Raw genomic sequence first — 57,671 nt, 5'->3', positions numbered from 1 at the left:
GAGGGAAAAAATGAACAATCATCATATCCGTAATGTTAGCCGGTGGATGCCCGTGATCCTAATGGGTAGCTTGCTGGCTATCGGAATTCTCTTACCCGGTGCAGCCCATGCGGCCACTGCCGGTGGTACGGGCTTACCTTGGGAAACACCCTTGCAACGGATTGTGGACAGTTTCTTGGGACCCATCGCCGTAGGCATGTGCCTGATTGGTTTTGTGGCAGGCGTTTGGCGTTTTATGACCGGCGGTGAAATGGATGGCTTTGTCCGCTCCATGGTCGTCATGGCCTTATCGGGCTCTATCCTGATTGCCGCTCGGCCTTTCATTAATAGCCTCTTTGGTGTGGGAGCCGTGTTGGGACAATGAGCAGACTGCGGCGGCTTCCTTTTTCGCGGACTCTGCATCGGCCCAATTTGCTGTTGGGTGGAGAACGTCCTTGGGTGATTATGTTGGGCGTCATTGCGGCTGGGCTGATACTCTCTGATATTAGCGTATTGAAAATTCTATTGGGTGCTGGTGTTTGGACAGTAGGTCTGGCCTTATTACGGCAAATGGCCAAGGCGGATCCGTATCTCAGTCAAATTTATTTTCGCCGCTTAAAATACCGACGCTTTTACCCGGCCCAGTCTAGGGCCAAGTTGACGCCATAGATAGAAAGATAGGGGAAATAGAGGGGCTTATGTTATCCACCAAAGCATTTCAAACGGATTCCCAAGGGTTAGCGACCTTGCTCAACTATGCCGCCATGGTTCAGAGTGGGGTCATGTTGGGCAAAGACGGTTCCTTAACAGCGGCTTTTGAGTGTGAAGGCTTGGATATCGCCAGTGCCACACCCGCCCAACGGAATTACCAGGCGGACACCTTAAACACCATTTTGACCCAACACTTTGGCGGCGGGTGGGTCAGTCATCATGAACTGATTCGCAAACCCGCAGCGGCTTACCCGGAGTCCGAAGCCTCTGCGTTTCCCGATCCCATTAGCCGAGGAATTGAAGCAGAAAACCGGGCCAATTTCCTGAAAGAGGGCAATCATTTTGAAAGCACCAATATTTGGGTGGTGCGTTATAAATCCCCGTCATTCCAGAGTCCACGCTTGAGAAACCTGTTCTATGAATCTCATAAAGCAGAACCGGTTACGTCTCTGGAATCCGATCTGGCATACTTTGAGCGGCAATTGGAAAGTCTGGAAGATGCGCTTTCCAGCATTTTGAAAGTACGCCGGATGCGGGGTTATTCGGTGACGGATGCATACGGGCAGGTGCATCTGCGCGATGACTTGGTGAATTATCTCAATTTCACCATCACGGGGGAGTATCACCCGGTCAATCTGCCCGCTTGCGGCATGTATTTGGATGGGTATTTAGGAGCCCAAGATCTGATTCCTGGAGACACCCCCAAAATCGGCGATTTTTTCATCGGCTGTATCAGCCTCACCGGGATGCCAAATGAGTCTTATCCCAATATTCTGGAAGCCTTGAACCACTTGCCGCTGGCGTATCGCTGGGTCACCCGCATGATCTATGTGGATGCCCATGAAGCCATTGGCCTGCTCAAAAAAGAACACCGGGAATGGATTCAAAAAGCGCAAAGTCCCTTTCACCAGATTTTCAAGATGAAGGGCGGACTGGTGAATCAAGATGCGCTGAATATGACGCTGGACACCCAAGCGGTGATGACCGAAGTGCATAGCGGGCAAATGGCCTTTGGGTATTGCTCGCAAGTGGTGGTTTTAATGAACCCGGATCGGGATGCACTATTAGAAAATGCGAGGCTGATTATTCGGGAAATCAAGCGATTGGGCTTTAATTGTAGGCTGGAAACCTTGAATGCCATGGAAGCATGGCTGAGCACCTTGCCGGGACACACCTTACCCAATATTCGTCGCCCTTTGGTTCATTCCAATCATTTGGCGCATATGATTCCCATTACCAGCATCTGGTCAGGCCGGGCCTTTTGTCCCAACCCGTTGTTTCCTCACAATCTGCCCCCCTTGATGCATACCGCCACCACCGGATCTACGCCTTTTCGGTTAAATCTGCATGTGGGGGATGTAGGGCATACCCTGATTATGGGACCAACCGGGGCTGGAAAATCAGTATTACTGGCCACCCTGGCGGCACAATTTCGGCGCTATCCCAACGCCACGATTACCGCCTTTGATAAAGGCCGTTCCATGTGGGCCTTGGTAGATGCCTGTGGCGGCCAACATTATGACATTGGTGGTGACAATGCCAGCTTGTCGTTTGCGCCTTTGTCCCTGATTGATACGGATGCCGATATGACTTGGGCCGAAGACTGGATTGCCACGGTCTATGAAACGCGAACGGGAAAAAGTGCGACTCCGCGACAGAATCAGGAAATTCATCGGGCCATGAGCATATTGCGGGAAACCAAACAGCCACATGAACGCTCTTTGTCCGATTTCCTACTGACGCTGCAACAATGCGGGGCAGAAGATAATCTCAAAGCGGCCTTATCTTTCTATACGCTCAGCGGCCCTTATGGAAAGTTGCTGGATGCCAGAGCCGATGGGCTCAAAACCAGTTCATTTACGGTGTTTGAAATTGAAGAGTTGATGGCCATGAAAGAGCGCATCGCCATCCCGGTGTTGCTCTATCTTTTCCGTCGATTTGAGCGCAATTTGCAAGGCCAACCTGCTCTGTTATTGCTGGATGAGGCCTGGGTTATGCTGGGGCATCCGGTCTTTCGCAGCAAAATCCGCCAATGGCTCAAAGAACTGAGAAAGAAAAATTGCGCAGTGGTTTTGGCCACGCAAAGCCTGTCAGATGCTGTGCAATCTCAGATTTATGATGTGTTGCTGGAAAGTTGCCCGACTAAAATCTTGTTACCCAATGAGGAGGCGGATAAGGAAGGCACTAGCGAACATCCAGGACCCCGCGATCTGTATGCCATGATGGGCTTGAATGCCGCTGAAATTCAGATCATTAAAACGGCGACCAAAAAGCGACAATATTATTACATGTCCCCGGAAGGGCGAAGGCTTTTCGATCTCGGTTTGGGGCCAGTGGCTTTGTCCTTTGTAGCTGTTTCAGACAAAGAAAAGTTGGCCCATCTGAACCAGCTCAAGGCAGAACACGGAGCAAAGTGGCCATTTGTTTGGATGAAAGAGAGAGGGGTGGATTATGAAGCACTGGTGGGTTAAAGCAGGGTTTGGCATTGCGTTGAGTCTGGCGCTAATTAATCCTGGAACGCTGCTAGGAAATGCTCAGAATGTCGTCACCTGTACGAACTGTGGCACGGAATGGACTCAACTCCTCAATAAAGCTATGATGGCCAAGCAAGTGGCCACTCAGGCTCAGCAGTTGAGCACACAAATCAATCAATACAAAGATATGCTGATCAATTCCAAGGGACTTTCAACGCAGGTTTGGGGACAGGCTATGCAGGATTTTTCAAAACTCCAGAATTTAATGAGTCAAAGCCGTTCAATGGCCTATTCCGCAAGCAATCTGGATGGACAATTCTCAAGCAAGTATGGGACCTATGACGCTTACCTGAATCGAAAAATGGATGCAAAAGATTGGCAGAATAAATACGCTCAATGGTCACAAGAAGGCTCGGATAACGCTCGCTATGCCTTAAAAGGTTTGGGGCTACAAGCGTCTCAAATGCAAAATGAGCAAGCCCTGATGCAACAATTGCAATCCATGGCAGGGTCGGCAGAGGGTCGCATGCAAGCGTTGCAAGTGGCCAACATGATGGCCGCCCAAAACGTGGAGCAAGTTATGAAACTCCGCCAAATGATGATGCTGCAATTACAGATGCAAGCTAACTACCTGGCCCAACAACAAGATCGAATGGCCACTCAAGAAGCCGCTCACCAGCGCTTCATGAATGCCCCGAGAGTTCGTAATGACAATGGGAAAACTTATTAACAAGAGGAAACAAAAATGTCTATTTTGAATCAAGTTTTTAACCTCAAACTCTGGGTAATAGGGACTCTCATAGTGGGGACCTCTATTATTTCTATTTGGGTAACAACTGTAATTGTCTCAACGTCTACTCCACCCCAATTATTGACATGCCCACCATGCAAACCGGCTGTTGCCTCTCCCACCAAAAGTTATAACCGCAACGTGGATCGTGTACCCAATGATAATGGCAAGACTTATTAGTGGAGTAATAGATTAAATGCGCTATTTTAGGCAGTCCAAGAAAATAATATTGATTGTGATAAGTTTGATAGCCGTACTTTTTTGTACAGCTTATCCAACATTTGCACAATCAATCAGTGATAATTTTCTTGAGCCTATTATCGATCAATATTCAGATCATACATCAGCTTGGGGAGGGCCGCTTCAACGCTTTGCCATGAGCATCTTTTGGCTGCTGGTGCTGATCGATGTGGTCTGGACTGGCATGGAGCTGATTATTCATAAAAGCGATTTAGGGGAGTGGGCCATTACGGTGGCTAAACAACTCCTGACCATTGGCTTTTTCTATGCCCTGCTCACCCATTCCTCAGAATGGGCCAATGCCATGATTCAAAGCTTTCGCTTGGCGGGGGACGCGGCCAGTTCAGCTGCCAGCGGCAGAACTGGTCTGCAACCCTCTGATATTTTTGACTCGGGTGTCAATATTGCGGTGACGTGCATCAAATCCTTCAAAATTGAAAAGCCGGTTGACAGTCTGGCAATGGCCTTTGGGGCTATCATCATGCTGATCAGCTTTGCCTTGATTGCTGCCTTGCAAGTAGTGGCTTTGGTGGAAAGTTATATTTTCACTTATGCGGGTATTTTGTTCCTGGGCTTCGGTGGCAGCCGTTTTACACGCGATTTCGCACAACGCTACTTGGTCGGCATTGTGGCCGTCGGGGCCAAACTGTTTGTCATTCAATTGATTATTGGGCTGGCTGTGGTGCTGGTTAAACAATGGGATGCCGATATTGATGCCAATCAAGCCATTTTGGATATTGGCTTGGTGCTCCGCATTGCAGGCGGTTCCATCGTATTCCTGGCGTTGGCTAAAATGATTCCCTCCATGGTGCAAGGAATGATCAATGGCGCATCTTACAGTTCGGCCACCACGATGGTCAACACCACGATGGCAGGGGCCAATGTCGGGGCATCAGCAGTCAATGGCGTGGGCGCTCTTGCCACTGCCGGACTGGGTGGATTGTCCAGCCTGGTGGGACAGCAAGGCTGGGCTGAAGGACTTTATAACGCATCTGGCGGCATGGCCAACCGGGCAAGCAGTCATGCAGGAGATGCGTTCAGCCATTCTTTTGACGCCAATGCGGGAAGCTTGGGTCAATACATGCCAGGCTCATTTACTCCGGGCAAGTTGGATGCAATGACCCCTGCATTTCGAGGCGATGAGCCAGGGGAGGATGTGCCGAGTGGTAAACAGGAAGAACGCAACACGATTGGGGTTTAGAAAGCATTTATTAGAAACGATTTAAAAGAAAAATAAATAAAGGAAGAAGAAAATGAGTCATTGGATGGGCCACGCCCCGCCTACTTTGTCACGCCCACTGAGTTCAAAAGATGAGCGACGTCACACCGATTCGGAAGCTGTCATGGCCATGCACCACTTGGCCCAAAAGCGATGGAATGAAGAGTTTGGTGGCTTTATTCATGAGAAAAAAGTGTGGCAACGGGTCGCGCTGATCAGCTTGACGGTCAATATCCTTGCCATTGTTGGTACTGCCTATATTGGCGCTCAAAACAAAATGGTGCCCTATGTGGTGGAAGTGGACAAGCTGGGAGCGGCTATCGCTGTGCAACGGGCCGATGTACCAATGATGCCAAACACCTCGGCTATAAAAGCCCATTTGGCCCGGTGGATTCAAAACACCCGGAGCATTTACCTGGATGTGGCCGCTGAAAAGCAGGCTCTCAAAGAAGCCTACGCTTCCATCAATAACCATGGCCCAGCTATGGCCATCTTGAACGATTATTTTCAAGCACATGAACCGTTTAAACAAGCGGAAAATGAATCGGTCAGTGTGCAAGTGGAATCCGTTCAGCCCATCAGTGAAAAAACCTGGCGGATTGAATGGCAAGAGGATCATCGGGCCAGAGACGGTCGCGTGATTAGCAGCCTAGAGCAACAAGCCACGGTCTCTATTGTAATTAGCCCGCCATCGGATGAAGCCACTATTTTAATGAACCCGCTGGGAATTTACATTGATTCCTTCAGTTGGTCACAACGCTTATAGGGAGAGAAATTCATGAATATCCATACATCAGTGATTGCATTGAGCTTGGCCTTACTGAGTACCAGCTTGAGCATGGCTTTGGCGCAAGACCTTTCCGCCATTGAGAATATCCAAACAAATTATATGCCGGGCAGTTATGCCCCGATTCCTATAAGTAAAACGTACTTCAATTATCAACCCAAGTCGAAAATTCAGTCGGTTGAGATTGCGCCAGCAGAAAACAAAGCTCAACCCGCCAATGACACGCAATCAGCCATGATCATACCGCAACGAACGGAGACACCAATTCTCAGTCCAGATGGAAGCCTAGTTTTTCCCTTTGGTGCCAATTTGCCCAATGTCATTTGTGCACCGCTGCATGTGTGTGAAGTGAGCCTGCAACCGGGGGAAACCATTCAGCAAATTGATGTGGGCGATACATTACGCTGGCAAGTGAAGCTGGCCCGAAGTGTTCGCGATGGGGTGGAAACTTCGCACTTGATCATCAAGCCGACTGAAGTGGGGATAGTGAGTAATTTGGTGGCCATTACGGATAGGCGTATCTATACCATTCAGTTGGTGAGTCGAAAGGAGCGAACTTGGATGCCTAAAGTGGCGTTTGCCTACTCCGATGATATGCAAGCCAATTGGAACGCCTATTTTGCTCAATCTCAGAGCAATGCAACTGTCAATGTAGCCAGCACAATGCAAACCAACGCAGCACTTGATTTCAAATACCGGTTAAAAGGCGATAAACCAATTTGGCGGCCTATGCGCGTTTATACCGATCAAGTCAAAACCTACATTGAACTCCCCCCGTCGGCAAAAAACGAGGAGATTCCAGCCTTGGTGTTGTTGGGGCCAGGCTCTACCGAACAGCTGGTCAATTACCGGCTGGACGGGGATCGGTTCATCGTGGATAAAGTCATTCACCGGGCCTCATTAATCAGTGGCGTGGGTCGCAATCAGGAACGGGTAGACATTGTGAAAGAAGGAAGTTAAATGATCATACGACTTGGAATAACCCTGCTTTTATTGTCCAGTATTCTCGCTAGTATTTCGGGTACAGCGAGCGCAGCAAGTGCCTACCATGGGAAGACCCATTCCGCTTATCGATCAAATAAACGGAAAGTGCTTCCCCGAAAAGCATCTCCTAAAGTGCAACAGCACTTCTCTTTTATTCCGCCTAAACAACCGTCTGCCGTCATTCAAAAACTTCAAGCGCCCTTACAAGGAAGGGTCGTGCAACAGCAAGCAAGTTCCCCATTCATCCCAAGTGAAACCCCTGCTTCTCGACACATTGAGCCTTTACCGGTTCAATTGCAACCTGAACTTTCGCCCATCAATGTGCATGGGGCTGGGATTAAAGTGAAAACAAAGCATTCTGTAGCAGAGCAAATCACTTCTCAGCATTCTTGGATTGAGCACGTATCGACCTCGGACACGGCTTTCCTGAGTGAACTGATTTCACATTGGATTCAAACTCAAATTTCCAACCCTAACGCCACCCTCGTATTGGCCGATCCGCCTCACAGTCAGGCAAAAAGCACCTTGATTCCTAGCTTGGCCTATGCCCTTGAAAAACGAGGGTATACCATTGCCAGAAAAGATACCAATGGGTCTGAGGCTTATAGGGTGCGGTACCGTATTCGGGCTTTTAAGCAAGGACTCTTGGTTCAAATCAAAATCAACGGACAGGAAGCAACGCAACTATATACCCGCTCTCAAACTGGAGCGCTGGTTGCGGCCTCACCCATGACCCAATTTAAAGCGGGAGGACACCCCTAATGGACCAAGAAATTCAGAATCCCAATCTAACTGAGCTGGGGGAGGCCACGAACGAAGACTCTGTCTCAACGGAGCCCACCAAGGAAACGCCAGCCGAGAAGGCGGCGAGAAACATTCCCAATGAAACGTATCGGCTTTCAGCATCTAAACCGATTCAACCAGTGGAAACGGGATCTCAATCCCAAAATCTAAACAGTGGAAATACTGCTTATCAAGCCAAACTCAAAGGGCAGGAACCCAATGGACTTTTAACTGGCGCAACCCAAAGCCATCATTTCAGCGATCAGCTTAGTAAATGGCCAGTGGTAGTCGGAGGGTCGCTAGTTGCCGTAGCGCTTTGCACTATTTTATATAGCTGGATCATGCCAAAGCCTGCACTGAGTGCACAAAATGGAGAAACTGCTCAACAAAAGCCTGGCCCTGGCCAACCCACAGAGTTGCTGGACAAAGCGCCAACTACGGTGTTGGTGGATCAATCCGCTGAACCCTCACTGAAGGAGGATCCATTGATCCCAAAGGCTTCCCCGATGAATAGCAACTCAGCATCCATGAATGGGAACACTTATTCATCCGCTGAGCCCATAGATTACCAAGCTCAGGCTCAATTGCAGCGACAACTTCAGCAAGAGCAGGAAGCCGCTCAAAGAGAAGCGGTTCGGCAGGCCCGGTTACAAAGTGCCCAAGAATCGAATTCAACGGTTTATACTGCGGTCTCATCCAATGACTTTCGTGCATCCCAAGCCCAAAGAAATGGAGCGGGATTTAACACAATTGATGACGCCGATATTTTAAAAGCCAGTAATGAACAAGCTTCAGGCCCGGTTTTAAAAGGGCACTTGAACACATTAGAAGGCTCAAATTATCTGCCCCATACCCGTGTCCCAGTCATTTCGCCATATGAAATCAAAGCGGGTACGGTGATTCCCTCGGTCATGATTAGCGGCATTAACAGTGAGTTGCCAGGGCAATTGGTCGCCCAAGTGGTACAAAATGTCTATGATTCGGCCAAAGGACACTACTTGTTAATTCCTCAAGGGGCCAAATTAGTCGGAACTTATGATCATCAAATTTCAAGTGGTCAGAAGCGGGTTTTGATTGCCTGGAACCGGGTGATTTACCCGGATGCTTCCTCGTTGGATTTGGGGGCAATGGCAGGATTGGATCAAAGTGGCTATGCCGGATTTAAAGACAAAACCAATAACCATGTCTGGCCCACATTCAGAAACGCGTTGCTGCTATCCGCCATTACCGCAGGCGTACAACTGTCTCAACCGCAAGCAAGACAAGGGGATTCCGTCTATTCCAGTCAGCAAATGATTGCTGGCTCATTGGGCATGCAACTCAATCAATTGGGCTTGTCCAGTTATCAGGGCCGAGCCAATATGGCCCCCACGCTGACCATTCGTCCCGGATATCGCTTCAATGTCATGGTGTCCAAAGATATAGTGCTACCCCCTTGGTCGGCCAGTAGGAGCCCCATTTCGGCAAGCGGGATCCAAACGGCACAGCGCTGGTAAAGCGTTTGCCATTGGGTACTAAAGGCAAAGAAAACTCAGTAATATTTTTGGCCGATTTCCATTTTTAACCATCCAATTTATTGAACAGAGAAGGAGACATAAACCATGAATCTCAATCAACCCAATAAACCATTGATTAGTCGAGATATGGCCGATTTTACAGTGCCCGGCGTGGTCATCGAAGTGGATCCCATGGAAGCCGAAGCTTGGGGAGCCTTTGAAGAAATCGCCATTACCGAACAAGATGCCATTGACTCCGAAATCGATATGGAGGTTGCCCAATGAGCGATTACGCCAAAACGGTTTCTGAATCCATCATCCGACAACTCGAACAAGGAACGGCCCCTTGGCTGAAACCCTGGCAATCGGGAGAGCGTTTTTTGCCTTTTAATCCCACCACCGGTAATGCGTACAAGGGCATCAACGCGGTTTGGTTGCTTTCCACCACGGAAAACAAAGGCTACAGTGATACCCGCTGGTTGACCTATAAGCAAGCGGGCAGTCTGGATGCTCAGGTTAATAAAGGCGAAAAAGGGACCATGATTCAGTTCTGGAAATGGCACGATGAAATCCCCAAGCGGGATGAAGAAGGCCGTCCCGTTCTGGATGAAAACGGGAATCCCCTTAAAATTCGGGTACGCCTACAATGCCCCACGGTGCGTTCGGCCATTGTTTTTAACGCCCAACAAATCAGCGGCTTACCGGCAATGGAACTCAAAGCGGGCCTCACGGAATGGGAGCGCCATACAGAGGCTGAAGCGATATTGAAAGATTCTCAAGCTCTGATTGATCACGCGCCAGGGAATCGAGCGTTTTATCGTCCCTCCAGCGATAAGATTACTCTGCCACTCAGAGAGCAATTTCCCAGTGCTGATAATTATTATGCCACTGCACTGCATGAACTGGGGCACTGGACCGGACATGAGTCTCGACTTAACCGGGATTTACAACACCCATTTGGTTCTGAAGCTTATGCCAAAGAAGAATTACGGGCTGAAATCGCCTCGCTCATGCTGGGGGAAAAACTGAGTATTGGTCACGATCCAGGGCAACATGCCGCCTACATTGGTTCCTGGATCAAAGTATTGCAGGAAGATCCCCGAGAAATCTTCAGGGCGTCCGCCGATGCGGAAAAAATCACCCAGTATCTCTTGGGTCGGGAAATGCTTAAGGTGCAAACCCAAGCGACTCAGGAAGAGCCAAAAATTTTAATACCGGTTGTCAAGATTCAGGAGGAGAGCGCATTGAGAGTCACGCCTGAACGGGTCTATTTGGAAGTTCCTTATGCCGAAAAAGAAGCCGTCAAAAAATTAGGAGCCAAATGGGATCGACAAGAGAAATCCTGGTATGCGCCCGAAGGAGTTGCTTTAGAACCATTGAAGCAATGGGTACAGAGTCCGCAAGTGATTTCCAAAGTCATTGCAACAGATCCACAAGCTGAATTTGCCCTAGCGCTTCAAGACGCGGGTTTGCAGTTGAAAGGCTTGCCCATCATGGACGGGAAGCTGCATCGGGTGCCTGTAGAAGGTGATAAGCAAGGCCAAAAGAACGGCGGTTATGTTGGATTTATGGACGGGCATCCCGCAGGTTATATCAACAACTACAAAACAGGACTGGAAACCACCTGGAAGTCCGAGCAGCCGGTGAATCGTTTAAGCGAAAGCGATCGCATTCGATTGGAACAAGAAACGATGCAGCGTCAGTTGAAACGGGCGCAAGAGCGAGAAGAAATCCAAGTACAAACGGCCAATTTAGTGGCTGAATGCTGGTTGAATTCATCTCCCGTGCAGAATCATCCTTACTTAGAGCGAAAAGGGGTTCAAGCCCATGGGGTTAGGATTAATACCCATGGCTCCGTGGAAATTGGACAAACTCAACCCGATGAACCCGCCCAGCACTGGAGTGGGCACGGGGAGCTGTTAATCCCCATTGTCGATATTGAGGGCCGTTTCTGGGGGGCCCAATCCATTGACGCTCAAGGTCGTAAGAGTTTTCCGCGTGGTGGTCGGATTCAGGGTGGACACCATGTCTTGGGCGATATTCAAGAGGGTCAGCCTATCTTGATTTCGGAAGGCTACGCCACTGCTGCCACAGTGCATGAGGCTTTGGGATTGCCGGTTGTGGTGGCGTTTAATTCTGGGAATTTGCCGACTGTTGCGCAAGCGTTCCGAGAGAAGTATCCAGCCAACACCTTGGTAATCACCGGAGATAACGATCATACCAAGCCTATTGAGAAGAACGTGGGCCTCCTGAAAGCCCAAGAGGCTGCACAAAAGGTGGGTGGGCATCTGCTGAACCCTGAATTTGAAAAAGGTTCGACAGGCACAGACTGGAATGATTTTGCTCAGGAAAAAGGAAAAGAGGCTGTGCGGCAGCAGTTGCAAGTGGGGTTAGCGCTCATCAAGGCGCAATCCAAAACTTTCACTCAACACCAAGCCTTATCTCAGCAGGAGGCTCAACCGCATCTCCTGACTAAGAAAACACAGGTGCTGACACGATAAGCCCGAGACTGTCTATCCCGTATTTTGATTGAAAACAGGAGATTCTAATGTCGAGACCTAAGTTAAAACTAATTCGAGGCGATCTTTCCAACCCGGATGTCGATCAGGCTTTGGATGCTTTTTACGCGTATGTCCTCCCCTTGATGCCAGAGGAGGAAAAGCTATTTCAGAAAGCCCATCAACTGCTTATTGCCAACCTCATTGCAGATTATGCCATCCGGAATCCCTATTTAGGGAACTTCAAGGATGAAGTCGAAGAGGCCTTGCTTCCTTTAATTAAAAAGGCAATGGCTCTGGTTTCGAACAGTATCATTCCCGAATAGAAGGAGTTTTACCATGCCACGTCCACCCAAAGACCCTCATAGCAGACTTGATAAACTGATCAAGCAAGAGAATCAACTGAAAAATAAAATTCAATTGGCCAAAAACCGATTACAAACTGAAATGAGTAAAGAGCGCAGTGCCCGCCTCTTTGCTTGGGGTATGGTTATTGAAGAGCAATTGGAGTCTGGCGTATTAGCCCCTGAAACTTGGAGAGCTGCCTGCTTCAGCATTTTGAAAGATTACCGACTGCAAAAAGCCCTGACAGGACCATTGGCAGTTATTGAGTCAGCATCTTTGGATTCTTCCGCCATAACAGGTTCCTTCCCGGAACAGCCATTAGGCAGTAACGTAAAAAAAGAAGTCAAAAAGTACAAACCTTCCAGTAAGCCTGGTGCTAAAACTACCAAGCAGCCAAAAGGAAAAAAAGCTAGTACAGCTAAGCTTTCAATACACAGTCCAAGTAATACTTAAAGTATATTCCAATCAACTTTCTATACAACCACACCCATTAAAGATAAAATAGTCCTACATTCGGATGAGGCCGAGATGAATTCGGTTAATTAAATATAACCCTGAAGGGAAAGGATGAGAAAAGTCTCGGCCTCACTATCCAAATGGTTTTCAGAACGCTCTCAATAGCTCCAAATCGTTGCAATGCGACTACTTAAACAAACGGAGCTTACTAGATACTTTGGGAGATTTATCAGCGATGGATCAGAACAATTTGTACGCAAACGTGTTAGAGGCTGAAAAACGAATACGCCCTTACATCCGAACCACGTTTTTAGACAATTCTGTTTATTTGAGTCAACAAACGGGAGCAAACGTATTTTTAAAGCACGAAGAACAACAGCATACAGGCTCATTTAAAGTGAGAGGAGCCTTTAATCGAATTTTGTCGCTTACTCGAGAAGAGAGGCAGAAAGGAGTTACCTGCGGTTCTACTGGGAATCATGGACTTGCGGTTGCTTACGCCTCAAAGTTAATTGGGCTTCAAGCTACAGTTTATCTGCCTGAAACAACTTCCTCTCTTAAGGTAGATAAAATTAAGGCTTTAGGAGCAAACGTTCAGCCTGTTCCAGGTGATTGTCTTGAAGCAGAAATTCAGGCAGGCAAAAATGCTCAGGAAAGCGGAAAAGTGTTTATATCGCCCTATAACGACTCTTTGGTGATGGCAGGGCAGGGGACTTTAGGGCTTGAGTTGGAAAAGCAGCTGCCCAATCTGGATGCTCTGTTTATCTCTGTCGGTGGTGGTGGCCTCATTGGTGGGATTGCCTCTTACCTTAAAATGCAGAAACCTTCGGTAGAGATTATCGGTGTTTGGCCAGAAAATGCCCCAGCGATGAGTAAATGTATTGAAGCTGGCAGGATCATTGACGTTCCTGAGCTTCCAACGCTTTCTGAATCAACGGCAGGAGGCGTTGAGCTAGGCTCAGTTACCTTTGAACCTTGTAAGCACTTTATTGATAAGCACATTCTGGTTTCTGAAGAGGATATAAAAGCAGCGATGAAACTTGTGGTGGAGAAGGAAAGTATTCTGATAGAAGGCGCTGCTGGGGTAGCAGTTGCTGGCTTCTTGAAGCAGGCGGATTCATATAAAGGGCGAAACGTGGCAATCCTTCTCTGCGGAAAAAACATTCCTTACGCTGTGTTTCGGGAGATCATTCAATGAAAGTCATTTCCAAAAACGAAATTCTTGCCGTGCTGAAGAAGTCCGATTACGATGAGCTGATTGAAAATCAGGAAGCTGGATTTGTTGCTTACAGCGAAGGAAAAACCTGTATTCCAGAAGTGGGACATTTATATTTTGATCAGCCTCCTGGAGATTGCCACATCAAGTATGGCTATATTAAAGGCGAAACAACCTTCTCAATTAAAGTTTCTACGGGCTTTTATGAAAACTACCTGACAGGCTTGCCTAACGGGAATGGTCTAACGCTTGTGTTCAGTCAGAATACAGGAGCGTTAGAGGCCATATTGTTGGATGAAGGTCATCTGACCGATTTAAGAACAGCTATTGCAGGGGCCATCTCTGCAAAGTATTTGGCTCCCAAGAAACTAACCTGTATTGGCGTTGTAGGGACTGGAGCTCAGGCGAGATTACAGCTCGAATGGCTTTCTTATGTCACTGGCTGTCAAAAGGCAATGATTTCGGGACGAAACCCAGAGAGAGTTTCTCGTTTTTGCCAAGAAGTAGCCATTCCATTAGAGGCCGTCTCAGCTCAAAGTACTTCTGAACTAGCACAAAGCTGCGAGTTGATCGTTTGCTGCACAGCCTCCAAGAATCCAGTGCTGTTTGCAAAAGATATTCGACCTGGAACACATATTATAGCAGTTGGAGCAGATGGAAATGGCAAACAGGAGTTGGAGCCAGAAATTATTAATAGGGCTGATATTTGCACTGTAGATAGTCTGAGTCAGTGTCTGCTTTACGGGGATAGTTCTTATTCCAACCGAAACAAAGCCGACTTTATAGAATTGGGTGAAATTATCAAATCACCTTCATTAGGAAGAACTTCGGATAGCCAAATTACTCTGTCCGATTTAACGGGAGTTGCTGTTCAGGATATTCAAGTTGCTCAATATGTCATAGGCAAAATAAGTGCCCACTCTTTACTTTAAACTTTTCCGTAAAATTGAAAATTTCCCTTTTACTTAAAGGTTTTCGTTTCATGTTTGATCGACTTTAGGGATTCACGTAGGTGACGAGCCCCAGTAGCTTCCCTTCACGTCCACCAAGCTTGCTAAAAACGGCGATGGTTTTAGCTAGCGGCTTGGCCGATTTAGTATTATGAGTGGTTCCACTGGATCAGTTTTCACCTGTCTCAATATTTTGAAAGATTACCGACTAAAAAAAGCCCTAACAGGACCATTGGCAGTTATTCAGTCAGAATCTTTGGATCCCATAGCCACAAAAGAAATTCACGCTAAACAATCCGTGGAGAGCAAAGTAAAAACAAAAGCCTAAGAGGCCAAACCTTCCAGAAAGCCCTCCCTTAAAACGACCAATCAGCCAAAAGCAAAAATATCCAGCACGGCTCAACGTTCAAAATCCAACTCAGAAAAGGCTTAATGGATGGCAAAAGGCCTTGGCATTACCTACCACTTTAGAGTTTAGTCCAATCATAGACCCAGTCGGTAAAGACTGCCTGATAAGCAGATTTAGCCAAGTGTCTATGCTTTAACTCCCGTCGGAACTGATCCCATTTGGCAGGTTCTTTGAGATGGTTGAGGTAGATCTCTCGAATCCGCACTGTGAGTTTGGCTTGTTTGGTATAGGCAGGCCGTCCGGTATTAAAGCGGTCATTTTGCACAATGCCCTGATAGAGACTCCGTATTTCCTTGGGAAAGTCTGCCTCCAACGATTGTGCATACTCCAATAATTTGCCCTCTGGAAAGACTGTCCCACCTGAGTGATCCAGCAATAGTGCTAACGCTATCTCTTTCTCTTGGCGATGTAGATAAATGGGAAGACGGGTATAAACCGATTGCGATTCTAGTCTTTTTAAAATGCCGGGCTCATATTCGAGCCACTCCGAGGGGCTGCAATAGGCTTCAAAGGTAATATAGGATTGCAGTGAAAACCGTTCCTGCATATTTTCATATAGTAGCTGCAAGTAGCGCTGCCGATCGGCTTCATGATTTAGTGCATACTCCGCCAGAAAAATCCGGAGTTCTTGTTTTGAGCCATAGCGAATGGCTAGTCCCTGTTCCGCAATTTCAACGGCCTTTTTCAGGTTGTCTTTGTCCCTGTAAAACAGGGCTAAATCGTAATAATCTTCGGCAGCGTTCATATTTGGCAGGCGGGATGCCAAGTAAGCTTCATCGTCGCCGACTTCCCGGTATATCTCACGCGCAAATTGCTTTAAATAGCCATTATAGGGAGATTGTTCAAAACAGGTTGCCAGTGTCATGCGTTCATCGTCAGAATGAGCCGCCGCCATCATGACCTGGGTAATCTCTTTGATGAGGGCCAAGCAATCCAAAAACTGAAACATCTCACCAATGAGGCGCATTCGGATTTTGAGTGAAATTACTTCTTGCTGAGCTTTCTGAGAGAGTGTCTCCAGTTTTTTAACGAGCTTCGCTTCCTGGGATTGGCTCTCAAAGCCTGATTTTATCAGCTTGTTTAAGTCCTTTTTGACATCTTTCCAATAATGCAAAAGGGCTTGATCAGCTGCATCTCCCCGTTCTTCTGGCGTTAGAATCACCCTTGGATATAAATATTCAAAAGCTTGGGCCTGAAGATCGGTTCGCTTGTGGCATAAGGTCATCACCAACTCACACAGAACTTGGGGAGATGCCTGAGATAGCAGAGTTTCCAAGCCTGGCTTGGTTTGCTTTCGAGGTTTGGGCTTGAGAGGCTTCATCGCTTGATTACAGATGCTCCATTGTCTTATCCGATATGGTAGCGCAACTACTTGGCGGCAGGCTAGGCATTATCGGGGCCAAGCATCCATTCAGCAAGCCCGTTTTTGCCCATAAGAATTGTCTCTCAGGGTGTCCTTGACCAGTTCGGTGAAGAACCTGCACGATGTATTGCGGTAATTCAATCCCGACCAATGGAGTGAAAAGTTCCGGCCAAACAACCAAAAACGGCTGTGCTTAAACCATTGGGTGCAACCTGGATGAATTATAGGCCCATCCACTATGCGTTTTAGCCGCCAACATACCACGTGAGAGATGTATAAGGGCACAGTTTAAAACGGTTTGTCATCAGTTGTATAGAAAGCTCTACTTGTCACAAAGTCGATTAGCGGCTAATATTTAAGTGTATTTCAGGATTAGCCGATATGACTTTAGAGATTGAGCGTACCTTAACCGACATCATTCAAGAAACCAGTGAGGATTTTAAAGTACTTCTACTGACCGGTCCAAGACAGGTAGGGAAAACAACGCTGCTAAAAGAAGTCCAAAAAGCTTCGCGCTCCTATGTGTCTCTGGATGATCTGGGAGCACGGGTTTCTGCGCAGAATGACCCGGCAGGCTTTCTTGATCGACTGACGTTGCCGGTCCTGATTGATGAAGTCCAGTATGCGCCAGACTTGTTTTCGTATATCAAAATGGTAGTCGATAATACCAAACAGCCTGGATTATTCTGGCTGACTGGTTCCCAGCAGTTTGAAATGATGAAGAATGTTACCGAATCCCTCGCAGGGCGGGTTGCCATTCTGAACCTACAAGGGATTTCTTTGGCAGAGGAACAAGGCCGTCCAAACGATCCCCCTTTTCTGCCAACGCCTGAGCTGTTGAAATCCAGAAAGAATGCCAAGCCTTTATCCTTGACGGAAGCCTATCACATTATTTGGCGTGGCTCTTACCCCGATGTGGTGATCAATAATGGCAAACACTGGGAGCGCTTTTACAGCTCATACATATCTACCTATATCCAGCGGGATGTGCGGGAATATCTTGATATCAGGGACACGGCCAGTTTTCACAAATTTATGCAGATTGCAGCGGCACGAAGTGGACAACTCATTAACTATGCGGATATGGCGAGGGATACCGGCATCAGTGAGCCAACAGTCAAAACGTGGCTGAACGTATTGCAGGCCTCAGGGATTTTGACATTACTTCAGCCGTATTTTAATAACCACACAAAACGACTGGTCAAAACGCCCAAGCTATATTTCATGGATACGGGGCTAGCCTCATATCTGACAGGCTGGCTCAGTGCTGATGTACTGGAGCGTGGTGCTATGTCCGGTGCAATGCTGGAAACCTGGGTTGTTTCGGAAATCATCAAATCCTACCTACATCATGGCCGAACGCCTCGTATCTATTTTTACCGGGATAAGGATAAGCGCGAAGTGGATGTACTGATCGAGGAAAACGGAACGCTGTATCCCATAGAAATCAAGAAAACGTCGTCTATCCAGAATATAAAATTCAAAGGGTTTGACATACTCGATAAGCTCGGTATGCCAGTCGGTCACGGCGGTGTGCTCTGTTTCACAAAAGCCTTGCTACCCCTCTCACCAGGAGTGGATGCAATTCCGGTTGGATATTTGTGAGGATGCACAATAATGAGCATTTCTGTAGTCAAAGTCTGGATTTTGGAGTTCTCATTGAGGAGAGATTCTCAAAGCCTTGTATAGCTCCGAATATCACCCCAAGCACTTCTTTCATAGGTATAAAACATACTTTATATTTCTCGTTCCGCTTGGCTATTTATAAAATATGTTTTATATTTTTAAAACCGTGGAATATGATATAAAATATAGTTTATAAAAGACTAAAATGACCTTTGCGATATAAAGTGTATTTTATAATGGCGATCAGACAGTACGGAAAAGTTCACCTATATGACCGGTATGCGGGCATCTTGGCTGAAGAACCGGGTAATCGCTTTGCCTTTACTTATGATGAGAGCTATTTGGAAGGCAAGCATCCCCCTGTATCGGCAACACTGCCCTTAAGCCAGTTCACTTATTATTGTGAGCGAGGGCTTCACCCCTATTTTGACAATTTGGTGGCTGAAGGCTGGCTGCGGGACGCCCAGACCAGAGCCTTGGGGGTGCATCAGAATAATCGCTTTGGACTGTTATTGGCTTTTGGCCGAGACTGCATTGGGGCGGTGAGCATTGTTGATCCAGAACCTCGGGAAATACGCGCCTTGGATCTGGATGATCCAGAGCAGATTGCAGCCCTGGCCGGTCGGGCTTCTTTGTCTGGTGTTCAGCCAAAAATGACCGCTAAAAAGACAGGTAAGGGTTATGAGTCCGCCACGCAAGACTCGGGCTCAACGCATATTGCCAAACTACCCTCTCGGGCACTGCCTGACATCTTGGAGTTGGAGCTTTTGACCCTCCGGGCAACGACTGCCTTATTGCCGGATGACCACATTGCCGAGGCTGAAATTTCGCCAGTTGGGGAGCAAATCCCTAAAGCGCTTCTGATTAAGCGTTTTGATCGAGACTCAAAGGGAAACAAACTCCATTTTGAAGAGTTTAATCAGCTTTTGGGAAAGTTTTCCGAAGATAAGTACGAAGGCGCTTATGAGGACATGGGCCAGTTTATCCGTAAAACTCCTCGGTGTGTGCCAGCCGAAGCCGATACGTTGTTCCGACGAGTATTGGTGGCAGTGCTCACGGGAAACACCGATGCCCATTTAAAGAATTTTGCCATGTTTCATACCCCGGAAGGCCTTCGATTAACGCCCTGCTATGATTTAGTAGCAGCTGCAATCTATAAGGAATATCAAACCTTGGCCTTAAAGATTGCGGGAGCCAGGGATCTCAGAATTGGTGATATCAAGCCCAAACATTTGATTCTGTTAGGAGAGTCTTATGGACTTCCGCATGCAGCAATCAAATTGGCCGTGGATGATTTGGGTAAACGACTCGAAAAGGCAAAAGAAATCATATTTCAAACAGAGCAGGTTCCAACCAGCTTGAAAGATAACCTGATACAGTTGATGGAGAAACGATGGAACGGCAATTTCAGCTCAATTGGACAGCACTTGTTGAAGAAGCCCTCCGGCGGCGCAAAGCTCTCGGACTTACTCAGCAACGACTAGCGGCGTTAGCCAGTATCAGCACGCCCACGGTGTCCCGTTTTGAGAACCACAAAGAGGACATTCAGCTTTCATCAATTCTGGCCATTCTCAAAGTGTTGGGCATGCTGGAAATAGTTTCTACTGAATAGAGCTGATATTTGATTTTCTAAGCTGGTTTTACTTAATTTTTAGGGGAAATCGAGGAAGTAGGCTCTATGCATTTACCTCTTTGGATGCTGACAACGTTAACTTGAGATTACCCTTTTCTAAACTCTGCCAGAATTGTCAAATGGAGTGAGGCAAAATGAAGCAGATTATGTTATAGAATCTAATATGCGCCAGACATTTCGTTTTCTAATCACAACAATGGTTGTCCTGATCCTGATTGTGGGCCAGGGATTGACGGCTTTTTCTGCCAAGAATTTGGATTGCTGTCTAAAGAAGACCGTGCAAGAGAAGCACGCTTGCTGCCATCACCATGTTTTTAAAGTAATCAAGCCGGTCAAGTCTTTTTCCTCCAAAGCACAATCTTGCTTTTGCGAGCCCCATGATAATCAAGCCTCGGTCAATGAGGCGTATCCATCTCAAACCCTTAAATTATTGGTCGTATCTACCCTGAATCCACAACCATTTCGCTGCTTACAATCCAGCGATTCGGACAAGCCAATCTGGTTGTACTGGCAGTTTTATCCTGACCAGTCCCGGTTATATCAGCAAAAAAATAGTTGGCTCCTTTAAAACGGCTTCACGTGTCAATGCCTGATTAGGCTTTGCTTGTATGTTGTTTTTAAATGGAGCTTTTTTTCATGCTATTTTCTGTTTTGAACTTGTTTTTTTTCCTAAATATCTCTCAAGGGAGGCCCAATGATGCCTTCTAGAAACAATGATTCTCGTTTTCGCTTTGGCAAGCCTTTGATAACTATTTTTGCTCTGGTTTTACTTTACCTGCTGGTGCAATGGACTGTTAAAACCTATCAGAAACCAAATCACATGGGTGTGATTGAATCCCAGGCAATGGATATGACGGTACAACCGCCGGTTGGGGCCATGCCGGTGCAAACGGTACTGGTTAACTCAGAATTGTTTTCCGGCAGCGTGACATATACTGGCAGTGCTGTCGCATATAATGACATTGCCATATATCCTCGTGTGGAAGGCCACATTGTGGCCATGCCGGTCTATCCGGGCGACAGGGTCAAAGCGGGTCAGCTCTTGGCTCAACTGGATACTCGGGAATTGACTTCCAAGGTTCGGGAATCCCAATGGGGTCAAGCAGCAGCGACCCAACAGTATTATGCTTCACTCAGCCAACAGGGACAGGCCTCAGCTCAGATGCAACGTGTCCAAAAGTCTATTCAGGCGGCCAAGGCCAATTTGCAATATCGACAAGAACAAAACAAGCGTTCTCAGGCACTGGTTAAAGAAGCGGTCATTACCCAGGAAGAAGCCCAAAAGGACGAGTCTGATTTTATAACCGCCCAATCGGAATACCAGCAAGCGCTCGCAGAATTAAAAGATGCCGAACGGGGAGTGAGCGTCAGTCAATATCAAAGCAACGCCCAACGCGCCCAAAGCGCCCAAGCCAAGGCCGCCCTGCAGACCCAGTCCATTATCCGGGGCTATAGTCGAATTGTTTCCCCAATTTCTGGTGTGGTTACCCAGCGGATGATTAGCCCTGGTACGCTGGTGAGTCCTGGCATGAGTATCTTGCAAGTGGCTCAAATCAACCCGATTCGTATTCAGGCCAACGTGGCCGAAAGTGATCTGGGTCAGGTTCGTATTGGGGCACTGATCACCATTCAGAATCAAAAATCGACAGCCAAAAAACCCATTACTGGGAAGGTTAGTGCTATTTTTCCTCGAACAGATTTGCAAACCCGGACAACGGTAGTAGAAGCGATCATTCCCAACCAGCAGGCGCAATTTTTACCGGGGGATTTCGTGAGCGTTAGCATCCATACTGGGCAGGCTTCATCCCAACTAACCGTTCCTATGGCTGCTCTGGTGGATCGTAATCAACAACAGGCGGTCTGGGTGGTTCGCAACGGCAAAGCACATCTGCAATACGTAACTACTGGGGATAGGAATGGGTCAAGCATTGCGGTTGTGGACGGCCTTAAGAAAGGGGAAGCGGTTATTGTCCAAGGTCATCGGGATTTAATTGAAGGCGCTTTGGTTGCCCAGGGTGACTATGGGCCAAACGGCCTGAAAGCTCTACCTAAAGTGAGTAGTGGCAATCGGCTTTCCCCACATAATCAGTACCAAATTAAAAAATCCGTAGGGATGTACCTGGCGACCATTGCTACGCAAAGCAAACCGCCCAAATCCGGAACCAACACGCTAATGGTTGATCTGGCTTCCGGGCCGGGTATGAGTATGCCGCTCAATAATCTGGGTCTTGAGGTAACAACCTTGATGCCCTCTATGGCCAAAATGCCAGTCCCCAAACCTATTGTGCAGAAAGTAGGCAATGGCCGCTTTAAAGTACAGGTGGATTGGATGATGGGCGGTCTCTGGCAAGTCATCCTAACCGTGAAAGACGGTTCCCAAGTGCTTGAAAAGTTCTCCGTTGAAATTGAGGTGGCTGACTGATGCAAGCCCATTCACCCTTCAATATTTCCCAGTGGTCAATTCGTCATCCCTATGTCATCCTGGCGTTTTTTGCGGCCATGCTGATTTTAAGCGTAATGGCAATCAAGGATTACCTCCCCCGCCGAATGATGCCTTATGTGGAAAGCCCTATGATTGGTATTGTTTCCATGATGCCGGGTTTATCGGCAGAGGAAATGGAAACCTATATCGCCAAACCTGTTGAAGAGCGGATGACGGCTATTCGCAATGTGCGTTTTATTCGTTCCACTTCTCAAGAAGGCTTTTCCATTGTTTCTCTGGAATTTCCTTACGGCACAAACATGCAAAAAGCCCTGGTCGATGTACAGACTTTGACCAATGTGGTGCAGGCCGATTTGCCAGTCACTGGGGCAAACCTGAAACCCTCTTGGGTGTTGCCCATAGATCCCCTGAACATACCGGTACTCACAGTTAGCCTAACTGGCGATCAGCGCTGGGACAAGGCTCGCTTGCGACAATTGGCCGATAATGAGGTCATTAACCGACTTAAGGCCGTGCCCAATGTGTACACGGTTAGTACCTACGGTGGTGCAAAGCGCCAAATGCAGGTCATTGTGGATCGCAACAAGCTGGCAGCCTATGGCTTATCCATACTAGATGTTCGTACGGCGCTGGATGAATATAACGTAGCGCGCCCAGCGGGCACCTTGACCAGCGGCAATCAGGAAACGACTGTGCGTGTTAATACTTTGGCGCACGAAGCAAGCGATTTACGGCAAATCCCGATTAAAGCCATGCCGGAAGGTCAGGTGGTAACAGTGGCGGACATCGGGCAGGTGCTGGATACGGTAGCTGAGCCCCGTAGTGCTTATCATTATGTGAGCCAAGGAAAAATTCAGGAAGCCATCTCGGTCAACATCCTGCAAAACCCGGAAGCCAGTTCTCCCCAAGTGATTCAGGATACGCAAAAGTTACTCAAGGAGATAGAAGAACAACATCCGGGTATTCATTTTGAAGTGGCCTATGACAACGCGCATTTCGTGAATGTGTTGATGGAAAACATGGTGGAAGAGCTTGGGATTGCCATCCTGCTAACCGGTATTGCCGTCTTTTTCTTTCTGGGCGATTGGCGGGCAACATTGATTTCCTTAATCACCATTCCAGTTTCACTGGCAATGGCGATATTGGGCATGCTAGCCCTGGGCTTGACCTTAAACAGCTCCACCTTAATCGGTCTGCTACTTTCCATTGGGCGGCTGGTGGACGATTCCATTATTGATATTCACGCGGTGGAAAAACATTTACGACTGGGCAAAGATCCTGTTGCTGCAACAGTCGACGGCATTACGGAAGTTCGCTTGGCGGTGGCCGCCTCCACCTTGATGCTGGTGTTGGCCCTAATGCCGTTACTGTTTACCGGTGGCATTGTCCAGCAAATGTTTGTGGGCTTGGTCTGGCCCATTATCTTGGGCCTGCTTGCCTCCTTTATTGTATCGTTAACTTTGACCGCTCTGCTGGCTGCCAAGTTCCTGAAACCCCACGAAGCGCAATCCGCCAGCCAAAGGCCTTGGTTCTACCGAAAAGTATTGGATCCCTTCCAGCGCTTTTTAGACAGGACGGAAACCCATTACGGCAGCCTGGTGCGATGGTCGTTGGCCAATCGTTTTCTGGTGGTGGCTTTTGCCGTGGCGACCATCATTGTGGGTTTTGGATTCTACAATTTCATTGGCAGTGAAATGATGCCACTGGCCGATGTGGGACAAGCCTATGGTGTGCTTGAAACCAAACCCGGCACCACGTTTTCCAGAACTGAGCAGATAGTGACCGACGTGGAAAAAATGCTGGCCCGACAGCCGGAAGTGCAAAAAGTCTCTACGGAACTAGGGGCGGAATCGGGGCCAGTCTTTTCAGGCACTGGGGCCGTTTATTTTACCGGATACTCCATGGGGCAAACCAACGGGGCGTCTATGATGATTACGTTGAGCGACAAAGGAGAACGCCATCGTTCCATCTGGCAGGTAATTGATCAGGTGCAACGGGAAGCGATGAAGAAATATCCCTCTGAAATCCGCCGGTTTCAAATCAAGGAAATGGGATCCGATGTCATGGCTTCCTCTCAAGCCCCCATTTCCATCTTGATTACCGGGCCAGATCTGGCAATGTTAGACCAACTGGGTCAGCAAGTGGCCGACATTGCCAGTAAAACGCCGGGGCTGGTTCAAGTATCGACTGACTGGACACTGGGCTTGCCCACCAAACAGTTGGATATTGATCAGAAAAAGGCTCAATCCTTTGGTCTTAGCCCGCAGATGATTTCAGATCAACTTTATTATGCATTGCGCGGCGGATTCACAACGGAATACTTCCGTTTGCCGAATCTCAGGCAAAATACCATTCTCTTGCGCTATGCGGGTGAGCAACGACGAAACAACGGGCAAGATTTAGAGCAGGCCTATCTCACCAACGCCCAAGGACAATCGGTGCCGGTCAAATCATTGGCCAGCATTGTGGAACATCCAACACCCACCGTAATTACACATGACGGGATGCGCCGAGTTATCAGCGTGCTGGGATTTTATCGGCCTGATGGTCCTCCCAGCATGGACTTGACCATGGATGTACTGCAAAAATCGGTGTCCGAGTTGAACTGGCCACCCGGCTATAGCATTGAGGTTCGCGGTGATATGACCCAGATGACGGATAGTTTCAAGCGGCTTTTAAGCGGTCTGGGCTTGGCGATTCTAATGATCCTACTGGTGCTTGTTGCCCAGTTCCGGGGACTTTTACAACCATTCCAGATGATTTTATCCCTGCCTTTGGAACTCACCGGCGTATTAATTGGCTTGGCCATTATGGGCCAAGCTTTTTCTACGGTATCGATTATGGCGGTCATCATTCTCACTGGTATGGATATTACTACAGCCATTTTGATGATTGACCTGATGAATCAGCACCGGAAGGCCGGGATGTCCGAGGCGGAATCGATTGAGAAAGGGGCAGTAGAACGGTTACGGCCCATTTTAATGACATCGATTATTACTATTGTGGTCATGTTGCCCGTTTCTATTGCGCCCAAAACGGGTATCGATGCTTATTCTCCTCTGGGCACGGTTATCGTGTGGGGCTTGATTGCAGGCACCTTACTCAGCTTGCTGGTCATTCCCGTGATGCATAGCTTGAGCGATGAAACATTAGAGCGCATCCGCAAATGGCAATCGAAGAAAGGGCAATCTAAGCGTTCAACGGAAGGACCCGCCTCATGAAAACAGTTTCATTGGTAGCTTTTGCCATGGTAATAGCCATGACATTTCCCGCTCCGCTCGCTTTGGCCCAGGTACATGATCATAGTGCTCCGTCACTTCAAACCGCACCGTTGGAGCATGTTCATCTGGTATTACCCAAAGGCTTGTTGTCTGGTTTTCCAGTGGTGGATCAGCAAGTGTCCATGCAGGAAGCCATTGATTTGGGATTGAAAAACAATGTTCAAATAGGAGTGGCCCAAGCTGAAACCACGATCCAACGCTCGATCCTGCAACGAGCGCAAGCCAAACGCTGGCCGATTTTAAGCGTGGGGGCGCTAACCTTCATTCGGGCAGGTAACAGCCAAACCCTGATGACCCCTGACATGATGATGAACACAGTTGACGCTACGGTCTTTCAGGATTTAAACGCCACGGCTAAATTACCTCTATTCACGGGTGGAGCCATTACAGCCGGAATTCGAGCCACCCGTTCCCTATTAAACGGGGCGGAAGCGGAAGCCCGATTGGCGGCAGTCGAGATGGCGTTTCAGGTTCGTGAAGCCTATTTAAAAGCACAACTTTCTATGGCCGAGCATCTGATTCATCAGGAGCATATTGTGGTGCAGCAGGCCCTACTTCAAAATGCGGAAAGTCGTTTTAAAGTGGGGCGTGGTTTGAAAGCGGATGTTTTGCGAATACAGACCGAATTGGCCGCTGCTCAACGTTTGCTGAATGAAGAGCATGCGGGGTTAAATAATCAATTACTGGATTTGAAAGCCGCCATGGGTGTAGATTTAGGATCGAATGTATCCTTATCCGCGCCATTAAAAGTGCAGGCTTGGTCAGGGGATCAATTGCCTGAACTGATTCAATTAGCAACTGCCAGGCATCCAGCGGTCTTGAAAAGCGAAGCCGCGGTTCGGGAGGCTGAGGCACAGGTACGTGTAGCCAAAGCAGCACTATTACCTCAAGTGTACGGCCAAGTCACGGGTAACCTTCGTTTCCCGACAGAAGCCCCTATGATGGCCAATGGGGTCATTGGTATGCTGAATGCCTCCATGCCCGTATTTGATAAGAATCGGCTCAGTGAAATCTCCGAAGCGAACGCCCGGCTCCAAAAAGCCAAACAGGAATTGAGAGCACAGCAGTTAGAGATTGGAAAGCAGGTGGCACAGGCTTGGAATGACCTAAACTTTGCCGAACAGAATATTAAACTATCGGAGGCGGCCATTGTTCAGTCTCAGGAAGATTTTCGACTCATCCAGAAACGGGCGGAAGTTGGGCGTTCCATTCAGGTGGAAGTGCAAGACGCCGCTTTAAAATGGCGCGAAGCAGGTTTAAACCAAGCCACTGCATACTACTCCTATGAGTGGGCCAAAGCCAAGTTGTTAAAAGCCACTGGTGAAGTGTAATCGTAGGCCATTACACTTACTGGTTATACCAGGCTTTACGCCATGCCTTTAATTGACTGATTTCCTTCTCTTGGCTATCAATAATACTTTGAGCCATGGTTTTTATTTCAGCATGCTGGGCTTTTTGCTGGGCATCTTTAGCCATTGTGACTGCCCCTTCATGATGTGAAATCATGGCGTTTATAAAGCGAGATCATAGTTTTTATCGGCTGCTCCCAAGCTTTGCATCATATGGTGTTGGCATTGCATATTATTCATATGTTGTGAATCATTTGCATGCATTTGCGCTTCTATCTTGTTAGCACTCAAAAGTAGCAATGCAGTCAATAGGCTTATGCTTAAAATGGAAGTCAACATTTTTTTTCAAAACAGACTCCTCCCCTCTATTCTGCTTGGCATTTTATTCACTAAAGCCAGAAAAACTATTACCCTAACGTGCGGCTACTGCACCGGAAGGCTATTTAAGCGCATAGGGTTGACCCTGTACTATAATACAGGGTTTAGGATAACAGGGTAGGAAAAAGGTCAATTCAAGATGAAGCCATTGTCCAGGAAACAGGTTGCCGATGCGGCCAAGATAACAATTGAAGCGGTTCGATTCTATGAAAAAGAAGCGCTGATTGCTGAACCACCCAGAAGCCAGGCTGGTTATCGCCAATACCCGGCAGATACAGTAAAACGCCTACGGTTTATCAAGCGCGCGCAAAGCCTGGGCTTTTCTCTGCCGGAAATCAGAGAATTATTGGTCCTACGGGTAGATCCAGAAACCACAGCAGCGAACATTCGCTATCGTGCACAGCAGAAGATTCAAGAGATTGAACAAAAAATTCAGGCGTTGCACGCCATGAAATTAGCGCTTGAGCGCATCACAGAATCCTGTAATGGAAGTGGCCCGGCTACAGAATGCCCAATTTTAGAGGCTCTAGACCAGGAATTAAACGAAAGGGGGACAAAGTATGACTAAACAGCAAGAACATCACTGCTGCAGCGCTTCTCACGACAAGGAAGTCAAAGAGGTCGCATTAAGTAAAGTAGATCCCATCTGTGGAATGACGGTCAATCCCGAAACAACAGAGCTGAAATCCACTTACCAGGGTGAAACATTTTATTTTTGTAGTCAACATTGCCATAGCAAATTTGAGGCCAATCCCAAGCAAGCGTTGTCTAAAAGCGAACCGACATCCCATCCGGTTTTATCTGCCGACGATAAAACTAACCTGTTCACCTGCCCCATGCACCCTGAAATTCAGCAGCAAGGACCTGGTACCTGTGCCCTTTGCGGTATGGCCTTAGAGCCGATGATCATCAGCCTGGAAAATCCGGAAGATCCCGAATTGGCACAGATGGGGTATCGCTTCAAGTACAGCAGCATTCTGGCCGCCATTGTGGTTCTTTTCGCAATGATAAAACATCTGCCGAATCTGCAATTTCCTGAGTGGCTTTCAATGCAAACAAGCCAATGGATTGAACTGGCCCTAACTACTCCAGTGGTACTTTGGGGAGGCTGGCCTTTTTTTCAGCGGGGTGGGATGTCAATTCGGAATCGACACTTGAACATGTTTACCCTGATTGCGATTGGCACAGGCGTGGCTTACCTGTTCAGTGTTGTGGCGACGGTTGTCCCTGAAATTTTTCCTGCTTCGTTTAAGGACGTTCACGGCATGGTCGGGGTGTATTTTGAAGCGGCTGCTGCCATCACCGCATTGGTATTATTGGGGCAAGTACTGGAACTCAAGGCCCGAGAGCAAACCAGCGGGGCCATTAAGCAATTATTGGGGCTGGCCCCAAAAACGGCCCGTTTGATTGATGAGCAAGGTCACGAATTTGATATTGCATTGGAATCGGTTCAACTTGGCAATCATCTTCGGATCCGTCCGGGAGAAAAAGTACCAGTGGATGGGCGAGTGATTGACGGTCAAAGCAATATCGATGAATCTATGATTACTGGAGAACCGCTTCCCGTGGAAAAAATGCCCGGAGATCAGGTTACGGGCGGAACAGTCAACGGTACGGGCAGTTTGGTGATGCAAGCCGAGCGGGTGGGAAAAGACACGCTTTTGTCTCAAATTGTGCAAATGGTTTCAGAAGCCCAGCGGAGCCGTGCGCCAATTCAACGGCTGGCAGATACGGTGGCGGGCTGGTTTGTGCCCTTGGTATTACTGGTGGCAATTGCAACTTTTTTCATTTGGGCCACGGTAGGTCCAGAACCTCGTTTTGCCTATGCATTGGTGAATGCGGTCGCCGTTTTGATTATTGCCTGTCCCTGTGCCTTGGGTTTGGCCACGCCGATGTCCATTATGGTGGGAACCGGCCGGGGCGCGTCAGAAGGGGTGTTGATTAAAAATGCCGAAGCGCTGGAAACCCTGGAGAAGGTCAACACCTTGGTAGTAGACAAAACCGGCACTCTGACTGAGGGTAAGCCTAAGCTGGCTCAAGTAATCAGTATATCACCCAATTTAAGTGAGCTGGATCTCCTACGCCTGACGGCTTCTTTAGAGCAGGGCAGTGAACATCCGCTGGCAGAAGCGATTGTACAAGGGGCAAAGACCAGTAACTTGTCCTTGTTGCCTATTGAAAACTTTCAATCAATTACTGGACAAGGGGTCATGGGCCAGATTCAGGGAAAAGCCGTAAAGGTGGGCAATCAGCGGATGATGTTATCCCTTTCCTTGGAAACGCTTGAAAAACAGGCCAATGAAATGCGCCAACAAGGACACACTGTGATGTATGTAACCATAAATGATCATTTGGCAGGTCTGGTTTCGGTGGCCGATCCCATTAAGGCTTCGACACCGGAGGCCATTCAGCAACTTCAGAGGGAAGGCATCCAGATCATTATGGTGACTGGCGACAACCAGAAAACGGCTGAAGCAGTGGCTAAAGCACTGGGCTTGAACCAGGTGGAGGCAGAGGTGCTGCCCGAGCAGAAGCATGAGATTATCAAGCGCCTGCAATCGGAAGGACGAGTTGTTGCAATGGCAGGAGATGGAATTAATGACGCCCCCGCATTGGCTCAAGCACACGTAGGAATTGCGATGGGCACTGGCACGGATGTGGCCATGGAAAGCGCTAGCGTCACTCTGGTCAAGGGCGATTTAAGAGGGGTGATTAAGGCAATCCGGCTGAGCCGCGCGACCATGCACAATATTCGCCTAAACCTGTTCTTTGCTTTTGTTTATAATCTGTTAGGTGTTCCCATTGCAGCAGGATTGCTATACCCATTTACGGGCATGTTACTAAGCCCTATGGTGGCTGCAGCGGCCATGAGCCTGAGTTCCGTTTCCGTGATTGGTAATGCTTTGCGTTTAAGGACTATTAAAATCTAGCCTCTGCAGACTCTGTTTTCTGGCATAATTAAATGCGAAATACAGACATACTGGCCACTTTGTCTTTTAACTCTATTTTTTTACTAGGATAGGGTTAAAAGTGATTCCTGGCTGAGTTGAAAGTCGAAATTTATTATGGACAAAAACTTAATGCAGTATCTGATCAAAACATCACTGTCAGCATTAATTATTGTGGCCGTTTCTGAAGTTTCTAAGCGCAATAGCTGGTTGGGTGCATTACTAGCCTCTTTGCCTCTGGTCTCTGTACTTGCCCTAATCTGGTTATATAGTGATACCAAGAGCATTGAAAAGGTAGCGTCACTCTCTACAAGCATTTTTTGGATGGTTATTCCTTCATTATCTTTGTTTTTGCTGCTGCCCATTTTACTCAAAAAACACATACCTTTTTATTTAGCACTCACTGTATCCTGCCTGATAACTAGTCTAATTTATTATCTGGCCTCTTTGATTTACGGAAAATTGGGGATTAAGCTTTAACCATTTTGCAAATACCTTCAGGCAAGCAGTATAGTTTTGCTAAACAGAATTGAGAATAAGTCTTATAAAAGCGATGACTGAGTCACGGATTGCCTCGTTTGGGCAAACCAGTTCTCCCAGTCGGAAAATTCTTCTCCCAGGCTGGCCAATAGTTTCTGTTTTTCTTGTTCCGGGATGCGGATAAACAGACCTGATGCCTCCACCAACACTTCGTTCGTGCGTTTCAGCTTAATAAGGCCTTTCATCTCCATAGCCCGCCCGGCATCTCGAATCAATTCTGCTTCTACCCATAACGCTTCTCCAAGAGGCGCAGGTTTCCGAAATTTCAATTCCAGTTTGCCGGTCTGAACCCATTTGTCATAAAGAAAGGCCACCCGCCCAATGGTTTCATCCAGCACCGTGGATAAAATTCCCCCATGCACGATGCCCGGCCAGCTTTGGTGGTGATCCTGCGGCGTAAATTCAGCCCAAACCTTGTGCTGGTCACTGAAGAAATTCATTTGTAAACCATTCGCATTTTCTCGACCACAGACAAAGCAAAAGCGCGACGCTGGTTGGCGATTCTGGCTAGTCATTGGGTAGGCTTCGGGTTCTGTGATAGTCACAATGCTTCTCTCCATTTGATTATAGACATTAATGTAGTACAAAAACAGGTTTGGCAATCGCTTCAATTTGGCCAGCATGAATGGGTCCAAAATAACGACTATCAAAGCTTTCAGGATGGTAAGTTGATACTAACCAAACACTACCAGTTTGCACGATGTATGTTTTGTGAACTAACTGAGGTAATGGAAAGTTTCTTCTATCCTGGGGCAAGGACTGGCTATTCAATAGCCAGTTTCCATTCACAGCAACCCCTTGTGATGTCACCGAAACGACATCGCCTGCAACAGCAGCCACTGGCTTCATAAGGTGCATAGAGCCGCCAGGGCAATCTCCATCAGGAATGTAACCTCGCTGTTTGGCCATTCGAAAGAAGGGCGTATCCCGCGGACAAAGCCAGACAAACTGTCCACGCCGAATAGGACCATGGATGGGTTCTATCTTCCAAATGCCTGGGGGGACGGATGGTGTAGTAATAATCCGATAGCCTTGGGCATAAAACACCCATAACAGGCTCCCAATCAGGGCAACCCCACTAAAATACCGAATCAATAGCGATTTCATCGGGCTTGGGTTGGAGGTTGCTGGATCCTCTCCAATCTCACAGGCTGCACCCGCTGCTTGATACCAGAGCTTGTAGAGCTGCCACTTGAAGACGTCAAGTTGCCCGTATGTTTAAGCCTGATTTGCTTTGCCTCCAAGATTGTATCTGACTGTTTGGGTGGCGCAATTTTGGCAGCCTCTTTAAACCAGGGATCGCGGAAATACAGAATTTGAGTCCCCTGAATTGGCGCGTGGCCTGCCGCAAAAATCAGCATTTCTCCAGGATTTTCAATATTGCCCAGCCGGTCTTTTCTAGGCGCTTTTAAACGCATAACTTCATCTGGTGTCATCAATGGGCGGCCCAGAGAGTGAAACGAACGGCTGACTTGACCCAGCATTCCACCTGAGCGTTTTCCCGAACTGGTATAGTCCTCTTTGACCACGGTTGCTTGCCCCAACAGCTTGGATAACCATTCTGCCGTCAGCACGTTATTGGGTGCATAGGCCACCCGAATATGACAGTTGGCAAGAATGCTTTCATTTTGCCCGTATGCGGCTTGCAGTTGGGCGATATCCTGCATGATGAGATAGGCTTTCATGCCATACCCTGCAATGAATGCCAAGGCTTCCTGAAACACTTCCAGACGGCCAAAGGTGGGGAACTCATCCAGCATTAACAGCAGACGCTGTTCATAGGATTTGGCGGGCTGGCCGCCTTCAAATTTTTGCTCATCTCGGGTCAAAACGCGCACAATCTGGTTCAGGATCAGGCGCATTAGGGGCTTCAATCGATCTTTGTCTGCCGGGCGAACCACCAGGTAAAGTGAAACCGGATGCTTTTGATGCATCAGGTCATGGATAGAAAAATCACTGCGGCTGATATTCTTGGCGACCAATGGATCCCGGTAAATGGTCAAAAAAGCCTGAGCGGAAGAAAGCACCGAACCCCGTTCTTGCTCTGGCCGATTCAGCATATCTTGTCCCGCTGAAGCCACCACTTGCCGGGCGGTTTGGCTACTGTGTCGGTTACTCACCATCTCCTCATACAGGGCATCAATTGGGCGGGTGGGATCTGAGATGGCATAGGCCACATCGGATAAGCTGGCTTTTTTGCCGGTCTGGTAAATCAAATGCAAGATTAGGCCGGTTAAAAACGCATGCGCAGTCTTGGCCCAGTGATCCACTAGGCCTTTTCCATCGGGATCGACAATGATGTTGGCTAGGTTCTGCACATCGCCCACTTCGGTCACGCCGAGGCGCACTTCATCCAACGGGTTAAAGGCACAACTGCCGATTTCGGAAGCGGGGTCAAACTTCAACACCGTGCCGTTCAACTGATGTTTTCGGTAGCCCGCCGTTAGATTCCATAGTTCCGCCTTCATGTCATTGACCACTACCGAATGCGGCCAAGTCAGTAAGGTGGGAACAACCAGGCCTACGCCCTTCCCAGAGCGCGTGGGAGCAATGGCTGCAATATGTTCCGGGCCATTGTGGCGCAGATAATGCAGTCGTTTTTTCTGATCCGTCCAACCGCCCACATAAACCCCGGCATTAGGCTCCTGTGGGTTTGGCAGTAGACCCGTGTCTTCAATTTCTGCTTGGATGGCAAAATGGGCAGTGCCATGTACGTCTTGGTGGCCTTGAGGATTCCGTGCCCGAAGAGTCAACAGCGTAAAGTACGAAAAGACAGTGATTCCCAGCGTTAACAGCAGGAATACATTAACCACTGAAAACGTTTGAGGCCCACTGGTGGCAAACTGGTTCTGCCAAACCAGCCAATTCCACGGGGCATAAAAACGCTCAAACCAGGGATTCCCCAAAGCTGGATTATAGTGGAATCGCTCGGCCACAAATTGCGTGGCTCCCGTGCTGGCCAAAATCATGACCAAGGCCATAATCGTCAAATCCAGCGAAGTTTGAGTCTGTGGTTTAGCTTTGCTCATCGCCCTCGTCCTTTCAGCTGGCCTGAATACTGCCATTGGCCTTTCTCATCCAATTGAACCGTCTGCCCCACAGCAATTTTCTTAAAGTCCTCTGATCGCTGAACGGGTTTAACCAACAGGGCTTCTTGGGTTTCAAGTAGCACAACTTCAGAGCCATCCGTTAAAGTACGCCGCCCCTGATAGCTTACAGTACCTGCATCTTGAGCCATCCAAGCCCGATGGGGTTTCAGATCGTTCACCCGTTCCCGCATCCGGTTTCGCTCGGTGATATAGGCCTGCAAAGCGTGTGAATTAGAGCTTTCTGGTCGCAGAGATGCTTGTTGCGCCTGAATGAGTTGTAGACGCTCTTGCTCCAGCCCTTCATCTTTGAAGCTCACCGCCATTTTGTGTTGAGCGGCCAGCTGCACAATTTGCCGTTTGAATTCAGGGCTGCCTTGCACATCCAGGGGCTGATTTTGAAAGCGCTCAGCGGCCATTGTGAGGGCCAAAATGGTGGAACCCATGGTTACAGTGCTGACCGATACCCATTGCTTCTCATCGGTCACAGAACCCCCGTCTTGGACTTGGTATATCAAGTCGCCGTTTTTACGAATGAAGGGCTTCAAATCCTGATAGATAAGTTGCTTGGCTTGCGTCAGGTCATCCGCAGTTAATAAGGCCTTTTCAAAGTTATCTTGCTTGGCTTTCCGATGGCGTAGTAGCTCAAGCGCCTTGCTACTTCCTTGTTCCGCTTCCTGAATCAGGAATTCTTGCCATGTCGGTGCGGGTTGCAAGGCTTTCAAATTCTGTTTTTGGCGTTTTACTGTTTCGCGCTGCGCTTGCAATGCCGATTGGCGATTTTGCGCCAATTGCTGGTAGGCCAGCCGTTTGGCTTGTGAAGTCAGGCTGGATTGCTTAATTTTCAATCGTTCCTGAGCATGCCAGACTTTTAAATGCTGGGCAAATCGTTCTTTCTCAGTTGCCAGGCGTTCTTTGAGTTGGCTTTTGGCCAGCCAAGCCGATTGTTTTTGAGATTGAAAATTCGTATAAAGTTCTTGCGCTGCTTCATCCGTCTGCTTTGGCCCTTTCTGGTAAGTCATTTTAGGGTTTTCCTGTTTGGTCACAGGCGATTGAACGTTTTCAGGGGGAACATACACCCCAAAGCGCTCAGTCAAACTTTTAAAGGACAGACTTTGATCAACAGAACTGGCTTTAACCCCCATGGACCCATCGGCCAGGGTTACGACCAAACCAGCGCCACGCGGTTTAATCATCAAGCCATGCTCGGCCATCACTTGGTGCAGTGCCTCCCAGCCTTTCCCCTCTTGTACTGCTTGAACCAAGGCTGGTTTGGCTTCCGTCTGAATCCAGCCCAGTAAGGTTTGCTCCCCAGTATGGGCCTCCAAGACTTGGGCTTTGCCGTAGCGTTGTCCCTGGCCCATGCCGTTATCCACGGTCAATCCGTGTTTAAGTTCCAGCGCTCGGCAAGTCTTATCCCGGATATAGTAATCCCGATAAGGCTCATGGAGCTTAAATGTAGCCGGATGCACCTTGTTGATGGCCAAATGAAGATGAATATTATCCGTATCCTTATGCACCGCGCTAATCCGCTGGTGTTCCTCAAAACCCAAAGCTTCGCACACCTGGTCTTCGATATCTTCGAGTTGCGTTCGGGTGGGCTGTTCACCCTCAGGAAATGAAATCACACAATGATAGGTTTTATCCGCTTGAGAACGTGTATTTTGAGACTGAGTGATCAGCACTTCGGCAATGGCCATTGCCGGAATTTCAGCCTCACAATTGGAAAGTCGATACCAAAGCACCTTCTCGCCTTCGGTTTCTGCTTTTAAGTCCACCACGTATTCAGCGGTACGTGTCCACAAAATGGTGGCCGCATCGTTCTTGGCTTCCAGCACATAGCGGCCCAAGCGGTCAAAATCGGAGGTTTTCAGTTTCCGGTCAATTCGCTTGGAAATCATAAGCGCTTTTTCTCTGTCATCACAATATGAGCCAATTCTAGTTGCAGCGACTCGATTTGCTGGAGCACAGAGCGCACGTTACTGGCATCAGTTCCGTCCCCCTTCTTTTCCGTCAGCCAAAGCTTAAGCAAGCCACCCAATCGACCCTGATCCGCATGAAGTTTGATGAGTGTTGTAATGGCGACTTTATCAAAGGCACTTTTAGGTTCAAAGCCCAAGGCCAGAGAACGCATGAACGTACTAGGGGCCAACTTGACAGCGCTTGCCCGGTGTTCTATTTTCACCCGCTCACTGGCGGAAACATAGACTTTAATGGGATGCAGACGATCCCGGATCTCCCGATCTGCCATTGGATTTCCCCTTGAATTTTAACCACTTGAATGACTTGGCGGTAGCCAAACAGGACGTGCGTTGAGGGGTTCCCCCGAATAAGCTTTCTCTGTATTGGAGGGATGCAAGCTGTGCTTGTAGGCCTACAATACCTGTCCTGCCATTTTTTATTACGAAAATCTGTGCAAAAGTATGCAATATTCATGTCACACTGGCCTTTTTCATGCAACGTTTGCATTGTATTGCACTGTTTTGCATAGTTTTTCGGAGTTTTGCGTTCTTTTGCATTCTCAAGAAGGCCAAACTATGCAAAACTTGTCAAAAGAATGAGTCCCGTGCTATCGTTCGCATGCTTTCGCGAGCAGTGACTCGATTTTTCATGTCAAGAGGGTTTCATGAACCAAACAACCAAGGGCCAATATGGCCTGGGACGCATCACGTTCAAGGCGCATTTTGCAGAGATTCAGCAGGAAATTGAAGCGGGTTATCCGCTAACCCAAATCTATGAAAAACGAAAAGACAAACTCGGAATCGCATACACCCAGTTTACCCGCTACGTGGGCAAATATATTTCCAGGGAAGATGTTAATAAGCCCAATGCCGAAACACCTCTCTCGAATGAGCAGAGTACCAAAACTGAGGCAAGGCCCTCAAAATATATTTCAGCAACTGTGACACCCAAGAAGGGCTTAAATGACCCAACGCCATTGGCTGACAGTGAATTATTTTAAACAAAACACCAGTGAGAGGAGTTTATACGATGAAACGAGTGCATTTTGTATTACAGGGTAAAGGCGGGGTCGGGAAGACTTTCGTGGCCTCTTTGCTAGCCCAGTACCACCAAGAGCAGGATCGGGAGGTAATTTGCATTGATACCGATCCCGTAAACGCTACGTTTTCAGGCTATAAAGCCTTCAATGTCCAACGCTTAGAGTTGATGGACGGCAATGAGCTGAACCCTCGAAAGTTTGATCAGATGATGACCCTACTGATTGAACAGGATAGCCATTTTATCATTGATAACGGGGCGGCATCCTTTTTGCCGCTTTCCAACTATTTGCTGGAAAACGATGTCATTAATTTGCTTTCAGACAATAGTAAAGAAGTCTATATTCACACCTTGATCAGCGGCTCTCAAGGTTTACGGGATACATTGACAGGGTTTAGTAAATTGGCGGAACATTTACCTGAAAAAGCCAATTTAATAGTTTGGCTGAATGACTACTTTGGCCCAATCGTCAGCGAAGATGGCAAAACGTTTGAAGAGATGAAAGTTTACACTAAGCACAAAGGCCGGATAAGTGGATTAATTCGTATTCCTCGCCAAACATCATCCACTTTTGGCCAAGACGTGGAAATGATGCTGGCACATCGGGCCACCTTTGCAGAAGTCAAAGAAAACCCCATCTTTGAACTGATGGCCAAGCAACGCCTGACGATGGTTAAGCGTAACCTATTTGAACAAATGGATGCGGTGGCAGTATAAGCTCATGATGGAAACGCAAGTTCTAATACAGGAAATTCAGAAAAAACACCAGATTACCCTAAAGCCCGATGACCCGGTCTTTGTTGTGGTCACACTGAATGAGCTACTACTTTCTCATTATCTTGAAAAGTTCCAAGCCTTGCTGGAAAAGCAAAACAAGCTGGTGGCATCTCAGGGGATAGAGAGGCTGAATCAAGCTTCTGCCATGGGCAGTGAAATGATCAATCGGTCCCTAGAAGCTTTAAGTCAGACTCTAGCTGAAAAGACCGTTAAGTTAACAAATGAGCACCCATCTGAAATTGATGCCAAAAGACCACAATATTATGATTGGCAAAAGATGATAGCTAATAATATTGATTGGTGTATGTATAGCTTTACGGCTTGTGCTTTTTTCGTGATTGGTATAATTTTCAAAACATTCTTTCACAACTGACCGGGTCCCTTTTTCAGATCCACTTGGGGCAGAGATTGGGAAATTTGGTCCTGCCCCTGAAAAAATGACCATTTGCTCGCAAGGAAATGCGATGGAGCCTCTCCCAGGCAATCAGTAGTGAAGATTGAATGCTTAAGGAAAGGGCGCTGCCCTCACCGCTTCAAGGGTAAAGGCTGCGCCCGGCTCCTGGCGTCACCGCCCTTGCATCGTCTCACCCGATTCAACACCAGAGAGGGAGGTCGGCACCAGTGACCGGCCAGAACTTTAAAGGAGTTGACCATCATGGCTGAAATCAGAGGACGCGTGAAACCCGATTATTACGAACTCATCAAAGCAGTGGCTGATTTTACAGGCGATACACCCTTTGAATTCTGCTTGACCGCAGGCCTTGAAAAAGCGCGTGAGCTGATTGTGGAGAAGTTTGAATTCGAGAAAAACTATCAGGCCTACAAGACGGGCCAGGGAAGATCCAATCCAGTTTCATGAAAATTGAAACTGGATATCCAATCAGAGCCCTCTGTAGGTTTTCAATAGCCTGACTGAGACCCACGCTCGGTACCATCCAAAACTAGAGTTTCAGGATATTAGCACAATTGAATGGCCTCAGCCAAAAAACACACTCAAAATATCATCGTCGAGATCAAAAAAGCGGTGTATAAAAGCTGTTTGAAACCCATTTAGGGTTTTGAATAGCTTTTATACACCATACCTTTGCGTGCAAAATTCTGCGTGTTTACTTTCAGCCACGCAATTCAGCATTTTCAGAGTTAAGCACTTTGGCGAAGTAAGGCCTGTTCTTGTTGCCAGCGCTGGATAAATTGCCGGGGTGCCAGATAATTTAAAGCACTGTGGGGGCGTTCCTGGTTGTAATGCTCTCGCCATGCCTCAATGACCACTTGGGCTTCCTTGAGGGAGTCAAACCATTCCAGATTCAGACATTCGTCCCGAAAGCGGCCGTTAAACGATTCACATTTTCCATTCTGCCAAGGGCTTCCAGGCTCAATGAATAAGGGCTTGGTGCCTTGGGTTTCCAGCCAGCCTTGCAAACAGTGGGCAATGAATTCAGAGCCGTTATCTGAGCGCAAATAAACTGGAATCCCATAATCCTTGAATAATGTCTCCAAGGTTAAACGGACATCTTCTGACCGTAAACGCCGCTCCACTCGAATGCACAGGCTTTCGCGAGTGAATTCATCCAACACGGTCAGCAGCCGAATCCCGGTGCCCTTGCTGAGTCGATCCTGCACGAAATCCAGCGTCCAGACATGATTGGGTGCTTTGGCTTGCTCAGGCACTAGCACGGTCACGCCAGAACCCTTGCGTCGTCTTCTATGTTTCTTTTTGACTTGTAGGCCTTCCTCGCGCCAGATCCGTCGGACCCGTTTCACATTCACTTTCCAACCCAAGGGTTCTAACAGGGCGTGAATGCGACGATAACCAAAGCGGGGGTGTTGGTATGCCAGCCGTCGGATTTCTGCTCTTAATGCATCCTCGTCAATGAGTCTGGGTTGATTTAAATGACTCCGACTGATTCCAGCAAGGCGGCAACTGGACCGAATCGACAAGCCCCAGTCTCGGACCAGGGCCTGTTGAATCATTCGGCGGCGAGTAGGCCCTAATACTTTTTTAACACGTCCTGGAGCGCATCCAGCTCCAAGGTGCGTTCAGACAACAGCTTCTTGAGCCGGGCATTCTCGGATTCCAAAGCCCGCAACCGCTTGGCTTCAGAAATGGTCATCCCACCATACTTCTGCTTCCATTTAAAAAATGTGGCCGCTGAGATACTCAACTCCCGGCACACCTTCTCCACCGTCTTTTCGCCCGATACCTGGCTACGTATAGCCGCGATAATCTGCTCTTCCGTAAATCTGGAGATCTTCATTGCTTAAGGTTCCTTTCTTCCCATGAATAAAAACCTCAAGTTTTAAATGGTTCCCTATATGGGGCGCAGATCAAGCCTTCAGAGGGTTTTTAATGCTTCGACTTATATTATTTATGGAGCGTCTCTGGTCAATCTTGCTAAAGAAAATGAGATGCTCAGGCTCAAGCCTTACTCAAGCTGCTTTCGATTTAAATATGTCCGAATCTGGGTACTAATAGTACCCAGAGATCCCTAAAATTGAACTAGCCCCTGGTGAGCATCTGTTGAAAATGGTGAGCCTGGCCTGCAGGAGCAAGAGAACAAAAACTTCAGTGTAATGAATACTCATCAGCTTACCAAACAGTAGTAAATTAGGTTGTAAAAATATACATATTATAAATCTTTGCAAGGTAAGTTATAATAAACCAGGTTAAAAATATTTCAATATCATAAATTAACATAAGTCAAGGTATCATAAGTAGCATTCAGTTTCCGATTTTTTACCGAGGAATTAAAAACTGAAGCCTTGGAACATTGGCAAGCGACCCTGGGTACTTTTGTGGAAGATCTACCTCCCTGCCAGGATGGACTGGATACATTGCAGGGTATCGTACCGTGCTATTTTCGAGTATCGGCATTGTTGCTTTCCACTCGACTGGTACCGGATTTGCTTGGAACGAGCCGATCTTTCAGGATGACCTGTCGGTAAGCCTCCCAATGATCCGCGCAATACAAATGTGGATGAAATCGTTGCTCTATCCGTTTATAAAAGCGTCGAAAAGTGAGTGTATCCCGGCCACCCAGTTCCCAGTCTAATAATTACCCCGTTTCATAAGCGACTGCTGTCCAAATCCAGAGCTTTTGACTTTTTTTTCACAAAATGCCACTGTTCATCCAGTTCCACCACTGAAGCCGATTGGATGTTCGACGCAGCGTCGGGCAGTCCTTGCGCATATTGCCTGACCCATCGCCGAACGGAGGTGGGTGAAATATTTTCCAATCGCCCAATTTGCCGAAAGCTCACCCCGCTACAATACAGGCGGATCACCCGGACTTTCTTTTTCGCAAAATCTCGTTTGTGCTTAGTAATGAAGTGATAATGACAGGCTTTGCACTCATATCGTTGCTGCCCTGAGTAAAACCACTTTTGATAACCCGCTCACTACAACAGCTAAGACATCTCATCTTCACGGTCCCCCCCTGGCTTGCCAGGCAATAAAGACGCTTAGCTATATAAATAGGTTCACTCCCAAAGTTTTTATGTTATTAAAACAGTATTTATGAAAGTTATCTTGACAGACAAATGTTTTCAGGTAATCAATAAAATTCACTCGAAAAGTTTTATCACCCTTGTTACTGACTTGAACCCAACAGACTCATAAAGGAACATACGGACGTGTCCATATCTACCGAACTTTTAACGCGTAGTCAGTCATCTGTCATACCGATTGATCAACCCACTCATTCCTACAAATTGGAATCACACGCTGCGCAATCCATCCAGTTGCAATTACAAATCAAAAGAGTGGCGGACTTTTTGCTTTCCTTGATTGGCCTGGTGTTGATCAGTCCTATGTTGTTGGTGCTGGCCATTCTGGTTCGTCTGTCGTCTCCAGGGCCTGTTATTTATAAGAGTGTGCGGATAGGCAAAGATTATCAACCCATTTATATGTATAAATTTCGCACCATGGTTCAAAATGCGGATCGCTTATGGGATGACTTGAAAAAAGATCAGACGGCGCAGACTGAGCTGTTGAAGTTAAAAAATGACAATCGCATTACCCCACTCGGTAAATTCTTGCGTAAGTATAGTTTGGATGAGTTTCCCCAGCTGTTTAACGTACTCAAAGGAGAAATGAGCCTGGTGGGCCCTCGGCCTTTTGTCCCTGCGGAAAGCAATATTTTTAAATACCCTTACACTTCCAGATTTTCGGTGATGCCTGGAATGACTGGGCCTTGGCAAGTGAGTGGCCGTTCAGACCTTTCGTTTGATCAGCTTTGCAATATTGAATTAAAGTATGTGATGCAGTGGAGCCTGTTGACCGATGTTCTGATTCTGCTCAAAACACTCCCCTGCGTACTCTTGAAAAAAGGCGCTTATTAATAGCTGAAGGCAATGATTCGAGTTAGCCCACCAAACAGGGCAAGACCAAAAACAAAAACCCTCTACTTTTAAACGGTCCCCGTTATTGGGCTCAGATTACAGCATTTAGGCATTTGTTATTTAACTATCGAAAGAGTGTACTCCTAAAAATTTAGGAAGTATTTAAAAAACCTTGCTTTGTCAACATGTTTGAATCCAAATAAGTTAACAATTATAAGCTTTACTTTATGATAACTATTCAGATATGATTAAACTCTTGTAAGGCCCGAACGGCACTTGCAATCGTGTCCGCCCTCATCTTTTACTTTGGCTTCAGTTTTCTAATTTTCGCGGAGGTTTTCCCTAGACTTTATGCGCAGACTGGACGCGTTAACTGGTATCAGAGCTTTGGCAGCCCTTTGGGTGGTGCTTTTTCATTTAAGCACGGGCCTGATAAATTTCGGTTCCCTTACACCCCTCTTCAGTAGAGGGTATCTAGGCGTCGATTTGTTCTTCCTCTTGAGCGGATTCATTATCTCGTACGCCCACCAGAAAGATTTCCTGAACATTCGTAAAAAGCTACTCGTTCAGTTCCTGTGGATGCGATTGGCCCGAATTATGCCGGTTCACTGGTTCATCTTATCCCTCTTTTTGATTAATTTCCTGGTTCGAGTACAGTTGGTTGGCACGCACCCCGGAGACGAAATCCATTTTTCGTTTTGGAGTTTTATCTGTCATACTCTGAATATACAGGCCTGGGGGCTAACCCACCCTCTGACCTGGAACTACCCAGCCTGGTCGGTAAGCGCGGAATGGTTCGCTTATCTTCTTTTCCCTTGGCTAAAGGTGCTCACGGTACGTATCAACTCCCCAAAATTAAATCTGCTGGCTGGAGCCGTACTTTGGCTTTCTTTTTATCTGACTGCACTGGCTCTGGGGAAAAACGGTAGCATCAACTGGTGCGACGCATATTCATTAATCCGGGTCACCGCTGAATTCACAACCGGGATGCTGCTTTACAACATTTATAAAATTCAATTGCAAAAGCCCGCTTCGGGTACTCTGGACGGTTGGTTCGGGTTGGTCTTGCTGGTCTGCGTCTTGGGTATATACACCAACTGGAGCGATTTTATAGTGGTTCCGTTCCTCGCCGTTTTAATTTATGCTCTGTCGTTTGCAGGATCTGCCTGTCGGGCCATTTTTGCGAACCGACCCATGATTTATCTTGGAGAGATTTCGTATTCCTTATATATGGTGGACGCTTTCCTTACCATGCTTTATCTTCAGCTTACTAAGCTATTGCCCGCACTTTCTTCCCTTCAGAATATTCCCGCCCTATTCATAATGGTAAAAATACTGGTTTCGGTAGCCTGCGCCCACTGTTTATTTACGTATGTCGAGAAACCTTCTCGCAATTACTTACGAGATTGCATTCACAAAGGATTTCGCATGCCCACGTTTTTCAAACGGAAAGCCGATTTCAAATCCGAGCTGGAAATAAAAGCACAAGTTGAATCAAAATTGTCAGGATTGATCCCGTGAAAAAAAGCGATTTTTGGAAACCATTTTACAGTTTCTGGCCCAAAGCCATTCAACCACGACACGAAGGTTATTCCTTACTGTTGGCGATTCCGGGCGATTTGCCGGTATTTCTGAAAATCGCAATGGAAGTCTGTTCGTCGCAGAACTTGCAACATTGCGTAGAGCTTTTGGTAACGCCTGATCAGCGTTCAGAGGCTTTTCGCAAGGTCTTTGAATCCTGCCGAAAAAGCTGGCAAGGACCTCCGTTGCGCCTTACCGAACTCAACCGATTTGAAAACTGGCTGACCACACGGGCTAAAAATCCCGGCACAAACCACTGGTTGCAGATCATACGAGGAATTGGCGCGAGCCGAAGCCGTCTGGCGCTATTGCACGACGCGGATTTGTTTATCACGGATCAGCAGTTCCTCAAAAAGCATTACGAGCTTTGCACAAATCGGCAACTGGTTTGCCTGGGTGTCAGCCCCGCCTGGGATGGCTGGTTTGCCGATCAGGGCTATGACTACCTCACCGCCACTTGGGAAATGCTGGTGGATGTCAGCTGGGTTCGGCAATGGGCACCCTGGGTGCACCGTGGCCAGATTCGTCGGTTCAAAGGTCAGGATCACTTGTTCGATACGTTATACTGGGCCGAATGCCATACTGAAAGCCAGAAAATCGCCCGGCATTATGGCGAACATGGCTTCGTGCACTTCAATTACGTCATCAGCACCTACCGGCAATTCCAAAAAAGCGTTGATTCATTTGAAGACAGCCGGTTTTGTCTTTTACTGATTCGCCTGCTGATTAATGCTTTCGATACGAGCGATTGGCCTTATGAGATTCCGACCATTCCCGCATTAATCGCCGGAATTCAAGATTCCGCCAACCGGGTGACTTACATGGCGCCCGAAACCACCGAAAACTATGAAATTTTTCGGCAAAAACTGGAGCAATTGTTGAATACTTTCTATATTCAACCGTCTACAGCCCGCCAAATCCGAAGTGATTTGCTGCCGTTCGATCATCACTTTAATTTTACTCAAACGCCTCCCGTTGACTGTCCCCTCTAAATTCTAATTACCATAGCCGCACTCAACCCAGAATGAGACCCTTATGAAACTACATTTTCACAAGCACCCCCACAATAATTTTGGTGACGATTTGAATGCCTGGCTATGGGAGCATTTCCTGCCGGATCTGTCCGCACCACACATTGCCCCCAATAGCCTATTTATAGGCATCGGCACCCTCCTAAACAGTAGTATTCCAAAGTCGGAGCAATACGAGGTTTTTGGCACTGGGGTCGGTTACGGCAAAGGATTACCGGACATCGACAGCTCTTGGAAATTCCACTGTGTACGAGGGCCCTTGTCAGCCCAGACACTGGGCTTGCCCGAAAGTACCGCTGTCGCGGATCCCGGTATTCTGGTTCGCCGGGTGACACAGCTTACCGAGGGTAAAAAAATCTACCGATTTTCCTACATGCCTCACGTCGACTTCGGTATTCTGGGCAACCGTAGCCTGAAAACCATATGCGCTGATCTTGGCTTTGGATTTATCGATCCCCGGATGTCGTTCGAGCAGATCCGCAACGCGCTGGATCAGACGGAGATTTTGATCACAGAGGCAATGCATGGTGCTATCGTGGCAGATGCGTTGGGGTTACCATGGATTCCCGTCCGTTCGCACCATACCATCCTGTCCTACAAATGGCAGGACTGGTGTCAGTCGGTTAAAGTTCCCTACAATCCCACCACTTTAACCACCGTTTTCGATTTCCCCGGTCCGTTCAGCTGGAGCTGGCCCAAACGGCATCTTCTGTACCCAAACCCATTGCGGATGCTAAGCATGAAGCGGCAACTCCGCCAGATTGCTGCCACCGTTGCCCCAACGCTAAGCCAGCGGACAGTGATTGAAGATCGCACGCAGGAATTGGAGCATCGATTGGAAGCATTCCGTCGCGAGTATGGTATGAATGCACTTTCCACCTCCGATAGAACACTCATTTCAGCTTCTACTTAACGCCTACCCGACCCTGGAGATGATTCACCCATGCTTGGCGACACCCCTTCCACCGGCTACCTGATCAGCCAGTATCCCTCACGTTCGCACACATTTATACTTCGGGAAATTCAGGAAATTGAGCGGCTGGGACTGCCCGTCAAAGTGGCCTCCATCAATCAGCCGGACCGCGCCATGGATGCCATGATGCCAGATGAGCAACAAGAAGCCGCACGGACTCATTACATCAAATCACAAGGCGCTGCTGGAGCGCTAAGAGCCTTAGTCCAGGAATTCAAGGCCAACCCAGTGGGGGTGCTGAAGGGTCTGGCGGGTGCAATCCGGCTGGGCAGATCGCATCCCAAAACCTTGCTGATCCATCTCGCCTACTACGCAGAAGCGGTGATGGTGGCCTGCTGGATGCGCCGGAACCAGCTGCGTCACCTACATGTACATTTCGCGCAAGCCGTTTGCACCGTGGGCATGTTGACAAAACTCATCAATGGTTGCCAGTATTCCTTTACAGTACATGGCCCGGATGAGTTTTCCAATGTTGAGCATCACCGTTTGCGGGAAAAATTCGCCATGGCGGATCGCATCATCGCCATAACGTATTATGCTCAGAGCCAGATCATGCTGCATGCAAACTCCGAAGATTGGGGTAAAATCCTTATCGTACGAGTGGGATTGGACTGCGAACCCTTCTTAATGTTGGCGGCGGAGAGAATCAAACATCACGCAGCCAGAGGAGTTCCCGAGATTCTGTCCATCGGGCGCTTGTCCCCCGCCAAAGGGCAGTTGGTGCTTTTGAAGGCGCTGGCCAGTCTGAAATTGAAAAACGTGTCGTTCCACCTGACCCTGGTCGGTACTGGACCGCTACACGCCTTGCTGGAAAATGAAGCCAAAAGGCTAGGCTTGGACGATCGCCATTTGACCTTCGCAGGTGGCAAAAACCAGGATGAAATTCATGCTTTGATCCGGGAATCGGATCTGTTTGCATTGAGCAGCTTCGCCGAGGGCCTGCCGGTAGTGCTGATGGAAGCCCTGCTGGCCGAACTTCCGGTTGTTACAACAACCATTACCGGCATCCCGGAACTCATCCAGCATGAACGGGAAGGTCTGCTGGTTGCTGCAGGGGACAGCGAGGGATTCGCCGAGGCACTGCAACACTGTCTAACCCATACGGCGGAAGCACAGGCCATGGCACAGTCTGGCCAGAAACGGGTGCTCGAACTGCATGACATACACGTCACCGGACGCCAACTCTACCGTTGCTTTACGGAACTGGCGAACCGCGATAGTGAAATTTTTGGACCTTCCCAGGCAGGCGTGGAGGCGCTTCATGCGCCCATCGTATCACTGGCGAAACCCTGATGAAAATCGCAGTTGTGCTTCCACAAGATGAAAAAATGCATGCTTACTATGGGGGCGCTATTGCCCGATGGGTGGCGCAAGTTTACCTGCATCGCAGCGGCGACATCAACTTCACTGTTTTTTCCACCCACTTTCAAAAAAAAGGTGCTTACCCGGTGCCCGTGCAGGGCCACGGGTTCCTGAGCCGTTTCATCCAACCCCTCTTACGATTTCCAAAAAACGACACGATCACGCTTCGTGGGCTGTTCTGGATGGCTTACCTATGCCTGACCACTAACCATTTCAAGGGCTATGACGCCGTGCATATCCATAACCAAGTCCATTACGCAGTTTGGCTGCGCAAGCTGGGATACCAGGGCAAAATCATTTTGCATATGCACAACACCGTCCAGACTTTTTTACCGGATCGCAGCCAATGGCCGCGCCTGTACCAGTCAATCGATATGGCCCTGTTCTGCAGCCATTTCGTTTTACGCTCCGCTCGAAACGGTTTTGAGCCGATACTACCCAAAACAGCGGTGGTGTACAACGGGGTTCAGCTTTCCGCCCACAATCTGCCACCGGAACGGCAAGCACTTACGCTTTTGTTTGCGGGAAGATTAGTCAAGGAAAAAGGCTTATTGGAAGCCATGGAAATACTGGCAGAACTGCGCAAACGCGGTATTCAGGCGATCTTGAATGTTGCAGGCGCTGCCGGTTTCGCCACTTCCAAAATCACGCCCTACATGGCCCTTGCCCAGGAACGTGCCGATGCAATTAACGCACACTATGGCGCTGCGACGATCCGGTTTCTGGGTTACCGCTCCCACGAGGCGCTTCTGGAGGAAATGGCTCGCTCGCGGGTTTTCCTGTTTCCTGTCCTATGGGATGAACCTTTCGGGATGGTCATGGTCGAAGCGATGAGCACCGGAACTCCAGTGGTCGCTTCTCGTAGAGGTGGCATTCCCGAAGTGCTGCAAGACGTCGGTACGCTAGTAGACGAGATGAAGCCTTCGGTCTGGGCAGACGCCCTTCAACCCTATCTACAGGATAACGCATTCTGGGAAGCGCAATCGAAGGCCGCCTTGCAACATGTCCAGGAAAACTTCGGCTGGCCCAAAATCAGCGCCGATTATGAGGGAACCCTCCGACTTGGGCTGGGCTGACTCAATAGTGCAGACCTAAAGGCACGGTGACCTTAGGATTGGCAACGCCCTCTACTTTCACCATGGGGGTGAAATCAGCTTTATAATCCCAGTAAGCCCAGGGAATGCGGTATTTTTCGGAGATCTGCCGGACGTCCTTGACCCACTGCTCAGTGTTTCCAGCCGGCGCAAACTGATTATACGCTCCGAATTCCCCAAGGTAAACGGGTACCTGATGTTTCTGCGCCCAGGCATGAAGGGCTTTGAACCGACTGTCCACGTTGGCCACGCTGTAACGTGAATAGCAGTAATAGGCAAGGCTCTTGGCAACGCTTTCGGGAAGTTTTTTAAGCGTTTCGTTGCATTGAAACGGCTCGACCGGATAAGGCAGCAGCCGCGCCTGCTGAATGTTTGGATCTCCGAAGCTTTGCAGACCCTGATAGACGAAAGCAACGGGTTCGTAAAAATGCACGGTATACAAAATGTTCGGTCCGGTGACGGGATTAGATATTTGGGTTACTGCCCCGATGGTGTCCCAGTCATAGCTGGTCAAAATGACGTAATGCTTTTGAGTCACTGCCCGAATGGATTGCAACAGACGCCTTTGCACTCGATCCCACATGGCCGGGCCGTTCGGATCTTTCGGGAAAACAACGTTGTACGCTGGCTCGTTCATCACCTCGAAATAAATCCTGTTAGGCGGAATATTTTTATATCGGCTGGCCAGACTACCCCACAGGCTCTCGTAAGTATTCAGCACGCTGACAGAGGTAGCCATATCGTGGGGAGCGTTTTTATTACCAACCAAGGAAAGCACCACTGCGATACTCTGTTTGTTCATACGGGCGATGGCATTATCAAGCAATTGGATTCGCGCATCAATGAACGTAGGGGTCGGCGTCTTAAAGTTAGCCAGAAAACCGGCATAAATAGGGATACGCACATGCGTAATACCCGCATTTTTCATTTGAAGGATTTGCGAGTCCGTCACAAAGGCTTTCTGGTGGCCCTGGTTGAAAATAGTCGGTCCCATAAACCAGTTATACATGTTCACGCCTTTGGCTAGAGCCGGGTGGCGGCAAATACTGCACATGCTATTGGTAGTTTGTGCCAAAACGGGCAAATGATTGATGCTTAGGAAAACCAGCAAGCCGAGCGCCAGACTATGCAAGAAAAATAACCTGTTTCTTCTTGTCTTCATTAGATTTCCCCTACATTGATTCATTTAAAATTGACCGACATGCTAAATAACTTTTTCTTTGCGCAGGTTCAGAAAAATAAATGGGCTGCGGCTGAGGAGATCGTTCCATTTGGACAAGATAAGAGTGCGTTCCAGCGGGTTCGCTGAAAATCCGAACCACAGCCCGCAAGCCGCTACAGAACTAAAAATCAATATAATGCCAAACAGAATGATATTCAATTGCCAATTCTGGTAAGCCAACCGACCCAGCCCGACCAATAAGCCAGCCAAGAGCAAGGGCGGTAGGTTGGAGAGATAAACCTCCCGAATGAATCGGACATTGGAAATTTTCAGTTGCTGACAAGCCAGAGGATTGGTGATGAACTGATTGTACAGCACGTTGATAGAGGTGGTGGCCAATGCCGGACCATATAGGCCGATTTGTCCAACCAGCCACCAGCTTAACAGGAAGTTTACAATGGCGACCGAAAAATTGAGCACAGTGATCCGGCGGTGGTTACCGGTAGACATCAAATAATTCAGGCCCGGCGCAGAGATAGCATCGGACCATATGGCGGGCAGTATCACCAAAGCAAGAATCCAGGCGATCTGGAAATCGATGCGGTTCGCGCCCAGAATGGCGACGATTTCAGGAAAAATGCCCGCGATCAGAATGATGAACAGCGAAATAAGGAAGCAGCACAAAGCGCTGATCCGTAGATATAACATTCGAGATTTTTCAAGGTCCTTACTTGCCTTTAGCCGAGTGAACACCGGGGAGATCCCATCAATGAACTGGAGGAAGAACCATGCCAAGTAGCTGAAAATTCTATTCACAAAGCCGTAGATTCCCACATCCGCAAGAGTCATAAACCGGGCAAGCAGGACGGCATCCATTTGCCTGGCAAACAACTTGCTAAGCCGTTGCAAAAACACAAAGAAGCTGATTCCTGTCAGCTCGCGAAATCCCGCCTTCGTGCAACGAGTGCGCCAGTGGAAGCAGTTTTTCTCAACCCGTGCGGCCATTACCAGGTAAGCTGTGTTGTTCAGCACCGAAATAGCGAGCCGCGCCATGAAAATGGCCACGATACCGTGTCCCTGTATAAGTAGTAGCAGGTAAAGCGTGGTGCTTATGATTGCCTGCAGGGTATCGCTCACGCTAATCCACCGATGCAGGCAATGAGATTTCAGCACGGCTTGGTAATAGAAGCCGTACAGGTTAATGGCTGAATCAATAAACACGATGTTGAATAGCAGGGGCGCCACCTGAAGCTGTTTTGGCGTTAAATTGAAGAACTCGGCTAGGGTTCCGCTTAACGGCAGGCCAGCAAGCACTGTCAAAACAGACAGGCCCAGAAATAAATATTGACCCAACAGCAGCTGCTCCTGCTGCTTTATAGTATTACCTAGTGTGGAATAATGGCTTAATCGCTGAATTAACGCATTGGCAAAACCCATTTCCAGAGCGGTTAGAATATCGATTGTGCCAAACAGGAATATATAGAACCCGTAATCGTCCGCTCCCAAAAAGCGGATAATCAGCGGCACCATGAGCAGGTTAGCAACAATTTTAATACAATAACCACCCGTGCCGGTAATCATATTGCCTATTAGGTTTTTTTTGTAATCCATAAAAGGTACCCATCTAATTTCTTTAGTGTACCGATGCCGCGTTCAAACGGCGGGCAGCCTCAATGGTTGTCAGCAGCAGAATCCAGAACGGGGTTTCCAGCATGACAATACAATTACTGGTGCCGCAGGAAATAAAGAATATCAGCAGCAGGCCAAGGGCTGTAAGATTAAGGAAGCGGCTAAGAGGATGCGGCTGCGTCTTAAACAAGCTGGCGATCAATCGAAACGTTGTTATGATTAGACCCAGGAAAAGAATCCAGCCAATAATGCCAAAATCATACAGTCCTTGCAGATAATCGTTGTGCACTTCGGCCACCTGATCGGTATGACCCTGCATGGCTGAGTGCTGGATCATCCGCTCATATGCCGCCGACATGCCATGGCCAGTGACCACTTCCATACCATGGATGTTTTCCAGCAAGTAATCCCAGGATTTTTGACGCCACTCTACACTCCGATTGTCATTAAGGCGATCATTTATTTTTTCTACCGAATCGACGCCCATCGACAATTGTAAGAGGACTCCCGCCAAGCCAAAAATAAAAGTAAGACTGATTGCGGTGAATAACATTTTTTTGAATTGATTAATTGTGCGGCAATTCAGCAAAAACATTAGCGCTCCGCCTAGTAGAACGGCAAAAATCGCAGTTTTACACAACGTGGTCAGCAAAGCCAAGAAACCGAGCACCAGGGTCACTATCAACACCCAACGAAAACTGAATTGTGCAGCTTCATGGCTCAGATAGACGCCCAGCAAATAAAGCAGCAAGTAGGATTGATAAATCGCGAAATTGTTGGGATGAAAGAAAATAAGCTGCATACGCATCATTCCCTCAATGAACATCGTCATAATATTCAGGGGATAGCATATGAGGGCGAACACGGACAACAGCAAAGTCATCGTCACCACTACAATGTTAAGTTTCTGAATCAGCTTTTCCGGATGGTTCGTGAAATAAACAACGTATGCGGTCAAATACAATGAAAAGAAGTTTAGGACGAGAGGGGTCAGGTAATGGACGCTCATGCTGGCTTTACCGATAGCCACCCCTTTATCATAGACCACATGATCGAAAAACAAGTAGTTCACCAGCACAATCAGCAAGAAAAGGGAAAAATAACGAATCAGTGCAACCTGCTTGAACAGAGCAAACCAACGCCTTCGGGTTAGCGCGATCACCGGGATTACTAACAGAAAAACCATGTTAACAGTTTGCGGAAAATTAATCCCTAGGGCGGAAGCTAGCTTAGTCACCCAGGTAAACCAGGGCAAAAGCGCCAGATAACAGAGCAAAAACAAAACCGGCTTTCGGAGGCAGCCCCGAACATAGCCCGTGTAAAACACAACGCCGCAAATCAGGAGAGAAAGCCCCAATATGAGCGGAACTGAGAGGCGACCGGCAAGTGATTCCGGCAGCCAGATATATAAAGTGCAGCCAAGCAGTCCGCAAACTAGGGCCAGCACAAGATAATAAATGGGAGGCCAGGCTGTTTTTCTATTTGTTTGAACCTGTGGAAAATTCATATTGAAAAACTCAATTGGGCAAGGGATGAAAGAACCAGAAAGGATCTATTCGTGCATCCCATTCGCGACGACGGATCTTCTTTGAGGCTCGGCCTGTTGTTGATTGGCCAGAACCAGCTCTTTGAGAGCAAGATTCGGATTCAATTCGTCCGAATTATCTTCGCCATCGAATTTTTGAATTCGGCCTAGATAATCCGCCCCAAAAGCGGTGGCTACGCCGGTAGCAATTCCAATCAGCAGACCCAGAATCATCAACTGGTTACGGTTGGGGAACTGAGAGCTACCCGGATCGGAAGGCTCCGTAAGGGGAAACACGTTACTAAGGGTCTGCATTTCTCGCATTTTGGCTTCTAGTGATTTTTGCTCCAGCACGTCTAACGCGGTGCTGATTGAATTTTCATCTTGCTTTAAATTCATCAACTTGGCTTCCGCAGCTGGCAGATCCCGTATTTTGGACTCCAATGTGCTGAGAGAACTCCGAAGCTGAGCAGACTGGGCTTTGGCTCCTTTAAAGCGTGCTTGGACTTCCAGCATGTTTGTCACCGCCACGCCTCGAGTTTCATCCGCAATCACGGCCGTACCGTCGACAGTCTTGGTATCACCGGCTGCAGCCGGTGAACTAATCACACCGTTCCGGACTGTTTCAGACTGAATATCCTGTCGGACTTGTGAAATCTGGGAGTCTAGCTGCTTAATTTTGAGATGCTCGGGTGTGTAGCGCGCCCGCAAGGAATTTCTTTCAGCCGTCATTTCGTACAACTTGTTATACATTGGGGACAGAGTAGAGCTACGTCCGATTGCGGCGGCGGCCACTGCTTTCTTAGTGTTCATACCCAGAGTAGACTCATACGCGGAAAGCTGGCTACCGTAATTCTGCGCATCCGCGCTCGCAGCTCGGGTAGACTGTTCCAGCGCACTTCGGTTCTGTTCCAGCGTAGTCAGCGTCGATTCGAGATTGTAAATGTCATGGGTTCTCTTAAATAGAGCAACTTCTTCCCGAATGGTAAACAGGCGCCTTTTTAAATCATTTGCTTGCCGGGTCATGTATTCGGCGCGCTGGCGATGCTCCGACTGGTTCTGCTCCTGGCTGGCCTGCATAAACGCCTTCAGCACAATACCCATGCCTTCCTGGGCAATTTGGGGACTGGACCATCTAAAATTGAGGTAAATGACGTCGGTACCCGGAATATTCCTAGCCTTGATGAAGCTCTTACCGTCCCCGAAAAGCCCCAGCCACTCGGACATCGTTTCCAGTTTCATTTTTTTTAACTCTTCGGGATGCTTAACAAGCATCTGCTCCCAAAGGGCCTTGCCGATGGTCTTGCCTTTCAGTAATTCCATGGTGTTTAGAACAGGATTGGCCAAGGAGGAAGTCGAGGTGGCGTAATTATCGGTGGTGAGGTAATTAGTGGTGAGGGGAGAATTTTTAATGACAACGGACGCAGCGGAACTGTAGGTCGGAACATAAGCAGTGACACTGTAAATGGCGGAGAGAATAAACAGGATCATAGCCACCGACAACGCTAGTCTGAAATGCTGTCGGAGTGGCGCGGGAACCAAGCGGGCAGGCCCGGAAGGCGACTGACGATAAATCGGTTTCAAATAAAGGTCAGATGAGGAATCCATAGATTTCAAATGTTCTACCTCAATTGTAAGTGAATTATAAATATCATCCAGTAAAAAAAATAAAATAAAAGCACTGATTAGTAAATTAAGAATTATTAAATTCTATCTCGTAAGGATGACTCTTCGAAGGAAAGCGCGGTTTTGTAGCGTGGGGAAAGTCTCCGTTTCAACCGGCCCAGCAAAACGCCGTCGCGGAGATCGACCGCCAGCGATTTGAGGTGGGTATCTATACCGGCGGGGAGCAAAGTACGAATGAACGTACTCAAACAAACCTGAAGCCAAGATTTCAAATTGGTTTCAGGAGCCTGCAATGCACGCATTAAGATGCGGCGGGCGTTCGGGGCATCCTTCTGCGCAAGACGGACACCGGCAACATAATTGTAGGACTTGCAAGTCGAAAAAGGCTTGTAATGACTATATTCGACGGGAAAGCGGGGATCGCTGAACAGCCAATCCACCACCTGCAAATGCGCCTGCAAAACGCTTTCTATTTTCTCTGTGTTTTTGGTCAGACTGTTTTGATGCTGCCGATACTGAATCAAGTAAGCCGGAATGATACCGACTGAGTGGATTGATTCCAGGAACAGATTGTAGTGAATCTGCATGTCCTCAGCGGCTGCAAAGTTTTCGTTCAAACCGCCAATGCGCTGAAAAACCGTTTTTTTAATTAAAATGTTTGGCGATCCCACGAATTTGGAAGCCGCGATGCGATCCCAGGTATGACTATAATTGGCGGGTACACAGTAAGTGCCGTCCGGCTTGGGAATTAATTTAAATCCGGCACTAGGTAATGGTTTGCCAGACTCGTCGATGTGCGTTGAAAACCCATAAGCTGCCGAAGCGTGGGGATTTGCCGCAATGAAACAAGCCAGATGCCTCAGGGCGTCAGGCTGCATGATGTCGTCGGAATCGAAAAAGAACAGGTACTCCCCTCTGGCGAAACGGCTGCCGTAATTTCTGACGGCGGAAGGCGCGCCCAGGCGAACAGGGGCTTGCAGGCAACGAACCTTCTTTCCCTCAAAGCCTCGGGCGATAGCCGCAGTGCAATCTGATGACTGATCATCGATGATCAGCAATTCCCATTCGCAACCGGATTGCCCCAGAACAGAGCGAATCGCGGCCTCAATGAAACGCTCCACGTTGTGGGCGGGCATGATGATGGAAATTAAAGGAGGCAGGACATCAAGTGTGGGGTCGCTACCGAAACCAAGAAGGCCAGACATCGAAGGTGGCTCCTTTATAAGGGGATAAAGTACAAATACCGACTACGTTCAAAAATTGGTTCGTTTCCACCCACCGATGCCAAACACCTGTACGGTTGAAGCGGCCGTTTGCGCTACAGTCTGGAAGGGTGAAAGGATGCGAGCGATTTCCATGCCACGGCGTCCAGATTTATGCAGCGTACTTTCAGGCACGTAAACCACGTCATTGGGGCGAAGCATCAGATCCTGCATATTTAGGGGAACAAAAAATGTGCTAAAGCGGTCTTCCTTGCTAAAGCGGCGCACCGCGATTTCCCGACGATTGGAAGGATCGTTGTCCGAAAAACCGCCAGCTTGCGCCAATGCCGTATTCAGGTACGGAGAAGTGGCATCCATCAGATACACACCAGGTTTTTCCACTTCTCCCAGAACCCGGATAGGAAAGGTTTTTGGCCCGATGGAGGAGCTGACAAGCAAACGGAAATCCTGATCATCCAGCGCCATGTTCTGCAAAGCGGGAATGCTAATGGAATCGCCAGAATTGATGCGAATATCCTGCTCAATATCGCTTTCCTTCAGAAGTCCCCACAAATTTACGGTCAAGATCTGACCGTCATGGGCACGTTTGATTTGAACCTGGCTTAGATCGGCGTATAGTTGAACACCACCGGCATTGGCCAGCACGTTGCTCAGGTACATGTCAGTTCGTGACAGCGGCGCCGTCTCTTCGCTGGTTTCCACTCTTACTTGGTTGGGTTCGGTAGTGATTGAAATCCGGCCTGGCTTCATAACCGCGCCCGAAAGATACACAATGCAGGGCTTGGTTTTTTCCAGGCTGAGGCTGAATTCGGGGGCCACCAGTGTGCGCTTCAAGCCCTGTAGTACCTCGTGGGTAACACTGGACATCGTGCGATCCTTCATGTACACGTCGCCAACGCCCGGCACATGCGCGTGGCCGTCAGGCCCGATCAGGATGTGATCGTTGCTGTAGGCTTCCTCGTCGGCTACCTGAAGAGATATCACGTCACCAGGGCCAAGCAGGTAGGGCTCTTCCTGGTAAACGATTTGTGCTTCCATACGATCCGCTGCCCGAACTGCTTGAAAGGGTGAAATAGTGAAGAGGATGGCGCACAGCACAAATAAAACCTTGAAAAAGGCTGAACAGGTGGAAATAAAACGATGTGAGGTCATGGGCAGGGGTCATCTCTATGAATTACTATAGTAAAAGGTAAGAGTGAAAAGGGTGGGCGAAGAGTAAATGTTGTAGATATTCGGAGCCGAACAGGTGCAATCCAAGAACAGGTTATAAGGATAATTTAGATACCAATTAAGTTATGATAAAGGTAATGAAAAAGCAAGTGCGGAGTTAAAATACGTTTACCATTTCCTTAATGAAAATTAACAAAAAAAAGCAGTTCATTTCAATTGTTTGTGTTAAAAATATTTTTACTTAAAATTTAAATTGTGACGTACAGTTGGATGTTTAGTGTGGCTCAAGCACCTTATTTGATACGGAACCAGACAAAAATCACCAAAAAAAAACAAAAAGTAAGCCAAGTTTTAAAATATAAGTTTAGGGCTGATCGATTGGATTATATGGCAAAAATGGTTTAATTGAATTGAGTATTGTGAACAATGAACATTTCTCAGAACATTTCTCATCTTTTTTCAAAGTCGGCATCCTTGTTTTTATCCGGCGACACAGCTTGGACAACTCAAAAAATTCCATACGGAAAGTTACAAGCCTTCAGGGGAATTCTCGCCTTAAATGTCGCTATTGCACATTGCCTGGGCGTTTTTGCCATTGACATGCAAGGAACCGGATTAACAAGCCACCATCCTTGGCAAGCCTTTCAGACAGACGCCATTTACTGGTTGCAATTGCTGGCTACCGGCTCAAGCTCCGTGGCTTTGTTCTTCGTACTCAGTGGATTCGTGCTGGGGTTATCCCTCAATCGCGCACCGATAGATACTCTCAAAGGACTGATATTTTTCTATGTTCGCCGGGTATTGCGGATCTGGCCAGCGTACGCAGTTTCTCTACTGCTCATTTTGACATTCTTATTCACCCAGTTTCAATACCACCAGTGGCCTTTTGCCTCTCAATGGTTCACATCTTTCTACACCCGACCTCTCACCACCGATTTGATCTTGAGTAATGCTCTTATGGCCGACACCTCACTCAACTCCAACACTTGGTCTCTGAAAGTGGAAATGATCGGCTCTCTGTTTATTCCTTTATTCTTTTGGTACGCCAGAAAAACTAGAGCCAATACGGTAACTTTGGGTTAGAATTTCAGGGTTTGGAAGAGGATAGCGTATGCCTTGGAGACCCTTGAGTGACGAGCAATGGGAACTGATTGAGCCAGTCATTCCAAAACAAAGAACTGGCCGCCCCCGGAGTC

General features: G+C 48.0%; 51 protein-coding genes. 35 read left to right on the top strand and 16 right to left on the bottom strand.

Translation table 11 applies throughout. The features are described from left to right. Window positions 1-10: 10 nt before the first annotated feature. The 15 genes from ACEW81_RS13255 to ACEW81_RS13185 all read left to right on the top strand — a co-directional run bounded on the left by ACEW81_RS13255 (window position 11) and on the right by ACEW81_RS13185 (window position 14,910). Window positions 11-364, top strand: a complete 354-nt coding sequence (locus tag ACEW81_RS13255; RefSeq protein WP_373533476.1) for a TrbC/VirB2 family type IV secretion system protein — start codon at window positions 11-13, stop codon at window positions 362-364. Beyond that, window positions 361-648, top strand: coding sequence for a conjugal transfer protein TrbD (gene trbD, locus ACEW81_RS13250; protein ID WP_373533475.1), 288 nt, complete (start codon window positions 361-363; stop codon window positions 646-648). Before ACEW81_RS13255 ends, trbD begins: the two co-directional genes overlap by 4 nt. Before the next feature lie 29 nt (window positions 649-677). Beyond that, window positions 678-3,161: a VirB4 family type IV secretion/conjugal transfer ATPase gene (locus tag ACEW81_RS13245; RefSeq protein ID WP_373533474.1), complete on the top strand. Its 2,484-nt coding sequence runs from the start codon at window positions 678-680 to the stop codon at window positions 3,159-3,161. Further along, on the top strand, window positions 3,142-3,894 hold the full coding sequence (trbJ, locus tag ACEW81_RS13240; protein WP_373533473.1) for a P-type conjugative transfer protein TrbJ: 753 nt from the start codon (window positions 3,142-3,144) through the stop codon (window positions 3,892-3,894). The genes ACEW81_RS13245 and trbJ overlap by 20 nt, the downstream gene beginning before the upstream one ends. A gap of 256 nt (window positions 3,895-4,150) precedes the next feature. After that, window positions 4,151-5,395 (top strand): P-type conjugative transfer protein TrbL, encoded by a 1,245-nt coding sequence (trbL, locus tag ACEW81_RS13235; protein ID WP_373533472.1) that lies wholly within the window; start codon window positions 4,151-4,153, stop codon window positions 5,393-5,395. Between the two features lie 52 nt (window positions 5,396-5,447). Continuing rightward, complete coding sequence (locus ACEW81_RS13230) at window positions 5,448-6,179, top strand: VirB8/TrbF family protein (RefSeq protein WP_373533471.1); 732 nt, start codon at window positions 5,448-5,450, stop codon at window positions 6,177-6,179. A gap of 12 nt (window positions 6,180-6,191) precedes the next feature. Then, complete coding sequence (trbG, locus tag ACEW81_RS13225) at window positions 6,192-7,160, top strand: P-type conjugative transfer protein TrbG (protein ID WP_373533470.1); 969 nt, start codon at window positions 6,192-6,194, stop codon at window positions 7,158-7,160. Window positions 7,161-7,400: 240 nt separating this feature from the next. Beyond that, complete coding sequence (locus tag ACEW81_RS13220) at window positions 7,401-7,946, top strand: hypothetical protein (RefSeq protein ID WP_373533469.1); 546 nt, start codon at window positions 7,401-7,403, stop codon at window positions 7,944-7,946. Further along, window positions 7,946-9,463 carry a TrbI/VirB10 family protein gene (locus ACEW81_RS13215; RefSeq protein ID WP_373533468.1) on the top strand — a complete coding sequence of 506 codons (1,518 nt, stop codon included), beginning with the start codon at window positions 7,946-7,948 and terminating at the stop codon, window positions 9,461-9,463. The genes ACEW81_RS13220 and ACEW81_RS13215 overlap by 1 nt, the downstream gene beginning before the upstream one ends. Before the next feature lie 105 nt (window positions 9,464-9,568). Continuing rightward, complete coding sequence (locus ACEW81_RS13210; RefSeq protein ID WP_373533467.1) at window positions 9,569-9,748, top strand: hypothetical protein; 180 nt, start codon at window positions 9,569-9,571, stop codon at window positions 9,746-9,748. Further along, the gene (locus ACEW81_RS13205; RefSeq protein WP_373533466.1) at window positions 9,745-11,964 is read left to right on the top strand and encodes a zincin-like metallopeptidase domain-containing protein; all 2,220 of its coding nucleotides are present in this window, start codon (window positions 9,745-9,747) and stop codon (window positions 11,962-11,964) included. Before ACEW81_RS13210 ends, ACEW81_RS13205 begins: the two co-directional genes overlap by 4 nt. Window positions 11,965-12,011: 47 nt before the next feature. Further along, window positions 12,012-12,287: a hypothetical protein gene (locus ACEW81_RS13200; RefSeq protein WP_373533465.1), complete on the top strand. Its 276-nt coding sequence runs from the start codon at window positions 12,012-12,014 to the stop codon at window positions 12,285-12,287. Window positions 12,288-12,300: 13 nt separating this feature from the next. Continuing rightward, the gene (locus ACEW81_RS13195; protein WP_373533464.1) at window positions 12,301-12,759 is read left to right on the top strand and encodes a hypothetical protein; all 459 of its coding nucleotides are present in this window, start codon (window positions 12,301-12,303) and stop codon (window positions 12,757-12,759) included. A gap of 238 nt (window positions 12,760-12,997) precedes the next feature. After that, window positions 12,998-13,960 (top strand): threonine/serine dehydratase, encoded by a 963-nt coding sequence (locus ACEW81_RS13190; protein ID WP_373533463.1) that lies wholly within the window; start codon window positions 12,998-13,000, stop codon window positions 13,958-13,960. Further along, entirely contained in the window at window positions 13,957-14,910 is a 954-nt protein-coding gene (locus tag ACEW81_RS13185; protein ID WP_373533462.1) for a Rossmann-fold NAD(P)-binding domain-containing protein, read from the top strand. Before ACEW81_RS13190 ends, ACEW81_RS13185 begins: the two co-directional genes overlap by 4 nt. 485 nt (window positions 14,911-15,395) lie before the next feature. On the opposite strand, the gene ACEW81_RS13180 is transcribed toward ACEW81_RS13185, so the two are convergent. After that, window positions 15,396-16,562: a hypothetical protein gene (locus ACEW81_RS13180; RefSeq protein WP_373533461.1), complete on the bottom strand. Its 1,167-nt coding sequence runs from the start codon at window positions 16,560-16,562 to the stop codon at window positions 15,396-15,398. Window positions 16,563-17,081: 519 nt separating this feature from the next. On the opposite strand from ACEW81_RS13180, the gene ACEW81_RS13175 reads away from it, so the two are divergent. From ACEW81_RS13175 to ACEW81_RS13150, 6 genes are all read left to right on the top strand, one after another. Further along, the gene (locus ACEW81_RS13175; RefSeq protein ID WP_373533460.1) at window positions 17,082-18,305 is read left to right on the top strand and encodes an ATP-binding protein; all 1,224 of its coding nucleotides are present in this window, start codon (window positions 17,082-17,084) and stop codon (window positions 18,303-18,305) included. A gap of 257 nt (window positions 18,306-18,562) precedes the next feature. Continuing rightward, entirely contained in the window at window positions 18,563-19,810 is a 1,248-nt protein-coding gene (locus ACEW81_RS13170; protein WP_373533459.1) for a type II toxin-antitoxin system HipA family toxin, read from the top strand. Then, window positions 19,720-19,938, top strand: a complete 219-nt coding sequence (locus tag ACEW81_RS13165) for a helix-turn-helix domain-containing protein (RefSeq protein ID WP_373533458.1) — start codon at window positions 19,720-19,722, stop codon at window positions 19,936-19,938. The genes ACEW81_RS13170 and ACEW81_RS13165 overlap by 91 nt, the downstream gene beginning before the upstream one ends. 715 nt (window positions 19,939-20,653) lie before the next feature. Then, window positions 20,654-22,381, top strand: coding sequence for an efflux RND transporter periplasmic adaptor subunit (locus ACEW81_RS13160; protein ID WP_373533457.1), 1,728 nt, complete (start codon window positions 20,654-20,656; stop codon window positions 22,379-22,381). Then, window positions 22,381-25,623: an efflux RND transporter permease subunit gene (locus ACEW81_RS13155; RefSeq protein WP_373533456.1), complete on the top strand. Its 3,243-nt coding sequence runs from the start codon at window positions 22,381-22,383 to the stop codon at window positions 25,621-25,623. Before ACEW81_RS13160 ends, ACEW81_RS13155 begins: the two co-directional genes overlap by 1 nt. Further along, the gene (locus ACEW81_RS13150) at window positions 25,620-27,014 is read left to right on the top strand and encodes a TolC family protein (RefSeq protein WP_373533455.1); all 1,395 of its coding nucleotides are present in this window, start codon (window positions 25,620-25,622) and stop codon (window positions 27,012-27,014) included. The genes ACEW81_RS13155 and ACEW81_RS13150 overlap by 4 nt, the downstream gene beginning before the upstream one ends. 16 nt (window positions 27,015-27,030) lie before the next feature. Here the strand turns inward: ACEW81_RS13150 and ACEW81_RS13145 are convergent, their stop codons facing one another. Beyond that, window positions 27,031-27,159, bottom strand: coding sequence for a DUF305 domain-containing protein (locus ACEW81_RS13145; RefSeq protein WP_373533454.1), 129 nt, complete (start codon window positions 27,157-27,159; stop codon window positions 27,031-27,033). A gap of 390 nt (window positions 27,160-27,549) precedes the next feature. On the opposite strand from ACEW81_RS13145, the gene ACEW81_RS13140 reads away from it, so the two are divergent. From ACEW81_RS13140 to ACEW81_RS13130, 3 genes are all read left to right on the top strand, one after another. Beyond that, window positions 27,550-27,978, top strand: a complete 429-nt coding sequence (locus ACEW81_RS13140; protein ID WP_373533453.1) for a heavy metal-responsive transcriptional regulator — start codon at window positions 27,550-27,552, stop codon at window positions 27,976-27,978. Then, window positions 27,971-30,340, top strand: coding sequence for a heavy metal translocating P-type ATPase (locus ACEW81_RS13135; RefSeq protein ID WP_373533452.1), 2,370 nt, complete (start codon window positions 27,971-27,973; stop codon window positions 30,338-30,340). Before ACEW81_RS13140 ends, ACEW81_RS13135 begins: the two co-directional genes overlap by 8 nt. Window positions 30,341-30,490: 150 nt before the next feature. Then, entirely contained in the window at window positions 30,491-30,838 is a 348-nt protein-coding gene (locus ACEW81_RS13130; RefSeq protein ID WP_373533451.1) for a DUF3147 family protein, read from the top strand. A gap of 62 nt (window positions 30,839-30,900) precedes the next feature. Here the strand turns inward: ACEW81_RS13130 and ACEW81_RS13125 are convergent, their stop codons facing one another. From ACEW81_RS13125 to ACEW81_RS13105, 5 genes are read right to left on the bottom strand one after another with little or no spacing between them, the layout of a single operon-like run. Then, window positions 30,901-31,521: a PaaI family thioesterase gene (locus tag ACEW81_RS13125; protein ID WP_373533450.1), complete on the bottom strand. Its 621-nt coding sequence runs from the start codon at window positions 31,519-31,521 to the stop codon at window positions 30,901-30,903. Continuing rightward, window positions 31,472-32,005: a conjugative transfer signal peptidase TraF gene (gene traF, locus ACEW81_RS13120; RefSeq protein WP_373533449.1), complete on the bottom strand. Its 534-nt coding sequence runs from the start codon at window positions 32,003-32,005 to the stop codon at window positions 31,472-31,474. The genes ACEW81_RS13125 and traF overlap by 50 nt, the downstream gene beginning before the upstream one ends. Then, on the bottom strand, window positions 32,002-33,927 hold the full coding sequence (locus ACEW81_RS13115; protein ID WP_373533448.1) for a type IV secretory system conjugative DNA transfer family protein: 1,926 nt from the start codon (window positions 33,925-33,927) through the stop codon (window positions 32,002-32,004). The genes traF and ACEW81_RS13115 overlap by 4 nt, the downstream gene beginning before the upstream one ends. Continuing rightward, window positions 33,924-35,885 (bottom strand): TraI/MobA(P) family conjugative relaxase, encoded by a 1,962-nt coding sequence (traI, locus tag ACEW81_RS13110; RefSeq protein ID WP_373533447.1) that lies wholly within the window; start codon window positions 35,883-35,885, stop codon window positions 33,924-33,926. The genes ACEW81_RS13115 and traI overlap by 4 nt, the downstream gene beginning before the upstream one ends. Continuing rightward, window positions 35,882-36,235 (bottom strand): plasmid mobilization protein, encoded by a 354-nt coding sequence (locus ACEW81_RS13105; RefSeq protein ID WP_373533446.1) that lies wholly within the window; start codon window positions 36,233-36,235, stop codon window positions 35,882-35,884. The genes traI and ACEW81_RS13105 overlap by 4 nt, the downstream gene beginning before the upstream one ends. A 375-nt stretch (window positions 36,236-36,610) precedes the next feature. On the opposite strand from ACEW81_RS13105, the gene ACEW81_RS13100 reads away from it, so the two are divergent. From ACEW81_RS13100 to ACEW81_RS13085, 4 genes are all read left to right on the top strand, one after another. After that, the gene (locus ACEW81_RS13100) at window positions 36,611-36,946 is read left to right on the top strand and encodes a TraK family protein (RefSeq protein ID WP_373533445.1); all 336 of its coding nucleotides are present in this window, start codon (window positions 36,611-36,613) and stop codon (window positions 36,944-36,946) included. 29 nt (window positions 36,947-36,975) lie between these two features. Beyond that, window positions 36,976-37,701, top strand: coding sequence for a nucleotide-binding protein (locus tag ACEW81_RS13095; RefSeq protein ID WP_373533444.1), 726 nt, complete (start codon window positions 36,976-36,978; stop codon window positions 37,699-37,701). A 4-nt stretch (window positions 37,702-37,705) separates the two neighbouring features. Then, entirely contained in the window at window positions 37,706-38,134 is a 429-nt protein-coding gene (locus ACEW81_RS13090; RefSeq protein ID WP_373533443.1) for a hypothetical protein, read from the top strand. 282 nt (window positions 38,135-38,416) lie between these two features. Beyond that, window positions 38,417-38,620 (top strand): type II toxin -antitoxin system TacA 1-like antitoxin, encoded by a 204-nt coding sequence (locus ACEW81_RS13085; protein ID WP_373533442.1) that lies wholly within the window; start codon window positions 38,417-38,419, stop codon window positions 38,618-38,620. A 281-nt stretch (window positions 38,621-38,901) separates the two neighbouring features. Here ACEW81_RS13085 and ACEW81_RS13080 read toward each other — a convergent pair whose 3' ends face one another. From ACEW81_RS13080 to ACEW81_RS13070, 3 genes are all read right to left on the bottom strand, one after another. Beyond that, on the bottom strand, window positions 38,902-39,732 hold the full coding sequence (locus ACEW81_RS13080) for an IS3 family transposase (RefSeq protein WP_373533441.1): 831 nt from the start codon (window positions 39,730-39,732) through the stop codon (window positions 38,902-38,904). Window positions 39,733-39,749: 17 nt separating this feature from the next. Then, window positions 39,750-40,016 (bottom strand): transposase, encoded by a 267-nt coding sequence (locus ACEW81_RS13075; protein WP_373533440.1) that lies wholly within the window; start codon window positions 40,014-40,016, stop codon window positions 39,750-39,752. An 808-nt stretch (window positions 40,017-40,824) separates the two neighbouring features. Then, window positions 40,825-41,085: a helix-turn-helix domain-containing protein gene (locus ACEW81_RS13070; RefSeq protein WP_373533540.1), complete on the bottom strand. Its 261-nt coding sequence runs from the start codon at window positions 41,083-41,085 to the stop codon at window positions 40,825-40,827. 306 nt (window positions 41,086-41,391) lie between these two features. Between ACEW81_RS13070 and ACEW81_RS13065 the strand changes: the two genes are divergently transcribed. From ACEW81_RS13065 to ACEW81_RS13040, 6 genes are all read left to right on the top strand, one after another. Continuing rightward, window positions 41,392-42,099 carry a sugar transferase gene (locus tag ACEW81_RS13065; RefSeq protein ID WP_373533439.1) on the top strand — a complete coding sequence of 236 codons (708 nt, stop codon included), beginning with the start codon at window positions 41,392-41,394 and terminating at the stop codon, window positions 42,097-42,099. A gap of 351 nt (window positions 42,100-42,450) precedes the next feature. After that, complete coding sequence (locus ACEW81_RS13060; protein ID WP_373533438.1) at window positions 42,451-43,620, top strand: acyltransferase family protein; 1,170 nt, start codon at window positions 42,451-42,453, stop codon at window positions 43,618-43,620. Next, window positions 43,617-44,672 carry a hypothetical protein gene (locus tag ACEW81_RS13055; RefSeq protein ID WP_373533437.1) on the top strand — a complete coding sequence of 352 codons (1,056 nt, stop codon included), beginning with the start codon at window positions 43,617-43,619 and terminating at the stop codon, window positions 44,670-44,672. The genes ACEW81_RS13060 and ACEW81_RS13055 overlap by 4 nt, the downstream gene beginning before the upstream one ends. A 43-nt stretch (window positions 44,673-44,715) precedes the next feature. Beyond that, window positions 44,716-45,624, top strand: a complete 909-nt coding sequence (locus ACEW81_RS13050; protein WP_373533436.1) for a polysaccharide pyruvyl transferase family protein — start codon at window positions 44,716-44,718, stop codon at window positions 45,622-45,624. A 30-nt stretch (window positions 45,625-45,654) separates the two neighbouring features. Then, a complete protein-coding gene (locus ACEW81_RS13045) occupies window positions 45,655-46,977 on the top strand; it encodes a glycosyltransferase family 4 protein (RefSeq protein ID WP_373533435.1) in 1,323 nt (440 codons plus the stop codon). Then, entirely contained in the window at window positions 46,977-48,122 is a 1,146-nt protein-coding gene (locus ACEW81_RS13040; protein ID WP_373533434.1) for a glycosyltransferase family 4 protein, read from the top strand. The genes ACEW81_RS13045 and ACEW81_RS13040 overlap by 1 nt, the downstream gene beginning before the upstream one ends. A gap of 1 nt (window position 48,123) precedes the next feature. Here the strand turns inward: ACEW81_RS13040 and ACEW81_RS13035 are convergent, their stop codons facing one another. The 6 genes from ACEW81_RS13035 to ACEW81_RS13010 form a co-directional block, all read right to left on the bottom strand. Beyond that, on the bottom strand, window positions 48,124-49,302 hold the full coding sequence (locus ACEW81_RS13035) for a glycoside hydrolase family 5 protein (RefSeq protein WP_373533433.1): 1,179 nt from the start codon (window positions 49,300-49,302) through the stop codon (window positions 48,124-48,126). 42 nt (window positions 49,303-49,344) lie between these two features. Then, window positions 49,345-50,913 (bottom strand): lipopolysaccharide biosynthesis protein, encoded by a 1,569-nt coding sequence (locus ACEW81_RS13030; RefSeq protein WP_373533432.1) that lies wholly within the window; start codon window positions 50,911-50,913, stop codon window positions 49,345-49,347. 22 nt (window positions 50,914-50,935) lie between these two features. Continuing rightward, window positions 50,936-52,438: an O-antigen ligase family protein gene (locus ACEW81_RS13025; RefSeq protein WP_373533431.1), complete on the bottom strand. Its 1,503-nt coding sequence runs from the start codon at window positions 52,436-52,438 to the stop codon at window positions 50,936-50,938. A 45-nt stretch (window positions 52,439-52,483) separates the two neighbouring features. Further along, window positions 52,484-54,073, bottom strand: coding sequence for a GumC family protein (locus tag ACEW81_RS13020; RefSeq protein WP_373533430.1), 1,590 nt, complete (start codon window positions 54,071-54,073; stop codon window positions 52,484-52,486). Between the two features lie 86 nt (window positions 54,074-54,159). Then, window positions 54,160-55,287: a glycosyltransferase family 2 protein gene (locus ACEW81_RS13015; protein WP_373533429.1), complete on the bottom strand. Its 1,128-nt coding sequence runs from the start codon at window positions 55,285-55,287 to the stop codon at window positions 54,160-54,162. 48 nt (window positions 55,288-55,335) lie between these two features. Next, window positions 55,336-56,457 carry a polysaccharide biosynthesis/export family protein gene (locus ACEW81_RS13010; protein WP_373533428.1) on the bottom strand — a complete coding sequence of 374 codons (1,122 nt, stop codon included), beginning with the start codon at window positions 56,455-56,457 and terminating at the stop codon, window positions 55,336-55,338. Between the two features lie 444 nt (window positions 56,458-56,901). Between ACEW81_RS13010 and ACEW81_RS13005 the strand changes: the two genes are divergently transcribed. Continuing rightward, window positions 56,902-57,558 (top strand): acyltransferase family protein, encoded by a 657-nt coding sequence (locus ACEW81_RS13005; RefSeq protein ID WP_373533427.1) that lies wholly within the window; start codon window positions 56,902-56,904, stop codon window positions 57,556-57,558. The last annotated feature ends 113 nt before the right edge of the window (window positions 57,559-57,671 follow it).

The organism is Vampirovibrio sp. (genome assembly GCF_041737375.1).
GTDB lineage: Bacteria > Cyanobacteriota > Vampirovibrionia > Vampirovibrionales > Vampirovibrionaceae > Vampirovibrio.
The sequence above is the reverse complement of the archived record's forward strand: the minus strand, read 5'-3'. Positions and strand labels throughout refer to the sequence as shown.

What these genes read in the sequence shown, in the direction of transcription:
- ACEW81_RS13085 (WP_373533442.1), top strand. Translation starts at nt 38,417, where the DNA reads ATGGCTGAAATCAGAGGACGCGTGAAACCCGATTATTACGAACTCATC.
- ACEW81_RS13135 (WP_373533452.1), top strand. Translation starts at nt 27,971, where the DNA reads ATGACTAAACAGCAAGAACATCACTGCTGCAGCGCTTCTCACGACAAG.
- ACEW81_RS13195 (WP_373533464.1), top strand. Translation starts at nt 12,301, where the DNA reads ATGCCACGTCCACCCAAAGACCCTCATAGCAGACTTGATAAACTGATC.
- traF (WP_373533449.1), bottom strand. Translation starts at nt 32,005, where the DNA reads ATGAAATCGCTATTGATTCGGTATTTTAGTGGGGTTGCCCTGATTGGG.
- ACEW81_RS13215 (WP_373533468.1), top strand. Translation starts at nt 7,946, where the DNA reads ATGGACCAAGAAATTCAGAATCCCAATCTAACTGAGCTGGGGGAGGCC.
- ACEW81_RS13255 (WP_373533476.1), top strand. Translation starts at nt 11, where the DNA reads ATGAACAATCATCATATCCGTAATGTTAGCCGGTGGATGCCCGTGATC.
- ACEW81_RS13035 (WP_373533433.1), bottom strand. Translation starts at nt 49,302, where the DNA reads ATGAAGACAAGAAGAAACAGGTTATTTTTCTTGCATAGTCTGGCGCTC.
- ACEW81_RS13030 (WP_373533432.1), bottom strand. Translation starts at nt 50,913, where the DNA reads ATGGATTACAAAAAAAACCTAATAGGCAATATGATTACCGGCACGGGT.
- ACEW81_RS13015 (WP_373533429.1), bottom strand. Translation starts at nt 55,287, where the DNA reads ATGTCTGGCCTTCTTGGTTTCGGTAGCGACCCCACACTTGATGTCCTG.
- ACEW81_RS13190 (WP_373533463.1), top strand. Translation starts at nt 12,998, where the DNA reads ATGGATCAGAACAATTTGTACGCAAACGTGTTAGAGGCTGAAAAACGA.
- ACEW81_RS13050 (WP_373533436.1), top strand. Translation starts at nt 44,716, where the DNA reads ATGAAACTACATTTTCACAAGCACCCCCACAATAATTTTGGTGACGAT.
- ACEW81_RS13005 (WP_373533427.1), top strand. Translation starts at nt 56,902, where the DNA reads ATGAACATTTCTCAGAACATTTCTCATCTTTTTTCAAAGTCGGCATCC.
- ACEW81_RS13145 (WP_373533454.1), bottom strand. Translation starts at nt 27,159, where the DNA reads ATGGCTAAAGATGCCCAGCAAAAAGCCCAGCATGCTGAAATAAAAACC.
- ACEW81_RS13180 (WP_373533461.1), bottom strand. Translation starts at nt 16,562, where the DNA reads ATGACCTTATGCCACAAGCGAACCGATCTTCAGGCCCAAGCTTTTGAA.
- ACEW81_RS13200 (WP_373533465.1), top strand. Translation starts at nt 12,012, where the DNA reads ATGTCGAGACCTAAGTTAAAACTAATTCGAGGCGATCTTTCCAACCCG.
- ACEW81_RS13130 (WP_373533451.1), top strand. Translation starts at nt 30,491, where the DNA reads ATGCAGTATCTGATCAAAACATCACTGTCAGCATTAATTATTGTGGCC.
- ACEW81_RS13210 (WP_373533467.1), top strand. Translation starts at nt 9,569, where the DNA reads ATGAATCTCAATCAACCCAATAAACCATTGATTAGTCGAGATATGGCC.
- traI (WP_373533447.1), bottom strand. Translation starts at nt 35,885, where the DNA reads ATGATTTCCAAGCGAATTGACCGGAAACTGAAAACCTCCGATTTTGAC.
- ACEW81_RS13115 (WP_373533448.1), bottom strand. Translation starts at nt 33,927, where the DNA reads ATGAGCAAAGCTAAACCACAGACTCAAACTTCGCTGGATTTGACGATT.
- ACEW81_RS13075 (WP_373533440.1), bottom strand. Translation starts at nt 40,016, where the DNA reads ATGAAGATCTCCAGATTTACGGAAGAGCAGATTATCGCGGCTATACGT.
- ACEW81_RS13105 (WP_373533446.1), bottom strand. Translation starts at nt 36,235, where the DNA reads ATGGCAGATCGGGAGATCCGGGATCGTCTGCATCCCATTAAAGTCTAT.
- ACEW81_RS13140 (WP_373533453.1), top strand. Translation starts at nt 27,550, where the DNA reads ATGAAGCCATTGTCCAGGAAACAGGTTGCCGATGCGGCCAAGATAACA.
- trbJ (WP_373533473.1), top strand. Translation starts at nt 3,142, where the DNA reads ATGAAGCACTGGTGGGTTAAAGCAGGGTTTGGCATTGCGTTGAGTCTG.
- ACEW81_RS13090 (WP_373533443.1), top strand. Translation starts at nt 37,706, where the DNA reads ATGATGGAAACGCAAGTTCTAATACAGGAAATTCAGAAAAAACACCAG.
- ACEW81_RS13230 (WP_373533471.1), top strand. Translation starts at nt 5,448, where the DNA reads ATGAGTCATTGGATGGGCCACGCCCCGCCTACTTTGTCACGCCCACTG.
- trbL (WP_373533472.1), top strand. Translation starts at nt 4,151, where the DNA reads ATGCGCTATTTTAGGCAGTCCAAGAAAATAATATTGATTGTGATAAGT.
- trbD (WP_373533475.1), top strand. Translation starts at nt 361, where the DNA reads ATGAGCAGACTGCGGCGGCTTCCTTTTTCGCGGACTCTGCATCGGCCC.
- ACEW81_RS13165 (WP_373533458.1), top strand. Translation starts at nt 19,720, where the DNA reads ATGGAACGGCAATTTCAGCTCAATTGGACAGCACTTGTTGAAGAAGCC.
- ACEW81_RS13010 (WP_373533428.1), bottom strand. Translation starts at nt 56,457, where the DNA reads ATGACCTCACATCGTTTTATTTCCACCTGTTCAGCCTTTTTCAAGGTT.
- ACEW81_RS13095 (WP_373533444.1), top strand. Translation starts at nt 36,976, where the DNA reads ATGAAACGAGTGCATTTTGTATTACAGGGTAAAGGCGGGGTCGGGAAG.
- ACEW81_RS13205 (WP_373533466.1), top strand. Translation starts at nt 9,745, where the DNA reads ATGAGCGATTACGCCAAAACGGTTTCTGAATCCATCATCCGACAACTC.
- ACEW81_RS13150 (WP_373533455.1), top strand. Translation starts at nt 25,620, where the DNA reads ATGAAAACAGTTTCATTGGTAGCTTTTGCCATGGTAATAGCCATGACA.
- ACEW81_RS13175 (WP_373533460.1), top strand. Translation starts at nt 17,082, where the DNA reads ATGACTTTAGAGATTGAGCGTACCTTAACCGACATCATTCAAGAAACC.
- ACEW81_RS13245 (WP_373533474.1), top strand. Translation starts at nt 678, where the DNA reads ATGTTATCCACCAAAGCATTTCAAACGGATTCCCAAGGGTTAGCGACC.
- ACEW81_RS13155 (WP_373533456.1), top strand. Translation starts at nt 22,381, where the DNA reads ATGCAAGCCCATTCACCCTTCAATATTTCCCAGTGGTCAATTCGTCAT.
- ACEW81_RS13100 (WP_373533445.1), top strand. Translation starts at nt 36,611, where the DNA reads ATGAACCAAACAACCAAGGGCCAATATGGCCTGGGACGCATCACGTTC.
- trbG (WP_373533470.1), top strand. Translation starts at nt 6,192, where the DNA reads ATGAATATCCATACATCAGTGATTGCATTGAGCTTGGCCTTACTGAGT.
- ACEW81_RS13185 (WP_373533462.1), top strand. Translation starts at nt 13,957, where the DNA reads ATGAAAGTCATTTCCAAAAACGAAATTCTTGCCGTGCTGAAGAAGTCC.
- ACEW81_RS13080 (WP_373533441.1), bottom strand. Translation starts at nt 39,732, where the DNA reads ATGATTCAACAGGCCCTGGTCCGAGACTGGGGCTTGTCGATTCGGTCC.
- ACEW81_RS13060 (WP_373533438.1), top strand. Translation starts at nt 42,451, where the DNA reads ATGCGCAGACTGGACGCGTTAACTGGTATCAGAGCTTTGGCAGCCCTT.
- ACEW81_RS13125 (WP_373533450.1), bottom strand. Translation starts at nt 31,521, where the DNA reads ATGCTGGCCAAATTGAAGCGATTGCCAAACCTGTTTTTGTACTACATT.
- ACEW81_RS13160 (WP_373533457.1), top strand. Translation starts at nt 20,654, where the DNA reads ATGATGCCTTCTAGAAACAATGATTCTCGTTTTCGCTTTGGCAAGCCT.
- ACEW81_RS13170 (WP_373533459.1), top strand. Translation starts at nt 18,563, where the DNA reads ATGGCGATCAGACAGTACGGAAAAGTTCACCTATATGACCGGTATGCG.
- ACEW81_RS13025 (WP_373533431.1), bottom strand. Translation starts at nt 52,438, where the DNA reads ATGAATTTTCCACAGGTTCAAACAAATAGAAAAACAGCCTGGCCTCCC.
- ACEW81_RS13040 (WP_373533434.1), top strand. Translation starts at nt 46,977, where the DNA reads ATGAAAATCGCAGTTGTGCTTCCACAAGATGAAAAAATGCATGCTTAC.
- ACEW81_RS13045 (WP_373533435.1), top strand. Translation starts at nt 45,655, where the DNA reads ATGCTTGGCGACACCCCTTCCACCGGCTACCTGATCAGCCAGTATCCC.